Source organism: Streptomyces sp. NPDC060184 (assembly GCF_042728795.1).
Taxonomy (GTDB): Bacteria; Actinomycetota; Actinomycetes; order Streptomycetales; family Streptomycetaceae; genus Streptomyces.
On record NZ_JBHWYX010000044.1, the window covers coordinates 1 to 57,671 of the forward strand.

At 73.0% G+C, this 57,671-nt stretch carries 43 protein-coding genes (1 of these 43 running past the window's edge); 28 read left to right on the plus strand and 15 right to left on the minus strand.

Features of this window, described 5'->3' with window-relative positions; genetic code table 11:
• On the minus strand, window positions 1–425 hold a 425-nt coding region (locus ACFWEE_RS25505), incomplete at its 3' end, for a phosphoesterase (protein WP_386892451.1).
• A gap of 391 nt (window positions 426–816) precedes the next feature.
• Window positions 817–2,157, minus strand: coding sequence for a 4-aminobutyrate--2-oxoglutarate transaminase (gene gabT / locus ACFWEE_RS25510; RefSeq protein ID WP_386892453.1), 1,341 nt, complete (start codon window positions 2,155–2,157; stop codon window positions 817–819).
• 329 nt (window positions 2,158–2,486) lie between these two features.
• Between gabT and ACFWEE_RS25515 the strand changes: the two genes are divergently transcribed.
• From ACFWEE_RS25515 to ACFWEE_RS25570, 12 genes are all read left to right on the plus strand, one after another.
• Window positions 2,487–4,856 carry an ATP/GTP-binding protein gene (locus tag ACFWEE_RS25515; RefSeq protein ID WP_386892455.1) on the plus strand — a complete coding sequence of 790 codons (2,370 nt, stop codon included), beginning with the start codon at window positions 2,487–2,489 and terminating at the stop codon, window positions 4,854–4,856.
• Window positions 4,857–5,095: 239 nt separating this feature from the next.
• Window positions 5,096–6,685 carry a PucR family transcriptional regulator gene (locus ACFWEE_RS25520; RefSeq protein ID WP_386892456.1) on the plus strand — a complete coding sequence of 530 codons (1,590 nt, stop codon included), beginning with the start codon at window positions 5,096–5,098 and terminating at the stop codon, window positions 6,683–6,685.
• 228 nt (window positions 6,686–6,913) lie between these two features.
• Window positions 6,914–8,359 (plus strand): aldehyde dehydrogenase family protein, encoded by a 1,446-nt coding sequence (locus tag ACFWEE_RS25525; protein WP_386892458.1) that lies wholly within the window; start codon window positions 6,914–6,916, stop codon window positions 8,357–8,359.
• A 214-nt stretch (window positions 8,360–8,573) separates the two neighbouring features.
• The gene (locus tag ACFWEE_RS25530) at window positions 8,574–10,580 is read left to right on the plus strand and encodes an acyl-CoA dehydrogenase family protein (protein ID WP_386892460.1); all 2,007 of its coding nucleotides are present in this window, start codon (window positions 8,574–8,576) and stop codon (window positions 10,578–10,580) included.
• 115 nt (window positions 10,581–10,695) lie between these two features.
• Window positions 10,696–11,943: a 3-phosphoshikimate 1-carboxyvinyltransferase gene (gene aroA, locus ACFWEE_RS25535; RefSeq protein WP_386892462.1), complete on the plus strand. Its 1,248-nt coding sequence runs from the start codon at window positions 10,696–10,698 to the stop codon at window positions 11,941–11,943.
• A gap of 95 nt (window positions 11,944–12,038) precedes the next feature.
• A complete protein-coding gene (dxr, locus tag ACFWEE_RS25540; protein ID WP_386892464.1) occupies window positions 12,039–13,292 on the plus strand; it encodes a 1-deoxy-D-xylulose-5-phosphate reductoisomerase in 1,254 nt (417 codons plus the stop codon).
• Window positions 13,289–14,599 carry a M50 family metallopeptidase gene (locus tag ACFWEE_RS25545; RefSeq protein ID WP_386892465.1) on the plus strand — a complete coding sequence of 437 codons (1,311 nt, stop codon included), beginning with the start codon at window positions 13,289–13,291 and terminating at the stop codon, window positions 14,597–14,599. Before dxr ends, ACFWEE_RS25545 begins: the two co-directional genes overlap by 4 nt.
• A gap of 186 nt (window positions 14,600–14,785) precedes the next feature.
• Entirely contained in the window at window positions 14,786–15,940 is a 1,155-nt protein-coding gene (gene ispG, locus ACFWEE_RS25550; protein WP_386892467.1) for a flavodoxin-dependent (E)-4-hydroxy-3-methylbut-2-enyl-diphosphate synthase, read from the plus strand.
• A gap of 201 nt (window positions 15,941–16,141) precedes the next feature.
• Window positions 16,142–16,984 (plus strand): GNAT family N-acetyltransferase, encoded by an 843-nt coding sequence (locus ACFWEE_RS25555; RefSeq protein ID WP_327180184.1) that lies wholly within the window; start codon window positions 16,142–16,144, stop codon window positions 16,982–16,984.
• 217 nt (window positions 16,985–17,201) lie between these two features.
• Window positions 17,202–17,969 carry a DUF1684 domain-containing protein gene (locus tag ACFWEE_RS25560; RefSeq protein ID WP_386892469.1) on the plus strand — a complete coding sequence of 256 codons (768 nt, stop codon included), beginning with the start codon at window positions 17,202–17,204 and terminating at the stop codon, window positions 17,967–17,969.
• Window positions 17,970–17,996: 27 nt separating this feature from the next.
• The gene (locus tag ACFWEE_RS25565) at window positions 17,997–18,560 is read left to right on the plus strand and encodes a GNAT family N-acetyltransferase (RefSeq protein ID WP_386892470.1); all 564 of its coding nucleotides are present in this window, start codon (window positions 17,997–17,999) and stop codon (window positions 18,558–18,560) included.
• A 116-nt stretch (window positions 18,561–18,676) separates the two neighbouring features.
• The gene (locus ACFWEE_RS25570) at window positions 18,677–20,380 is read left to right on the plus strand and encodes a proline--tRNA ligase (protein WP_386892471.1); all 1,704 of its coding nucleotides are present in this window, start codon (window positions 18,677–18,679) and stop codon (window positions 20,378–20,380) included.
• An 85-nt stretch (window positions 20,381–20,465) separates the two neighbouring features.
• On the opposite strand, the gene ACFWEE_RS25575 is transcribed toward ACFWEE_RS25570, so the two are convergent.
• From ACFWEE_RS25575 to ACFWEE_RS25585, 3 genes are read right to left on the minus strand one after another with little or no spacing between them, the layout of a single operon-like run.
• Window positions 20,466–21,386 carry an aminoglycoside phosphotransferase family protein gene (locus ACFWEE_RS25575; RefSeq protein WP_386892473.1) on the minus strand — a complete coding sequence of 307 codons (921 nt, stop codon included), beginning with the start codon at window positions 21,384–21,386 and terminating at the stop codon, window positions 20,466–20,468.
• Between the two features lie 41 nt (window positions 21,387–21,427).
• Window positions 21,428–21,910: a ferritin-like domain-containing protein gene (locus tag ACFWEE_RS25580; protein ID WP_386892474.1), complete on the minus strand. Its 483-nt coding sequence runs from the start codon at window positions 21,908–21,910 to the stop codon at window positions 21,428–21,430.
• Window positions 21,907–22,512: a hypothetical protein gene (locus tag ACFWEE_RS25585; protein WP_386892475.1), complete on the minus strand. Its 606-nt coding sequence runs from the start codon at window positions 22,510–22,512 to the stop codon at window positions 21,907–21,909. Before ACFWEE_RS25585 ends, ACFWEE_RS25580 begins: the two co-directional genes overlap by 4 nt.
• 176 nt (window positions 22,513–22,688) lie before the next feature.
• On the opposite strand from ACFWEE_RS25585, the gene rimP reads away from it, so the two are divergent.
• From rimP to ACFWEE_RS25630, 9 genes are all read left to right on the plus strand, one after another.
• Window positions 22,689–23,195, plus strand: a complete 507-nt coding sequence (gene rimP / locus ACFWEE_RS25590; protein WP_386892476.1) for a ribosome maturation factor RimP — start codon at window positions 22,689–22,691, stop codon at window positions 23,193–23,195.
• Between the two features lie 2 nt (window positions 23,196–23,197).
• The gene (nusA, locus tag ACFWEE_RS25595; RefSeq protein ID WP_386892477.1) at window positions 23,198–24,238 is read left to right on the plus strand and encodes a transcription termination factor NusA; all 1,041 of its coding nucleotides are present in this window, start codon (window positions 23,198–23,200) and stop codon (window positions 24,236–24,238) included.
• Window positions 24,239–24,451: 213 nt separating this feature from the next.
• Window positions 24,452–24,739, plus strand: a complete 288-nt coding sequence (locus ACFWEE_RS25600; protein WP_386892478.1) for a YlxR family protein — start codon at window positions 24,452–24,454, stop codon at window positions 24,737–24,739.
• Window positions 24,740–24,879: 140 nt separating this feature from the next.
• A complete protein-coding gene (gene infB / locus ACFWEE_RS25605) occupies window positions 24,880–27,894 on the plus strand; it encodes a translation initiation factor IF-2 (protein WP_386892480.1) in 3,015 nt (1,004 codons plus the stop codon).
• Between the two features lie 140 nt (window positions 27,895–28,034).
• Window positions 28,035–28,331 carry a DUF503 domain-containing protein gene (locus tag ACFWEE_RS25610; protein ID WP_386892481.1) on the plus strand — a complete coding sequence of 99 codons (297 nt, stop codon included), beginning with the start codon at window positions 28,035–28,037 and terminating at the stop codon, window positions 28,329–28,331.
• 23 nt (window positions 28,332–28,354) lie between these two features.
• Entirely contained in the window at window positions 28,355–28,798 is a 444-nt protein-coding gene (rbfA, locus tag ACFWEE_RS25615; protein ID WP_327178285.1) for a 30S ribosome-binding factor RbfA, read from the plus strand.
• Window positions 28,795–29,694, plus strand: coding sequence for a tRNA pseudouridine(55) synthase TruB (gene truB, locus ACFWEE_RS25620; RefSeq protein ID WP_386892483.1), 900 nt, complete (start codon window positions 28,795–28,797; stop codon window positions 29,692–29,694). Before rbfA ends, truB begins: the two co-directional genes overlap by 4 nt.
• Before the next feature lie 347 nt (window positions 29,695–30,041).
• On the plus strand, window positions 30,042–33,665 hold the full coding sequence (locus ACFWEE_RS25625; protein WP_386892484.1) for a trypsin-like peptidase domain-containing protein: 3,624 nt from the start codon (window positions 30,042–30,044) through the stop codon (window positions 33,663–33,665).
• A gap of 46 nt (window positions 33,666–33,711) precedes the next feature.
• The gene (locus tag ACFWEE_RS25630; protein WP_386892486.1) at window positions 33,712–34,674 is read left to right on the plus strand and encodes a bifunctional riboflavin kinase/FAD synthetase; all 963 of its coding nucleotides are present in this window, start codon (window positions 33,712–33,714) and stop codon (window positions 34,672–34,674) included.
• A gap of 19 nt (window positions 34,675–34,693) precedes the next feature.
• Here ACFWEE_RS25630 and ACFWEE_RS25635 read toward each other — a convergent pair whose 3' ends face one another.
• The 9 genes from ACFWEE_RS25635 to eccE all read right to left on the minus strand — a co-directional run bounded on the left by ACFWEE_RS25635 (window position 34,694) and on the right by eccE (window position 46,743).
• Window positions 34,694–35,746 carry an ABC transporter ATP-binding protein gene (locus ACFWEE_RS25635; protein WP_386892487.1) on the minus strand — a complete coding sequence of 351 codons (1,053 nt, stop codon included), beginning with the start codon at window positions 35,744–35,746 and terminating at the stop codon, window positions 34,694–34,696.
• Complete coding sequence (locus tag ACFWEE_RS25640; protein ID WP_386892489.1) at window positions 35,743–36,852, minus strand: ABC transporter ATP-binding protein; 1,110 nt, start codon at window positions 36,850–36,852, stop codon at window positions 35,743–35,745. The genes ACFWEE_RS25635 and ACFWEE_RS25640 overlap by 4 nt, the downstream gene beginning before the upstream one ends.
• Window positions 36,853–36,875: 23 nt before the next feature.
• On the minus strand, window positions 36,876–37,799 hold the full coding sequence (locus tag ACFWEE_RS25645) for an ABC transporter permease (protein ID WP_386892491.1): 924 nt from the start codon (window positions 37,797–37,799) through the stop codon (window positions 36,876–36,878).
• A complete protein-coding gene (locus ACFWEE_RS25650) occupies window positions 37,796–38,887 on the minus strand; it encodes an ABC transporter permease (RefSeq protein ID WP_386892492.1) in 1,092 nt (363 codons plus the stop codon). The genes ACFWEE_RS25645 and ACFWEE_RS25650 overlap by 4 nt, the downstream gene beginning before the upstream one ends.
• Before the next feature lie 3 nt (window positions 38,888–38,890).
• The gene (locus ACFWEE_RS25655; RefSeq protein ID WP_386892493.1) at window positions 38,891–40,759 is read right to left on the minus strand and encodes an ABC transporter substrate-binding protein; all 1,869 of its coding nucleotides are present in this window, start codon (window positions 40,757–40,759) and stop codon (window positions 38,891–38,893) included.
• 198 nt (window positions 40,760–40,957) lie between these two features.
• Window positions 40,958–43,960 carry an SCO5717 family growth-regulating ATPase gene (locus ACFWEE_RS25660; protein ID WP_386892495.1) on the minus strand — a complete coding sequence of 1,001 codons (3,003 nt, stop codon included), beginning with the start codon at window positions 43,958–43,960 and terminating at the stop codon, window positions 40,958–40,960.
• Window positions 43,961–44,292: 332 nt separating this feature from the next.
• On the minus strand, window positions 44,293–44,526 hold the full coding sequence (locus ACFWEE_RS25665; protein ID WP_386892496.1) for a DUF397 domain-containing protein: 234 nt from the start codon (window positions 44,524–44,526) through the stop codon (window positions 44,293–44,295).
• A 154-nt stretch (window positions 44,527–44,680) separates the two neighbouring features.
• On the minus strand, window positions 44,681–45,376 hold the full coding sequence (locus ACFWEE_RS25670; RefSeq protein WP_386892523.1) for a hypothetical protein: 696 nt from the start codon (window positions 45,374–45,376) through the stop codon (window positions 44,681–44,683).
• Window positions 45,377–45,384: 8 nt separating this feature from the next.
• Window positions 45,385–46,743 carry a type VII secretion protein EccE gene (eccE, locus tag ACFWEE_RS25675; RefSeq protein WP_386892497.1) on the minus strand — a complete coding sequence of 453 codons (1,359 nt, stop codon included), beginning with the start codon at window positions 46,741–46,743 and terminating at the stop codon, window positions 45,385–45,387.
• Window positions 46,744–46,925: 182 nt separating this feature from the next.
• On the opposite strand from eccE, the gene eccB reads away from it, so the two are divergent.
• The 7 genes from eccB to ACFWEE_RS25710 all read left to right on the plus strand — a co-directional run bounded on the left by eccB (window position 46,926) and on the right by ACFWEE_RS25710 (window position 54,411).
• Window positions 46,926–48,455 carry a type VII secretion protein EccB gene (gene eccB, locus ACFWEE_RS25680; RefSeq protein WP_386892498.1) on the plus strand — a complete coding sequence of 510 codons (1,530 nt, stop codon included), beginning with the start codon at window positions 46,926–46,928 and terminating at the stop codon, window positions 48,453–48,455.
• Window positions 48,456–48,566: 111 nt separating this feature from the next.
• Window positions 48,567–49,835 (plus strand): type VII secretion-associated serine protease mycosin, encoded by a 1,269-nt coding sequence (gene mycP / locus ACFWEE_RS25685; RefSeq protein WP_386892499.1) that lies wholly within the window; start codon window positions 48,567–48,569, stop codon window positions 49,833–49,835.
• 280 nt (window positions 49,836–50,115) lie between these two features.
• Window positions 50,116–50,562: a hypothetical protein gene (locus tag ACFWEE_RS25690; RefSeq protein ID WP_386892500.1), complete on the plus strand. Its 447-nt coding sequence runs from the start codon at window positions 50,116–50,118 to the stop codon at window positions 50,560–50,562.
• Window positions 50,559–52,247, plus strand: coding sequence for a WXG100 family type VII secretion target (locus ACFWEE_RS25695; RefSeq protein ID WP_386892501.1), 1,689 nt, complete (start codon window positions 50,559–50,561; stop codon window positions 52,245–52,247). The genes ACFWEE_RS25690 and ACFWEE_RS25695 overlap by 4 nt, the downstream gene beginning before the upstream one ends.
• Window positions 52,248–52,272: 25 nt before the next feature.
• Window positions 52,273–53,571 carry a S8 family serine peptidase gene (locus ACFWEE_RS25700; RefSeq protein WP_386892503.1) on the plus strand — a complete coding sequence of 433 codons (1,299 nt, stop codon included), beginning with the start codon at window positions 52,273–52,275 and terminating at the stop codon, window positions 53,569–53,571.
• A gap of 118 nt (window positions 53,572–53,689) precedes the next feature.
• On the plus strand, window positions 53,690–54,049 hold the full coding sequence (locus ACFWEE_RS25705; protein WP_386892505.1) for a WXG100 family type VII secretion target: 360 nt from the start codon (window positions 53,690–53,692) through the stop codon (window positions 54,047–54,049).
• Between the two features lie 62 nt (window positions 54,050–54,111).
• Window positions 54,112–54,411, plus strand: a complete 300-nt coding sequence (locus ACFWEE_RS25710) for a WXG100 family type VII secretion target (RefSeq protein WP_386892507.1) — start codon at window positions 54,112–54,114, stop codon at window positions 54,409–54,411.
• Window positions 54,412–54,693: 282 nt separating this feature from the next.
• Here ACFWEE_RS25710 and eccCa read toward each other — a convergent pair whose 3' ends face one another.
• Window positions 54,694–57,671, minus strand: partial view of a type VII secretion protein EccCa gene (gene eccCa, locus ACFWEE_RS25715; RefSeq protein WP_386892509.1) — the 3' portion only. Its footprint extends 994 nt past the window's final position; 2,978 of the gene's 3,972 nt are visible here — the last part of the coding sequence; the start codon falls outside the window, past its right edge — the gene reads right to left on this strand; its stop codon occupies window positions 54,694–54,696.

Sequence of the window (57,671 nt, forward strand, 5' to 3'; positions counted from 1 at the left end):
GCCGTCAGCAGGGCGGCGGCGACGGGCGCCATCCAGCGTCGCGGGGTGTACGCCGTCAGGAGCAGCGCCGACGCCCCGTACGCCACCGCGGCGGTCGCCGTGTGGCCGGACGGGTAGTAGCCGGTGTAGGGAACCAGCGGCCCCTGGCGGTCGGTCCACACCTTCATCGGCACCACCACGAGCGGCACCGCCACCATGGTCAGCGCCGCGATCAGCACGGTGCCCCGGGCGCCGCGCCGCAGCGCGTACAGCAGCGCGACCGCGAGGACCGGCAGGGCGACCGGCATCCCGCCGAGATCGGAGAAGACCTGGGCGACCCCGGCGGGGCCGTGGCCGATGAGGTCCTTGCCGACGCGTTCGTCGAGCCGGAGCAACGGGCCGGCGGCCACCACCTGCCAGGTGGTCAGAGCGAAGAGGGCCGCCATCAGGCCGACCCAGGAGAAGAGGAGGGCCGGCCGCCGGGGAACAGGGGGGGTTGTTCCGGGACGGCCGGCCGGATCGGTCCGCCGCGCGCCCCGGGGGGTGTGGGGCGGGCGGCCGTCCGATCGGTGAGGAGTTCCGGAGCCGGAGGCTCCAGTGGTGCGCGCCAAGGCGCCACCGGACAGGTGCCGGGGAAGCTCCGGCCCGATGCTGTCCGCGGTTTCCCGTGGACGGGGTGTTTCTCTCATCTGCCGAAACCGTACGGCAGCGAGCGCCCCGGGGACAGACGCCACGTGATCCCGCCATCGCCCCCGCACACGTTCTTCACAGGCCCTCACTCCGATGCCGCGAATCCCCTGGAAGGGCCTCTTCGCAGGGGATTCGCGTTCGCACGGATCAGACAGTCGCGAAGGACTGTTCGATGATGTCGAGGCCCTCGTTCAGCAGGTCCTCGCCGATGACCAGCGGCGGCAGGAAGCGCAGCACGTTGCCGTAGGTGCCGCAGGTCAGCACCAGCAGGCCCTCGGCGTGGCAGGCCTTCGCCAGCTTGCCCGCGGCCTCGGCGTCCGGCTCCTTGGAACCGGACTTCACCAGCTCGATCGCGATCATGGCGCCGCGCCCGCGGATGTCCCCGATGATGTCGCCGTTCGGCAGCTTGTCCCGCATGGCGGAGAGGCGGTCCTTCATGACCTCCTCGATGCGCTTGGCCTTCCCGTTCAGGTCCAGCTCGCGCATCGTCTCGATCGCGCCGAGCGCACCGGCACACGCGACCGGGTTGCCGCCGTACGTTCCGCCGAGGCCGCCCGCGTGCGCCGCGTCCATGATCTCGGCGCGGCCCGTCACGGCGGACAGCGGCAGACCGCCCGCGATGCCCTTGGCGGTGGTGATCAGGTCCGGGACGATGCCCTCGTCCTCACAGGCGAACCACTGGCCGGTGCGGCAGAAGCCGGACTGGATCTCGTCGGCGACGAAGACGATCCCGTTGTCCTTGGCGAACTGCGCGATGGCCGGCAGGAAGCCCTTGGCCGGCTCGATGAAGCCGCCCTCGCCGAGCACCGGCTCGATGATGATCGCCGCGACGTTCTCCGCGCCGATCTGCTTGGTGATCTCGTCGATGGCCTGCGCGGACGCCTCGGCGCCGGCGTTCTCGGCGCCGGTCGGCCAGCGGTAGCCGTACGCCACCGGGACGCGGTAGACCTCGGGGGCGAACGGGCCGAAGCCCTGCTTGTACGGCATGTTCTTCGCCGTCAGCGCCATCGTGAGGTTCGTCCGGCCGTGGTAGCCGTGGTCGAAGACGACGACCGCGGTGCGCTTGGTGTAGGCGCGGGCGATCTTCACCGCGTTCTCGACGGCCTCGGCGCCCGAGTTGAAGAGCGCGGACTTCTTGGCGTGGTCGCCCGGGGTGAGCTCGGCGAGCTGCTCGCAGACCTCCACGTACCCCTCGTACGGCGTCACCATGAAGCAGGTGTGGGTGAAGTCGGCGAGCTGCGCGGAGGCGCGGCGCACGACGGCCTCGGCGGAGGCGCCCACCGACGTCACGGCGATGCCGGAGCCGAAGTCGATCAGACGGTTGCCGTCCACGTCCTCGATGATCCCGCCACCGGCGCGCGCGGTGAAGACGGGCAGCGTGGAGCCCACGCCTGCGGCGACCGCGGCGACGCGGCGGGCCTGCAGCTCCACCGACTTCGGGCCGGGGATCGCGGTGACGACGCGGCGCTCCTGCGGGATTGCGGACATGGATGGCTCCTGGGGGGTGGTGCGGACGGGGGGTGGTGCGCGCGGACGCGTCTCCTGTCTGCAGGCTAGGGGCGCGGCGGGGGACCGGTCATGCTCCGATCGGTAGTGGTGGAGGCGTGTCCTTGTCCGTGACGGACAGAACGAGGGCGGGGAGGAAGGGAAGGACAGGAGCCGCCGTCCGGTCTTCCGGCCCGACGCCCCGGCCGGCCCGCTCCGGGAAACCCGTACGGCGGTGCCCACCATCCGGGCGCCTTTGCTGAACTCCCCGCCCCCGCCCACTAGATTGGCCGGGGCAGCGGACGGACCTGGCTGGTCAGGGGGAACGGTTCATGGAGAACGACGGCACGTACGGTGCTCGGGACACGCGGTCGGGGCGGGTACCGCACCCCGTGGGGCCGCCCCCCGCCGCGCCGCCGCCCTCCGTCCCGCCCCGTCCCCGCACCGCACCCTCGGCGGTGCCGTCCCTCGACGCCTGGCTGAGCGCCCCGCGCCCGGCCGAGGAACCGGGCGTGTGGCGGTACGGCCACCGGCCCCCGCCGCCCGAGAAGTCCGAGGAGGCCGAGGGCCGCCAGCTGCTGACCGGCGCCCTGATCTCCGTACTCGCCGGGATCCTCGTCTGGTCGCTCTGGCGCAACGGCTACCTCCCGTACCGCCTGGTGCCCCTGCGGGTGTTCACCCCGGGCGACTGGTGGTACGCGGGCACCAACAGCCCCGCCACCATCGAGGGCCGCGACGCCATCAGCGTGTACGAGGGCATCCTCTTCGGCCTCCTCCTCTACGGCTGCGGCCGACTGGGCAACTGGTCCGAGGTCTTCCGCCGGTACGTCGCCGAGCGCGGGCAGCCGTTCCGGGCGGTGACCGCGCTGGGGCTCGCCGGGTTCGCGGAGCTCCTGGTGTGGAAGCAATCGGTGCCGGTGGCGAAGCCCGTACTCCTCGTCGTGGTCGCGGTCACCGACAGGGAGATCCTCGAAAGCCAGGCCACGACCTACTCCCTCTATACGGCCATCACCCTCGCCGTGCTCGCTCCCTTCGCCGTCCTCGGCGGGTGGCGCTCCCTGCTGACCGGCCGCGGGAAGTCCGCCGCCTCGGCGGACGGCGCGGCGGACGGACCCGGCGCGGTCGACCCCGAGCGGTCTTTGGCCCGCTGGCCCGAGCTCCGGGCGGCCGGGCAGACCGAGGCCGCCGAGACGCTCACCGCGGAGGTCCGCGCCGGGCGGATGAACGACGTGGACTGCGCCCGGCTCCGGCAGGCCTGGACCGTGGCACGGCAACGGCCCGAGGCCGTCCCCTCGTTCACCGAGTCCGTGCTGCGCCGGGGCGGCGCCGCCTTCCTGCACCCCTCCGGCCGCCGCGACCTGCCCGCCCGGACCGTCGCCCACGACCTGCTCACCGGCCAGGTGCGCATCGGCCGCTGCTCCGCCGACCCGCACAACCCGTACGTCCGGCGCGGCTCCGGCGTCGCACTGGAACCCGCCCTGCTCGGCACCTCGCTGCTGGCGGTCGGGCCGCCCGGCAGCGGCAAGTCGGCCCGGCTGGTACGGCCGGTCGTCGAATGCCTCGCCCTCCAGGCGCTCGCCGGGCGGGCCGCCGTCCTCGCCGTGGGCGGAGGTGGCACCGACCTCGGGCCGGACGACCTCTACGACGTCGTCGTGCGGATCGGCGGACAGGGCGCCACCCACGGCCTCGACCTGTACGGCGGCACCACCGACCCCGACGAGGCGGCGGCGGTGCTCGCCGAGGGGCTCGCCGGGGACGTGGAGAACATCGACGTGCGCCGCGCCGTCACGGTGCTGGCCCAGCTGCTCGGCCCGTACCGGGCGGTGCACGGAGCCTTCCCGTCCGTGCCGGAGCTGCGGGAACTCCTCGACGGCCACCCGGCCGCGCTCGCCGGGCTGCGGGAGGCCGCGGAAGCCGGCGGTCACCGCGCGATGCTCCGGGAGCTCGACGCCCGAGCCCGGCAGTCCGGCGGCCCCGGCGACCCCGGCCCGGTCCTGGCGGACCGGCTCGCCCTGCTCGACCGGCCCGCGCTCGCCGCCTCCTTCGCCACCGGCGCCGACGCCGCGCCGTTCTCCCTGCGGTCGATGGAGCAGCTGCCGCTGCGGGTCCGGATCGACCTGCCCGAACGCGCGCATGCCGAGGCGTCCCGGCTCCTCGCCCGGCTGGTGCTCGCCCAGTTCACCGCCGTCGCCGCCGCCCGCCCGGACCGCACGCTCTTCCTCGGTCTGGTCCTGGACGACGCGACGCGGGCCGTCACCGACGAGACGGTGCGCGGCATCCGCCGGCTCCGCTCGGTGAACGCGGGCGTGCTGCTCACCCTGCGGACCGTCGACGACGTACCCGAGCGGCTGCACACCGCGCTGCTGGGCGCGGTCGGGTGCAGCATGGCGTTCGCCGGGGTCACCACCTGGGACGGGAAGCGCTTCTCGGAGGCGTGGGGCAAGGAGTGGATGGAGACCCGTGAGGTCGCCCAGCACGCCGTCTTCGCCGACCAGAGCTTCACCCGCGCCCTGCACGCGCTGCGCAAGCTGGTGACCGGGAAGGCGGTGACCCGCGACGCGGTGACCGTGCGCCGGGTCGAGCGGGAGCGGTGGTCGGCCTCCGAGCTGGCGTACGCGGTGCCGGCCGGCCACGCGGTGGTCTCGCTGACGAACGTCGCGGGCGAGCACACCTCGCCGCTCCTGGTCGAGCTCGGCGGGTGAGCCGAGCGGGTGGGTGACCCGGGCGTGGGTGAGGCGGGGGTGGGGCGCCCGGGAACGGGTGGGGCGGGGTGGGCCGGGCGCCGCGAGCGGTTCGGCCGGGGCGGCGTGGCGATTGCTCCGCCCTGGCAGAATCGGAGGTGGCCGTTCGTACAGGACGGCGCAGTGCGGCACCGGCGACCCGAGCCGGTTTCCGACGGCCCGGCCCGACTCGACCCACTCGACCCCGAGGGTTTCGTTCCATGCCCCCCACGCTCGCTTCCCTCGTCCAGAACTCGGCCCTCAAACTCCGCGTCCGCGCGGCGGCGGACCGGCTCGACACCCCGGTGCGCTGGGCCCACGCCAGTGAGCTCGCCGACCCCGTGCCGTACATGGAGGGCGGCGAGCTGCTGCTCGTCACCGCCGCCAGCCTCGACGCCGGGAACCCGGAGGAGATGCGCCGCTACGTGCGGCGGCTGACCGCCGCCGGGGTCGCCGGACTCGGCTTCGCCGTGGGCGTCGTGCACGAGGAGGTCCCCGCGGCCCTCGTGGACGCGGCCGAAGAGGCGGGGATGCCGCTCCTGGAGGTGCCCCGGCCGACTCCGTTCATCGCCATCAGCAAGGCGGTCTCCGCCGCCATCGCGGCCGACCAGTACCGGGCGGTCACCGCCGGGTTCGAGGCGCAGCGGGAACTGACCAGGGCCGCGCTCACCTCCGAAGGGCCCGCCCCGCTGCTGACCCGGCTCGCCGCGCACGTCGACGGCTGGGCCGCCCTCTACGACACCTCCGGCGCGGTCGTCGCGGTGGCACCCGAGTGGGCCGCCCGCCGCGCCGCCCGGCTCACCCCCGACGCGGCCCGGCTCCGGGAGCGGCCCGCGCCGTCGAGCGCCGTCGTGGGCTCCGCCGAGGACCGGGTCGAACTCCAGACCCTGGGCACCGGCCGCCGGGCCCGGGGTGTCCTCGCCGTCGGTACGGGCGCCGCCCTGGGCACCGCCGAACGGTACGCCGTCAACTCGGCCGTCGCCCTGCTCACCCTGACCACGGCCCGCTCGCGCGCCCTGCACGGCGCCGAACAGCGTCTGGGCGCCGCGGTGCTGCGGATGCTGCTCTCCGGGGAGTCCGACCACGCGCGGGCCGTCGCGGGGGACCTCTGGGGCGCGCTGTTCGACGCCCCGTTCCGGCTGCTGATCGCGGAACCGGCGGCTCCGTCGGGGACGACCGGCACCGCGGTGGCGGAGGCTCTCGCCGAGGCCCTGGACACGGCGGCCACCCGGTCCGGCGAACCGCTCCTCGCGGTCCCCGAGGGGGAGCGCCTCGTGGTGCTGGCCGTGGACGGGGGCGCGGCGGTCGCCGCGTGCACCGCGTACGCGCAGGCGCAGGACGCTCGGCCGGCGCGGGACACGGGCGCGGAGGGGGCGCAGATCGTGGTGGGGCTCTCCGCCCCCGCCGGGCCGATAGCGGTGTCCGCCGCCTACAAGCAGGCCGAACAGGCGCTCTCGGTCGCCCGCCGCCGGGGCAGAGCCCTCGTGGAGCACGAGGAGCTGGCGGCCGGGTCGGTGCTGCCGCTCCTCGCGGACGACGCGGTGCGCGCCTTCGCGGACGGCATGCTCCGCGCCCTGCGCGAGCACGACGCCAAGGGCCGGGGCGACCTGGTGGCGTCGCTGCGCGCCTGGCTCTCCCGGCACGGCCAGTGGGACGCCGCCGCCGCCGACCTCGGGGTGCACCGGCACACCCTGCGGTACCGGATGCGGCGGGTGGAGGAGATCCTCGGGCGCTCGCTCGACGACCCGGACGCCCGGATGGAACTCTGGCTGGCCCTGAAGGCGACGTCCTCGCCGACGGCGGAGGAGTGAGGGGCGCGGCGGGGCGGCCCGGGTGCCCGGTCACCCCGCCTTCGACAATTCGGCGCCCCGTCCGTGCCGCCTGCTCCATCACGGACAAGCCTCGTGGGCCGGGCTCCGCCCTACGGTGGGGCGGGTGGTGTCCGGCGGTACCGCGACGACGGGCAGCCGCCCCACCATCCCGCACGTCACGCGACGGGCATCACACGCACCGCACGACTTCCGAAGGGCCGGACCTCCATGACTTCCACCCACGCCTTCTGGCTGGCCGGCCGTCAGGCCACCGGCGAGGACAGCTTCGCCGTCACCAACCCGTGGGACGGCCGGCTCGTCGGTACCGTCAGCGTGCCGACCGACGCGCAGATCGAGGAGGCCGTCGCCGCCGCGCACGCCGTCCGCGAGGAGTTCGCCGCGACCCCCGCGCACGTCCGGGTCGCCGCGCTCGACCACGTCGTACGCCGCCTCGTGGAGCGCACCGAGGAGATCGCCCTGCTGATCTCCGCCGAGAACGGCAAGCCGATCAAGTGGGCCCGCGGCGAGGTCGGCCGCGCCGTCTCCGTCTTCCGGTTCGCCGCCGAGGAGGCCCGCCGGTACAACGGCGGCGACTCCCAGCGCCTGGACACCGACGCGGGCGGCACCGGCCGCCTCGGCCTCACCCGCCGCTTCCCGCGCGGCACGGTCCTCGGTATCGCGCCGTTCAACTTCCCGCTCAACCTGAGCGCCCACAAGGTCGCCCCGGCCATCGCCGTCGGCGCCCCGATCATCCTCAAGCCCGCCCCGGCCACCCCGATCTCCTCGCTGATCCTCGGTGAGCTGCTGGCCGAGACCGACCTGCCGGCCGGTTCCTGGTCCGTGCTGACGGTCCCGAACGACCGGATGCCCGCCCTGGTCCAGGACGAGCGGCTGCCGGTGATCTCCTTCACCGGCTCCGGCCCGGTCGGCTACTCGATCATGGAGTCGGTGCCGCGCAAGCACTGCACCCTGGAGCTCGGCGGCAACGGCGCGGCCGTGGTCCTCGGCGACTACGCCTCCGAGGAGGACCTGGACTGGGCCGCGAGCCGCATCGCGACCTTCTCCAACTACCAGGGCGGCCAGTCCTGCATCTCGGTGCAGCGGGTCATCGTCGACGCCTCGCTCCACGACCGCCTCGTCCCGAAGATCGTCGCCGCCACCGAGGCCCTGGTCACCGGCGACCCCTCCGACGACGCCACCGACGTCGGCCCGCTCGTCAGCGAGGACGCGGCCAAGCGCGTCGAGTCCTGGGTCGACGAGGCCGTCGCCGCGGGCGCCCAGCTCCTCACCGGCGGCAAGCGCGACGGCGCCACCTACGCGCCGACCGTCCTCGCGGGCCTTCCGGACTCGGCCACCCTCGCCCGCGAGGAGGTCTTCGGGCCGGTCATGTCGATCCAGAAGGTGGACGGCGAGGCGGAGGCGTTCGCGGCCGTCAACTCCTCCAAGTACGGCCTCCAGGCAGGTGTCTTCACCCACGACCTGCAGACCGCCTTCCGCGCCCACCGCGCCCTGGAGGTCGGCGGCGTGATCATCGGCGACGTCCCCTCCTACCGCGCCGACCAGATGCCGTACGGCGGTGCCAAGCAGTCCGGCGTCGGCCGCGAGGGCGTCCGCTTCGCGATGGACGACTACACCTACGAGCGCGTCCTGGTCCTGACGGGCCTCGCCCTGTAGGCGGTCCACCCGCGCCTCACCACGGCCGGAGCCCCACTCCGCGGGGGCTCCGGCCGTGGTGTACGCGGCTCGGGGTGCCCGCCGCTGCGGTGGTGGCGATGGGACGAATCGGGTAGATACGGACGTGTGCCACCGGCCGCAACCCCGCGGGCGCGGAGCCGGTCACCCGCCGTCAGGCCGTCCCCCGATCCGCCCCGCGGAGAGGTGAACCCCCATGTCCGCACCGCAGGTCCCGCAGGACCTTCCCGAACGCCCCGAGGCGGCCAGAACCTCCGACGCCGCTCCCCGCACGCGCCCCCCGCAGGCGAGGGTGACCGAGCGCGAGGCGCGCCGGGTCGCCGAGGACGCGCGCGAGCAGGACTGGCACCGGCCCAGCTTCGCCAAGGAGCTCTTCCTCGGACGGCTCCGCCTCGACCTGATCCACCCGCACCCGCTGCCGGCGGGTGAGGACGTCCGGCGGGGCGAGGAGTTCCTCGCCCGGCTGCGCGCGTTCTGCGTCGCCCACGTCGACGGCGCCCTCATCGAACGCGAGGCGCGCATCCCCGACGAGGTGATCGCCGGACTGAAGAAGCTCGGCGCGCTCGGCATGAAGATCGACCCGAAGTACGGCGGCCTCGGCCTCACCCAGGTCTACTACAACCGGGCCCTCGCGCTGGCGGGCTCGGCCAGCCCCGCGATCGGCGCGCTGCTCTCGGCCCACCAGTCGATCGGCGTACCGCAGCCGCTGAAGATGTTCGGCACCCAGGAGCAGAAGGACACCTTCCTGCCCCGGCTCGCCCGTACCGACATCTCGGCGTTCCTGCTCACCGAGCCCGACGTCGGCTCCGACCCGGCCCGGCTCGCCACCACCGCCGTACCGGACGGCGACGACTACGTGCTGGACGGCGTGAAGCTCTGGACCACCAACGGGGTCGTCGCCGACCTGCTGGTCGTCATGGCCCGGGTGCCCGAGGGCCCGGACCACGCGGGCGGCATCACGGCGTTCGTGGTGGAGGCCGACTCGCCGGGCATCACCGTGGAGCACCGCAACGCGTTCATGGGGCTGCGGGGGATCGAGAACGGCGTCACCCGCTTCCACGGGGTGCGGGTGCCCGCCGCCCACCGCATCGGACCCGAGGGCGCCGGGCTCAAGATCGCGCTGACCACGCTCAACACCGGCCGGCTCTCGCTGCCGGCCATGTGCGTCGGGGTCGGCAAATGGTCGCTGAAGATCGCCCGCGAGTGGTCGGCCGTCCGCGAGCAGTGGGGCAGGCCCGTCGCCCGGCACGAGGCGGTCGGCGCGAAGATCTCCTTCATCGCCGCCACCACCTTCGCACTGGAGGCGGTGGTCGACCTCGCCTCCCAGATGGCCGACGAGGACCGCAACGACATCCGGATCGAGGCCGCGCTCGCCAAGCTGTACGGCTCCGAGATGGGCTGGCGGATCGCCGACGAACTGGTGCAGATCCGCGGCGGTCGCGGCTTCGAGACCGCCGACTCGCTCGCCGCCCGCGGCGAACGGGCCGTCCCCGCCGAGCAGATGCTCCGCGACATGCGGATCAACCGGATCTTCGAGGGATCGACCGAGATCATGCACCTGCTGATCGCCCGTGAGGCGGTCGACGCCCACCTCAAGGTGGCCGGCGACCTCATCGACCCGGAGAAGCCGCTCGCCGACAAGGCCAGGGCGGGCGCGTCGGCGGCCGGGTTCTACGCCCGCTGGCTGCCGAAGCTGGTCGCCGGACCCGGCCAGCTGCCCCGTTCGTACGCGGAGTTCCGGCCCGCCGGGCACCCCGACCTCTCCCACCACCTGCGGTACGCCGAACGCGCCGCCCGCCGGCTGGCCCGCTCCACCTTCTACGCGATGTCGCGCTGGCAGGGCCGGATGGAGACCAAGCAGGGGTTCCTGGGCCGGACCGTCGACATCGGCGCCGAACTCTTCGCGATGAGCGCCGCCTGCGTCCGCGCCGAGCTCCTGCGCGGCCGGGGCGAGCACGGCCGCGAGGCCTACCAGCTCGCCGACGCCTTCTGCCGGCAGGCCAGGCTCAGGACCGAGGAGCTCTTCGGGCGCCTCTGGGCCAACACCGACGACCTGGACCGGCGGGTGGTCGACCGGGTCCTCGCGGGCGCGTACACCTGGCTGGAGGAGGGGGTCATCGACCCCAGCGGGGACGGCCCGTGGATCGCGGACGCCACCCCCGGCCCGGCCCGGGGCGAGAACGCCCGCCGCCCGTACCGCTGATCCCGGCCGCCCGACGCCCTGCCGCCCCGGGTCCGGTGGCCCACCGGACCCGGGGCGCGTCCACCCGCTGGACGCGCCCCGCCCGCCGCGCGCGGACACGGCAAAATGACCCGCCGTGACCGTCATCCAGATTCCCGGCTCCAAGTCCGTCACCGCCCGCGCCCTGTTCCTCGCCGCGGCTGCGGACGGCACCACCGCCCTCCTCCACCCGCTCCGTTCGGACGACACCGAAGGGTTCGCCGAGGGCCTCACCCGCCTCGGCTACGCGGTCACGAAGGAGCAGGACCGCTGGCACGTCGAGGGCCGCCCGTCCGGCCCCGGCGTCACCGACGCCGACGTCTACTGCCGCGACGGCGCGACCACCGCCCGCTTCCTGCCCACCCTCGTCTCCGCCGCGCCCTCGGGCACGTACCGCTTCGACGCCTCCGCGCAGATGCGGCGCCGCCCGCTCGCCCCGCTCAGCCGGGCGCTGCGCACCCTCGGCGTCGACCTGCGCCACGACGAGGCGGACGGCCACCACCCGCTGCGGGTGCACGCCGCCGGCATCGAGGGCGGCCGGATCACCCTGGACGCGGGGGAGTCCTCGCAGTACCTCACCGCCCTGCTGATGCTCGGTCCGCTGACGGCCACCGGCCTGACGATCGACGTCACCGAGCTGGTCTCGGCGCCGTACATCGAGATCACGCTCGCGATGATGCGGGACTTCGGGGTCGACGTCGCCCGGGAGGGGAACACCTTCACCGTGCCGCCCGGCGGCTACCGCGCCACCACGTACGCCGTCGAGCCGGACGCCTCCACGGCCAGTTACTTCTTCGCCGCCGCCGCCCTCACCGGCGGCGAGGTCACCGTCCCCGGCCTCGGCACCGGCGCCCTCCAGGGCGACCTGCGCTTCGTCGACGTGCTGCGGCGGATGGGCGCCGACGTGACGATCACGGAGGGCGCCACCACGGTCCGCTCCGACGGCACCCTGCGCGGCGTCACCGTCAACATGCGCGACATCTCCGACACCATGCCGACGCTCGCCGCCCTCGCCCCGTACGCCGACGGGCCGGTCCGGATCGAGGACGTGGCCAACACCCGGGTCAAGGAGTGCGACCGGCTGGAGGCGTGCGCGGAGAACCTCCGCGCCATGGGCGTCACCGTGCACACCGGACCCGACTGGATCGAGATCCACCCCGGGACCCCGCGCCCCGTCGAGATCACCACCCACGGCGACCACCGCATCGTCATGTCCTTCGCCGTCGCCGCGCTGCGCAACCCCGGCACCACGTACGACGACCCGGGCTGCGTACGCAAGACCTTCCCGGACTTCCACCAGGTGTTCGCACAGTTCGCCAAGGGCCTGCCGGTCCTGGAGCGGTAGGCGGCAGGGCCGCCGGGAGGCCGGGGCCGGGATTCGGAACAGTGCGACCGGGACGCCCTGTCCTCGCGCACAGCGGGAGCGGCAACAATGGGGGCATGACCGACAGCCCTGCCCCCCTCGCCGATCCGCATCTCGTCCACGACGCGACGGAAGGCCGCCGGGACCTCGTGATCCTCGGCTCCACCGGGTCCATCGGAACCCAGGCCATCGACCTGGTGCTGCGCAACCCCGACCGCTTCCGGGTCACCGCGCTCTCGGCGGCGGGCGGGCGGGTCGCCCTGCTCGCCGCCCAGGCACGCCGGCTCGGGGTGGACACGGTCGCCGTCGCCGCCGAGGACGCCGTACCCGCCCTGCGCGAGGCGCTGCGCGCGGAGTACGGCACGGGGGAGCCGCTCCCCGAGATCCTGGCCGGCCCCGACGCCGCCGCCACCCTCGCCGCGAGCCCGTGCCACACCGTGCTCAACGGCATCACCGGCTCCATCGGCCTCGCGCCCACGCTGGCCGCGCTGAAGGCGGGCCGCACCCTCGCCCTGGCCAACAAGGAGTCGCTCATCGTCGGCGGCCCCCTGGTCAAGGCGCTGGCCGCGCCCGGCCAGATCATCCCGGTCGACTCCGAGCACGCCGCGCTCTTCCAGGCCATCGCCGCGGGGACCCGCGCCGACGTGGCGAAGCTCGTCGTCACCGCGTCAGGCGGCCCGTTCCGGGGACGTACCCGGAGCGAACTGGCCCACGTCACCCGGGAGCAGGCGCTCGCCCACCCCACCTGGGCGATGGGCCCGGTCATCACGATCAACTCGGCGACCCTCGTCAACAAGGGGCTGGAGGTCATCGAGGCGCACCTGCTCTACGACATCCCCTTCGAGCGCATCGAGGTCGTCGTCCACCCGCAGTCCTACGTGCACTCCATGGTCGAGTTCACCGACGGCTCCACGCTCGCCCAGGCCACCCCGCCCGACATGCGGGGGCCCATCGCCGTCGGCCTCGGCTGGCCCCGGCGCGTCCCCGACGCCGCCCCGGCCTTCGACTGGACCAAGGCCTCCACCTGGGAGTTCTTCCCGCTGGACACCGAGGCCTTCCCCTCCGTCGGCCTCGCCCGGCACGTGGGCGCGCTGGGCGGCACCGCACCGGCCGTCTTCAACGCCGCCAACGAGGAGTGCGTCGACGCGTTCCTGTCCGGCGCGCTCCCCTTCAACGGCATCATGGACACCGTCACCGCGGTGGTGGCCGAGCACGGCACCCCCGCCCCGGGAACTTCACTGACGGTCGCGGACGTCCTGGAAGCGGAGACCTGGGCGCGCGCCCGGGCCCGTGAACTCTCGGCGAAGTCGACGGCGGAGGCGCACGCATGAGTCTGAGCACGATCCTGCTGACGGTCCTGGGGATCGCCGTCTTCGTCGTGGGGCTGCTGTTCTCGATCGCCTGGCACGAGCTCGGCCACCTCTCCACCGCCAAGCTCTTCGGCATCCGGGTCCCGCAGTACATGGTCGGCTTCGGCCCCACCATCTGGTCGCGCAAGAAGGGCGACACGGAGTACGGCTTCAAGGCCATCCCGGCCGGCGGCTACATCCGCATGATCGGCATGTTCCCGCCCGGCCCGGACGGCAGGATCGAGGCGCGCTCCACCTCGCCCTGGCGCAGCATGATCGAGGACGCCAGATCCGCCGCCTTCGAGGAGCTCGAACCCGGCGACGAGACCCGCCTCTTCTACACGCGCAAGCCGTGGAAGCGCGTCATCGTGATGTTCGCCGGCCCGTTCATGAACCTGGTGCTGGCCGTCGCGATCTTCCTCGGCGTCGCCATGACCTTCGGCTTCCAGACCCAGACCACCGAGGTGGCCGGGGTCCAGAAGTGCGTCATCGAGCAGAGCGAGAAGCGCGAGAAGTGCAAGACCAGTGACCCGGTCTCCCCGGCCCTCGCCGCCGGACTGCACGAGGGCGACAAGATCGTCGCCTTCGACGGCGCGAAGGTCGACGACTGGGACAAGCTCTCCGACCTCATCCGGCAGACCATCGGCCCCGCCGACATCACCGTCCGGCGGGGCGGCCAGGAGGTCACCCTCCACGCGGTGCTGGCGAAGAACGTCGTGGTGAAGAAGGACGACAAGGGCGAGGCGGTCGCGGGCAAGTGGGAGGAGGCGGGCTACCTCGGCTTCGCCGCCAAGAGCGAGATCGTGCCGCTCTCCTTCGGCGACTCCGTCGTGCGGATGGGCGACATGATCGAGAACGGCGTCGACTCGATCATCGCGCTGCCCTCCAAGATCCCCGGCCTGTGGAACGCCGCCTTCGACGGCGGCGAGCGTGCCGACGACTCGCCGGTGGGCGTGGTCGGAGCCGCCCGGATCGGCGGCGAGGTGATGACCCTCGACGTCCCCGCGCAGAACCAGATCGCGATGATGCTGTTCCTGCTGGCCGGCTTCAACCTCTCGCTCTTCCTCTTCAACATGCTGCCGCTGCTGCCCCTGGACGGCGGACACATCGCGGGGGCCCTCTGGGAGGCGCTGCGCCGCAACGTCGCCAAGCTCTTCAAGCGGCCCGACCCCGGCCCGTTCGACGTGGCGAAGCTCATGCCGGTCGCCTACGTGGTGGCCGGAATCTTCATCTGCTTCACCCTCCTGGTGCTCGTCGCCGACATCGTGAACCCGGTCAAGATCACCTGACCCCGGTCCCGGCCGTCCCAGGAGTGGCGGCCGGGCCCCCACGTGGTGCCCGGCCGCACCGCCGACGGGCGCCCGCTGGTGTTTTGACCCGGGGGATGCGCCCGCCCGACCTCCCGTGCCGTAACCTCGAAAGCTGTAGCCCGCCGATTTCCGGGCCTCGATCCACACCTTGGGGATGCTCAGCGCATGACTGCGATTTCTCTCGGAATGCCGTCCGTTCCGACCAAGCTCGCCGACCGACGCGTCAGCCGCCAGATCCAGGTCGGGTCGGTGGCCGTCGGCGGGGACGCGCCCATCTCGGTGCAGTCGATGACGACGACGCGCACCTCGGACATCGGCGCGACGCTCCAGCAGATCGCCGAGCTGACCGCGTCCGGCTGCCAGATCGTGCGCGTCGCGTGCCCGACGCAGGACGACGCCGACGCCCTGGCCACCATCGCCAAGAAGTCCCAGATCCCGGTCATCGCCGACATCCACTTCCAGCCCAAGTACGTCTTCGCCGCCATCGACGCGGGCTGCGCCGCGGTCCGGGTGAACCCGGGCAACATCAAGCAGTTCGACGACAAGGTCAAGGAGATCGCGAAGGCCGCGAGCGCGGCCGGCACCCCGATCCGGATCGGCGTGAACGCCGGTTCCCTCGACGCCCGGCTGCTGAAGAAGTACGGCAAGGCCACCCCCGAGGCCCTGGTGGAGTCCGCCCTCTGGGAGGCGTCCCTCTTCGAGGAGCACGGCTTCCGCGACATCAAGATCTCGGTCAAGCACAACGACCCGGTCGTCATGGTCAACGCCTACCGCCAGCTGGCCGCCGCGTGCGACTACCCGCTGCACCTCGGCGTCACCGAGGCCGGTCCGGCGTTCCAGGGCACCATCAAGTCCGCCGTCGCCTTCGGCGCGCTGCTCTCCGAGGGCATCGGCGACACCATCCGCGTCTCGCTCTCGGCCCCGCCGGCCGAGGAGGTCAAGGTCGGCCTCCAGATCCTGGAGTCCCTCAACCTCAAGCAGCGCCGCCTGGAGATCGTCTCCTGCCCGTCCTGCGGTCGCGCCCAGGTCGACGTGTACAAGCTCGCGGACCAGGTCAGCGCCGGGCTCGAAGGCATGGAGGTGCCGCTGCGCGTCGCCGTCATGGGCTGCGTCGTGAACGGTCCGGGCGAGGCCCGCGAGGCCGACCTCGGGGTCGCCTCCGGCAATGGCAAGGGCCAGATCTTCGTGAAGGGCGAGATCATCAAGACCGTCCCCGAGTCGAAGATCGTCGAGACCCTCATCGAAGAGGCGCTGAAGATCGCCGAGCAGATGGAGAAGGACGGCATCGCCTCGGGCGAGCCGCAGGTCGCCGTCAGCTGACGACCGGACCGCGCCGGGCCGTGACCGGCCCCGGGACCTTCCGCGCCCCGCCAGGACGACACCGTCCGGGCGGGGCGCGGCGTCGTTCCCGCGGCCGGCTCCGTGCGGTGCACTGCCCGGACCGCGGATGCGGGCGGCGCCCCACAGCCTTGTTGGGTACAGTGCGGAAATCAGCAGACCGTATGGTGAGGCCCCCTCGTGTTGACGCACACCACCACCCGGGTCCTCGAACCCAGTGACCTCGGCGCCGCTCTGGCCATTCTGGAGAGCGATCCCGTGGCCAATGCTTTTGTGACCTCCCGTGTCCAGATCGCCGGGCTCGACCCATGGCGGCTGGGCGGCGAGATGTGGGGCTGGTACGCGGACGGGATGCTCCGCTCGCTCTGCTACTCCGGCGCCAACCTCGTCCCCATCTGCGCGGGACCCGAGGCCGTACGCGCCTTCGCGGACCGCGCCCGCAGGGCCGGGCGCCGCTGCTCCTCCATCGTCGGGCCGGTCGAATCCACCGCCCTGCTGTGGCGCCTGCTCGAACCCGGCTGGGGACCCGCCCGCGAGGTCCGCGCCAACCAGCCGCTGATGGTCACCGACCGCCCCTCCACCACCGTCGACCCCGACCCGTACGTCCGCCGGATCCGCAAGGACGAGATGGACGTGATCCTGCCCGCCTGCGTGGCGATGTTCACCGAGGAGGTCGGGGTCTCCCCGCTCGCCGGCGACGGCGGACTGCTCTACCAGGCGCGGGTCGCCGAACTCATCGGCGCGGGCCGCTCGTTCGCCCGCATCGACGACGGCAAGGTCGTCTTCAAGGCCGAGATCGGCGCCGCGACCGACCGGGCCTGCCAGATCCAGGGGGTCTGGGTCGCCCCGGAGTTCCGTGGCCGCCGCCTCTCCGAGACGGGGATGTCCGCCGTGCTCAACCACGCGCTCGCCGACGTGGCCCCGCTGGTCAGCCTGTACGTGAACGACTTCAACACCGCGGCCCGCAGGGCCTACAGCCGGGTCGGCTTCCGGGAGACCGGGGCCTTCATGAGCGTCCTGTTCTGACGGGCCACCCCGGGTCCTCGTCGCCACGGGGACCACGCGCCACGGGGACCACGCGGTAAGGGGACCACGCGGTACGGCTCCGCCGCCCGCCCCGGCCGGACGGCGCCCGGGCCGGGTGGCTGTCGCCGAGTCGGCCTATAGTCGGCAGGGGGACCGCTGAGGGCCGCGGACCCGCACGTCCGGGACGCGCCGCCCTCCGACGCGAATGAGTACGCCGATGACCGAGACCGCGCCCCCCGCCGACGACCACGCCGCCCCGCTCGTCGCCGCCGCTGCCCCGGCGGGGGTGGACGCCCGTACGGCCTGGGAGGCGTGGCGCGAGGAGCGCCGCGCCTCCGTCACCGCCCCCACCGGCAACCTCGCCCTGGTGGAGACCCGCCCGCTCGGCCCCGGAGAGGTGCCCGACCCCGTCGCGGCCGGTGCGGGACGGCCCGACAGCGTCACGGTCACGGTCGTCGAGCGGACCGAACCGGTCAGCGGGGCCCCCGAACACTTCCTGCGCTTCTGGGACGCCGAGGCCCCCGCGATCCACTCCTTCGAGCGGATCGACACCTTCCCGTACGACCCCGCCTGGGTGCTCGACGCCGCCTACACCCCCGTCGAAGGCGCCCGCAAGGTCGCGTTCGAGCACATCCGCGACAACGGCGGCACCCGCGACCTGGTCGTCCCCGGCGACATCACCCTCACCGTGGACGGCACCCCGTACACCCTGAGCGCCTTCGACGACGACGGCACCCTGCTGCTGGTCTTCGGCGACCCCACCAACGGCGACTCCACCTACGGCGCCGGACGCTTCCTCTTCGTCCCGCACGAGGCCGGAAGCGACCGGGTCACCCTCGACTTCAACCGCGCCTTCGTGCCGCCCTGCGGCTTCTCCGACCAGTACAACTGCCCGATGCCGCCCCGGCAGAACCGTTTCCACCTGCCCGTGGAGGCCGGCGAGAAGCTTCCCGTCAGCAAGGATCCCGGCACCCCGGCGCACTGAGACCCGGCCGGAGTAGTCTCCCGTGCCATGCCGCACTTTCCCGGAGACCTCAGCGAACCACCCCTGATCGGGCCGCTCGACCTCGCCGCCCGCGTGGACGAGGCGCTCCAGGTGCAGGCCCTCGCCTTCGGACTCGGCCCCGGCGAGGTCGCCGTGCGCCGCCAGATCGTGCTGCGCCACCTCACCCTCCCCGGCGCCCGCGCGCTGGGCGCCACCGCCCCCTCGGGACGGCTGCTCGGCTTCGTCTACGGGCTGCCCAACGACCGCTCCCACTGGTGGTCGGGGGTGGTCGAGCCCTACCTCCGCGCGGCCGGGACCGAGGAGTGGCTCGACGACTCCTTCGTCATCACCGAACTCCACGTCCACCCCGACTTCCAGCAGCGCGGCATCGGACGTGCCCTCATCACCGGGCTGACCGACTCCGCCGCCGAGCCGCGCTCCATCCTGTCGGCGATCGACACCGACAGTCCCGCACGGGGTCTCTACCGCGCCCTCGGCTACCGCGACCTCGCCCGCCGGGTCGTCTTCCCCAGCGCTCCGCTGCCGTACGCGGTGATGGGAGCCCCGCTTCCGCTGCGCCGCGGAATCTGAACCGCGGAACCTGAACGGATTTCCGCCCGCGCGGGCGACCCGGCTAATCTCGGCCCCATCACCTTCGGGGGTCCGGGGGCGTCCCCCCGGAAGACACAGTCGAGCAGGAGTTCATCATGGCCCAGGTCCAGCGCATGTCCCGATTGATGATCAAGACACTGCGCGACGACCCGGCGGACGCCGAGACGCTGAACCACAAGCTGCTCGTCCGGGCCGGTTACGTCCGCCGCACCGCCGCCGGTATCTGGTCCTGGCTGCCGCTGGGCAAGAAGGTCCTGGAGAACATCACCCGCGTCGTCCGCGAGGAGATGGACGCCATCGGCGGCCAGGAGGTGCTGCTCCCCGCGCTGCTGCCCAAGGAGGCGTACGAGGCGAGCGGCCGGTACGACGAGTACGGCGACCTGCTCTTCCGCCTCAAGGACCGCAAGGGCGCCGACTACCTCCTCGGCCCCACCCACGAGGAGATCTTCACCCAGGTCGTCAAGGACATGTGCTCGTCCTACAAGGACCTGCCCGTGATCCTCTACCAGATCCAGACCAAGTACCGCGACGAGGCCCGTCCCCGCGCCGGTGTGCTGCGCGGTCGCGAGTTCCAGATGAAGGACTCGTACTCCTTCGACACCACCGACGAGGGCCTGGCCGAGGCGTACCAGCTGCACCGCGCCGCGTACATCCGGATCTTCGAGCGCCTCGGCCTCGACCACCGCATCGTCTCCGCCGTCTCCGGCGCCATGGGCGGCTCCGCCTCCGAGGAGTTCCTCGCTCCCGCGCCCGCCGGCGAGGACACCTTCGTCGACTGCCCGAACTGCGACTACGCCGCCAACACCGAGGCCGTGACCTTCAAGGCCACCGCCGTCGACGGCTCGGCGCACGGCCCGGTCGAGGAGCTGGACACCCCCGACACCCCGACCATCGAGACGCTCGCCGCCCACCTCGGCGTCCCGGCCTCCGCCACCCTGAAGAACCTCCTGGTCAAGGTCGACGGCGAGATCGTCGCCGTGGGCGTCCCCGGCGACCGCGAGGTCGACCTCGGCAAGCTCGGCGAGCACCTCGCCCCCGCCGTGGTCGAGCTCGTCACCGCCGAGGACTTCGTGGGCCGCCCCGACCTGGTGCGCGGCTACGTCGGCCCGCAGGGCCTGGAGAAGGTCCGCTACATCGCCGACCCCCGCGTCGCCGCCGGCACCTCCTGGATCACCGGCGCCAACAAGGACGGCAAGCACGCGAAGAACGTCGTCGCGGGCCGCGACTTCGAGGTGGACGACTACCTCGACGTCGTCGTCGTCGAGGCGGGCGACCCCTGCCCGAAGTGCGGCACCGGCCTCCAGGTGGACCGCGCCATCGAGATCGGGCACATCTTCCAGCTCGGCCGCAAGTACGCCGACATCTTCTCCCTCGACGTCCTCGGCCAGCAGGGCAAGCCGGTCCGCGTCACGATGGGCTCCTACGGCATCGGTGTCTCCCGCGCGGTGGCCGCCCTCGCCGAGCAGACCGCCGACGACAAGGGCCTGTGCTGGCCCCGCGAGATCGCCCCGGCCGACGTGCACGTCGTCGCCGCCGGCAAGGCGCTCCAGACCGAGCTGGCCCTGGAGGTCTCCGAGAAGCTGAAGGCCGCGGGCGCCCGGGTGCTGGTCGACGACCGCGCCGGTGTCTCCCCGGGTGTGAAGTTCACCGACGCCGAGCTGATCGGTGTGCCGACCATCCTCGTCGCCGGCCGCCGCTCCGCCGAGGGCGTGGTCGAGCTCAAGGACCGCCGCACCGGAGAGCGCGAGGAGCTCACCGTCGACGAGGCGATCGCCCGCATCGCCGCCGACCTGGGCTGATCCGCCGGTCCTCCTTCCCGTACGGAGGAACCCCCCGCGCAACGGATGCGCGGGGGGTTCCTCCGTCAAGAGCGGGGAGCGCTGGTCAGAGCCACCCGGCGAACTCCAGCGACAGCTCGCCCGTCTGCCGCCGCCCCTCGGCCAGCGCCCGGGTGCCCGACTCCACCGCCCGGAAGAGGGTCCAGCCGTGCAGCCGCTCCTGGCCGACCTCCAGCGAGTCCGCCAGCTTCCGCACCCGGCGCCGGGCCGTCGCGGGCCCGCCCGGCGAGGCGATCAGGTCCTCCACCCGGTCCCGCACCAGCCGCGCCAGGTCGTAGGCGCGCTCGCCCACCAGCGGCTCGGACCCGACCGTCAGCCAGGGAGCCCGCTCGCCCGACAGCACCTTGCTCTGCCGGAAGTTGCCGTGCAGCAGCAGCGCCTCGGCCGGGTCCGCGACCAGCTCCTCGCGGACCGCCAGCGCCGCTTCCACCAGGGGCGCCAGCTCGGGATCGGCTTCGGCGAACGCGCGCATCGCGCCGGTCCGCCGCCCGGTCCGCTCCGCGACCGTCTCGAACGCGTGCCCCCCGGGCGGCTCCACCCAGAGCCTGCGCACCGTGCCCGCCGCCTCCAGCAGCGCCTTGGCCTCCGGCAGCGAACGCAGCGACACCTCCGGGTGCAGGCGTTCGAGGAGCATCCCGCCGCCGGGCGTCACGGCGTCGGCCGGTTCCAGGAGACGTACCGAGCCCCAGCCGTTCCAGTGGGCCAGCGCGGCCCGCTCGGCGTCCGGCGCCGCCCCGGGCGGGGCGATCTTCAGCGCGGCCGGAGTGCCGTCCGCCCGGCGTACCAGCAGGACCACACTGGTACGCCCGCCGGGGGCGGCCACCCGGTCGACGGTCAGGGCCCGGCCGCCGGCCGAGAGCTCCGCCTCCACGCGCGCGCCGAGCGAGCCCAGCCAGGCGTCGGCAGCGGCCTTCCCGTACTGCTCCTCCAGCGCTCGCGCCAGACGCTGCGGCGGTTCGAAACCCATACCTGCCTTGTACCTTTCCGAGGCCGGTTCAGTGACCCGATTCAGTGCGTCCCGGCGGCGCCGGCGGCCTCCAGGGGGGAGGGGGACGCGGTCCCCGCCCGGCCGGCCCGCTCCGCGAGCCCCGGAAAGGCTACGCCGGAGCCCCGCCAGCGGGCCGCGCGCACGGCGGCCTCCCGCAGCGCGAGCGCCGCGTCCCGCCGGTCCGTGCCCTCCGTGGCCCGTACGAGGTCGGCGCAGGCACCCGCGACGCCGTCCTCCAGGACGGCCGCGAGCCGGAGCGCCGCCGCACCGTCGTGGACCGCGAACGGCAGAGCGTACGCGGCGTCCGCCACCACCGGTTCGCCGCCCAGGTCCCGCACCGCCCGTGTCAGCGCGTCACGGCGGGCCCGGTGCGCGTGGTAGGCGCTCGTCGCCTCGGAGCGGCTGCCGCCGGAGGTCCGCGCGCCGACCACGCCGTAGCCGTAGACGGCCGCGTGCTCGGCCGCCAGGGCGGCCTGCGCCGCCGTCAGTGCCTGGGCGGTCATGATGCCGGGGCCTCCTTGGCCAGTTCGGTGAGCAGGTACGCGTGCACGCCACAGGCGGCGGCGACCGACGCCAGCAGCCGGGACAGTTCCGGTTCCGCGTCCAGCAGCGAGGCGGTGTGGGCGTCGCCCGCCCGCCGGGCCTCGGCCGCCAGCTCCGTCAGCGCGGTGCGCGCGTCACCGGCCGGGGCCGGCGGGCCGGAGGGGCCGGCGGTGCTCCCGACCGCCTCGGTCGTGGCCGGGGCGGTCGCGGAGGCCGTGGCCGCCGGGCCGGTCGTGGCCGGGGCCGAAGGACGGGGCGACGCCGTCGCGGTGCCCTCGGCGAGCGCCTCGGTGTGCTGCCGCACCTCGGCCCGCAGCGGGGCGAGACCGGCTTCGGTCGCGGGATGGGCGGCGGCGACCCGGTCGTACCCGGCGAGCAGCGCGGCGCTGGTCCGCACGGAGGCCGTCCGCAGTCTCTGTTCGGGGCTCGTCCGGGCGGCCCGGGCCGCCCCGGCCCGCTCCGCGGACGGTTCCCCGCCGTCGCAGCCCGCCAGTACCGTTCCCGCCACGAGCGCTCCGGCGGCGGTGAGTGCCCCCCTGCGCGTCGTCCCCGTGGGCCGCACTTTTCTCCTTCGGGCTTGAACAAGTCCTGACAGGATCTGACCTGAAGTGATCACCGTTGGCGAGCGTACCCGCGTGCGGGCGGCCTGAGGACGGCAACACCCCCCGCGACCGGATACCCTTTGTCCTGACGCACGACGATCCCCACAACAGCAGACGCGGCCGAGGAGTCACCCGGATGAGCACCAACCAGAGCGAGAGGCTGCGCGGGCTGCTCGAACCGCTCGTCGCCGCCGTACAGCTCGACCTCGAAGAGATCGAGGTGTCCCGGGCCGGCCGCCGCCGTGTGCTGCGGATCGTCGTCGATGCGGACGACGGCGTCGAACTCGACACCTGCGCGGAGCTCAGTCGCTCCCTCTCCGAGAAGCTCGACGAGACCGACGCGATGGGCGAGGACGAGTACGTCCTGGAAGTGAGCTCGCCGGGCGCCGACCGCCCGTTGACCGAGCACCGCCACTACGTCCGCGCCACCGGCCGGCTGGTCAAGTTCAAGCTGACCGCCGAGGCGGGCGCCGACGAGCTGATCGCCCGCGTGCTGGAGGTCGACGACGAGGGCCTCGACCTGGAGGTCCCGGGCGTCAAGGGCCGCAAGCCCACCTCGCGCCGGATCGCCTTCGCCGAGATCGACAGGGCGCGCGTGGAGATCGAATTCAACCGCAAGGACAAGAAGGAAGAGGAGGCGTAGCCGTGGACATCGATGTGAAGCTTCTGAGGGGCTTGGCGCAGGACAAGGGAATCCCGTTCGACGTGCTCGTCGGGGCGATCGAGTCGGCCCTCCTCATCGCGTACCACCGCACGGACGGCAGCTTCCGCCGGGCGCGCGTGGAGCTGGACCGCAACGGCCACGTGACCGTCTGGGCGACGGAGGACCCGGCCGACCTGGAGGAAGGCCAGGAGGCCAAGGAGTTCGACGACACCCCGTCCGGCTTCGGCCGCATCGCGGCGACCACCGCCAAGCAGGTCATCCTGCAGCGGCTGCGCGACGCCGAGGACGACCGGACCTTCGGCGAGTACGCCGGACACGAGGGCGACGTCGTCACCGGTGTGGTCCAGCAGGGCAAGGACCCGCGCAACGTCCTCGTCGACATCGGCAAGCTCGAAGCGATCCTGCCGGTGCAGGAGCAGGTGCCGGGCGAGGAGTACACCCACGGCCTGCGGCTGCGCACCTACGTCGTCCGGGTGGCCAAGGGGGTCCGCGGCCCGTCCGTGACGCTGTCGCGCACCCACCCCAACCTGGTGAAGAAGCTCTTCGCGCTGGAGGTCCCGGAGATCGCCGACGGTTCCGTCGAGATCTGCGCCATCGCCCGCGAGGCCGGCCACCGCACCAAGATCGCGGTCCGCTCCACCCGGTCCGGGCTCAACCCCAAGGGCGCCTGCATCGGCCCGATGGGCGGCCGTGTCCGCAACGTCATGGCCGAGCTGCACGGCGAGAAGATCGACATCGTGGACTGGTCCGACGACCCGGCCGAGATGGTCGCCAACGCGCTGTCCCCCGCACGGGTGAGCAAGGTCGAGATCGTCGACCTCGGCGCCCGCTCCGCCCGGGTGACCGTGCCCGACTACCAGCTCTCGCTGGCGATCGGCAAGGAGGGGCAGAACGCCCGTCTGGCCGCACGCCTCACCGGCTGGCGCATCGACATCCGCCCGGACACCGAGACCGACGAAGAGCGCGACGTCGCCGACCGCGAGCGGGCCGAGCGCGCCCGGGAGCGTTCGGAGCGCGGCTGACACACGTACGGCCGCCGGCCTCCGGGACCCCGCTCCGGCGGGAAGGACCGGGGGCCGCGGCCGTCCGGACGGCGTGCCGCCGGAGCGGGTACGCGCCCGCGGAAGCGGGGGCGCAAGGAATAGATCGCCGCGGGAACCCGCTGGAGATCACAACAACATCCGTTCGATTTTTGCCCCAAAGGGGTGAGGTCGGCGCGGGGAGGTAGACTTAGCGTGTCTGGCCGGACGCAAGCCCGCGCTTGTCCCGAACGCACCTGTGTGGGATGCCGGGAGCGAGCGGCCAAGAGCGAGTTGCTGCGCATCGTGGTGGACGAGGGCGCCTGTGCGCCTGATCCACGCGGTACGCTGCCCGGCCGGGGTGCGTATGTGCACCCGGCATCTGTCTGTCTCGACCTGGCGGTCCGCCGCCGGGCGTTCCCCCGGGCCTTCAAGGCCAAGGGGCCGTTCGACACCACCGCGTTGCAGCGGTTCGTCGAGCGGGTGGCACCGCAAGAAAAGTGAACGGCACGGGTCCCCGTGCGGTCAGGTACCTCGCGAGTTGGAAGTAGGTCGAGATTGCGATGAGCACTCGATGAGTACGCGATGAGTACGCCCATGAAGTAGCGACGGTCCGGCGGTAACCCGGACCTAAAAGGAGCGAAGTGGCTAAGGTCCGGGTATACGAACTCGCCAAGGAGTTCGGCGTAGAGAGCAAGGTCGTCATGGCCAAGCTCCAAGAACTCGGTGAATTCGTCCGTTCGGCGTCCTCGACGATCGAGGCGCCGGTTGTACGCAAGTTGACCGACGCACTGCAGGGGCCCGGCGGCAACGCCGGCAAGTCCGCTGCGAAGCCGGGAGCGCCTCGTAAGGCCGCCCCCGCCAAGCCCGCGGCGCCCTCCCCGGCCGCTGCGGCACGTCCCGCTGCCCCCAAGCCCGGCGCACCGGCTCCCAAGCCCGCCGCCGCGCCTGAGACCAGCACCCCCGCGGCTCCGGCCGCACCGTCGGCCGGTCCCCGTCCGGGCCCGCGTCCGGCCCCCCGGCCCGCCCCGGTGACCCCGGTCCCCGTCGCCGAGTTCTCGGCGCCGGCCCCGGCCCAGCCGGCCGCGCCGCAGCAGCCCCAGGCCCCGCGTCCCGCGGGTGCCACCCCGGGTCCGCGTCCCACCCCGGCCCGCCCGGCTCCGGCCGGCGGCCAGCGCGACAGCCGTGACGGCGGTCAGCGCGACAACCGCGGCGGCGACCGCCCCGCGCGTCCCGCCGGCCAGGGCGCCCCGCGTCCCGGCGGCGCACGTCCGGCCGGTCCCCGTCCGGGCAACAACCCGTTCACCTCCGGCGGTTCCACCGGCATGGCGCGCCCCCAGGCGCCCCGTCCCGGCGGTGCCCCGCGCCCCGGCGGCGGTCAGGAGCGCCCCGGCGCCCCGCGCCCCCAGGGCAACACCGGCGGTCCCGGCGGCGCCCCGCGTCCGCAGGGCCCCCAGGGCGGTGCCCGTCCCACCCCGGGCGGCATGCCCCGCCCGCAGGCTCCGCGTCCCGGCGCTCCCGCCGGTAACCGTCCCAACCCCGGCATGATGCCGCAGCGTCCCGCTGCGGGCCCGCGTCCCGGCGGTGGCCCCGGCGGTGGCCGCGGTCCCGGCGGCGGTGCGGGTCGTCCCGGCGGCGCCGGCGGTGCCGGTCGTCCCGGCGGCGGTGGCGGCGGCTTCGGCGGTCGTCCCGGCTTCGGCGGTCGTCCCGGCGGCCCCGGTGGCCGAGGTGGCACACAGGGTGCGTTCGGCCGTCCCGGCGGTCCGGCGCGTCGTGGTCGCAAGTCGAAGCGGCAGAGGCGCCAGGAGTACGAGGCCATGCAGGCCCCGTCGGTCGGCGGCGTGATGCTGCCTCGCGGCAACGGACAGTCCGTCCGCCTGTCGCGCGGTGCCTCGCTCACCGACTTCGCCGAGAAGATCGGCGCCAACCCGGCGTCGCTCGTCGGCGTGATGATGAACCTCGGCGAGATGGTCACCGCCACGCAGTCCGTCTCCGACGAGACGCTGAAGCTCCTCGCGGACGAGATGAACTTCGTCCTGGAGATCGTCAGCCCGGAGGAGGAGGACCGCGAGCTGCTCGAGTCCTTCGACATCGAGTTCGGCGAGGACGAGGGTGGCGAGGAATCGCTCATCCCGCGTCCGCCGGTCGTGACCGTCATGGGTCACGTCGACCACGGTAAGACCCGACTCCTCGACGCGATCCGCAAGACGAACGTCGTCGCGGGCGAGGCCGGCGGCATCACCCAGCACATCGGTGCCTACCAGGTCTCCGCCGAGGTCAACGGCGAGGACCGGAAGATCACCTTCATCGACACCCCGGGTCACGAGGCGTTCACCGCCATGCGTGCCCGTGGTGCGAAGTCGACCGACATCGCGATCCTCGTGGTGGCGGCCAACGACGGTGTGATGCCCCAGACGATCGAGGCGCTGAACCACGCCAAGGCGGCCGACGTGCCGATCGTGGTCGCGGTCAACAAGATCGACGTCGAGGGTGCCGACCCGGTCAAGGTGCGCGGTCAGCTCACCGAGTTCGGTCTGGTGGCCGAGGAGTACGGCGGCGACACCATGTTCGTCGACATCTCCGCCAAGCAGGGTCTCAACATCGACTCCCTGCTGGAGGCCGTCGTCCTCACCGCCGACGCCTCGCTCGACCTGCGGGCCAACCCGGAGCAGGACGCGCAGGGTATTGCGATCGAGTCCCACCTCGACCGCGGTCGCGGTGCCGTCGCCACCGTCCTGGTGCAGCGAGGCACGCTGCGGGTCGGCGACACGATGGTCGTCGGCGACGCCTACGGCCGCGTCCGCGCCATGCTCGACGACAAGGGCGAGAACGTCGAGGAAGCGGGTCCGTCGACCCCCGTCCTCGTCCTCGGTCTCACCAACGTCCCGGGTGCCGGTGACAACTTCCTGGTCGTCGACGAGGACCGCACGGCCCGGCAGATCGCCGAGAAGCGTGCGGCCCGCGAGCGCAACGCCAACTTCGCCCGCAAGGGTGTCCGGTTCTCCCTGGAGAACCTCGACGAGGCGCTCAAGGCCGGTCTGGTCCAGGAACTCAACCTCATCATCAAGGGCGACGCGTCCGGTTCGGTGGAGGCTCTCGAGTCCTCGCTGCTCCAGCTCGACGTCGGCGACGAGGTCGACATCCGCATCCTGCACCGCGGTGTGGGTGCGGTCACCGAGTCGGACATCAACCTGGCGACCGGCTCCGACGCCATCGTGATCGGCTTCAACGTGCGTGCCGCAGGGCGCGCGCAGCAGATGGCCGAGCGCGAGGGCGTGGACGTCCGGTACTACTCGGTCATCTACCAGGCGATCGAAGAGATCGAAGCGGCCCTCAAGGGCATGCTCAAGCCGGAGTACGAAGAGGTCGAGCTCGGTACGGCGGAGATCCGCGAGGTCTTCCGCTCGTCCAAGCTGGGCAACATCGCCGGTGTCCTGGTCCGGTCGGGCGAGGTCAAGCGCAACACCAAGGCGCGCCTGCTCCGCGACGGCAAGGTCATCGCGGAGAACCTCAACATCTCCGGTCTGCGCCGCTTCAAGGACGACGTCACCGAGATCCGCGAAGGCTTCGAGGGCGGTATCAACCTCGGCAACTTCAACGACATCAAGATCGACGACGTCATCGCGACGTACGAGATGCGCGAGAAGCCGCGAGGCTGACCCGTACCTCAACAGTCGGGGCCGGTCGGCGGGGAGGAATTCCCGTCGATCGGCCCCGGCCGTTCCGTGTACGGTTCTGGTGTTCCTGCCAAGCCTGCGCAGGAGACACGAACCCGAACCGGCGGGACATCCGGGCATCCATGTATGTGGGGACACTGTCCTTCGATCTGCTCCTCGGCGACGTACGGTCGTTGAAGGAGAAGCGTTCCATCGTCCGGCCGATCGTCGCCGAGCTCCAGCGCAGATTCGCGGTGAGCGCGGCGGAGACGGGCGGTCAGGATCTCCATCGCAGGGCCGAAATCGGCCTCGCCGTGGTCTCCGGGGAAACCCGGCACCTCACAGACGTGCTGGACCGGTGCGAGCGACTCGTCGCCGGCCGGCCGGAAGTGGAGCTGCTGTCCGTACGGCGGCGGCTGCACAGCGACGAAGACGATTGAGCAAGGCAGAAGGAGACGGACCAGTGGCCGACAACGCGCGGGCGAAGAAGCTGGCGGACCTCATCCAGCAGGTGGTCGCCGAGAAACTGCAGCGCGGGGTCAAGGACCCCCGGCTGGGTACCCACGTGACGATCACGGACACCCGCGTCACCGGTGACCTGCGGGAGGCCACGGTCTTCTACACGGTCTACGGCGACGACGAGGACCGGGCCAGCGCGGCGGCCGGCCTGGAGAGCGCCAAGGGCGTGCTGCGGTCGGCGGTCGGGGCGGCGGCGGGGACGAAGTTCACCCCCACCCTCGCCTTCGTGGCGGACGCCCTGCCGGGCAACGCCAAGGCGATCGAGGACCTCCTCGACCAGGTGCGGGCCTCGGACGCCAAGGTGCGCGAGGCGTCCTCGGGCGCCACGTACGCCGGTGGCGCCGACCCGTACCGCAAGCCGGAGGACGAGGACGACACCTCAGCATGACGGAGCAGATCAGGACGCCGGACGGCCTTGTCATCGTCGACAAGCCGTCCGGCTTCACTTCGCACGACGTCGTCGCCAAGATGCGCGGCATCGCCCGCACCCGCCGCGTCGGCCACGCCGGCACGCTCGACCCGATGGCGACCGGGGTGCTGGTGCTCGGCGTGGAACGGGCCACCAAGCTGCTCGGCCACCTCGCGCTCACCGAGAAGGAGTACCTCGGTACGATCCGGCTCGGCCAGGACACCGTCACCGACGACGCCGAGGGCGAGATCACCTCGTCCACCGACGCCTCCGGGGTCACCCGGGAGGGCATCGACGCCGGGGTCACCGCGCTGACCGGACCGATCATGCAGGTCCCGTCCAAGGTCAGCGCCATCAAGATCGACGGCAAGCGGTCGTACGCGCGGGTGCGCGGCGGCGAGGAGTTCGAGATCCCGGCCCGTCCGGTGACGGTCTCCTCGTTCCGCGTCTACGACGTCCGTGAGGCGGTCGCGGAGGACGGCACCCCGGTGCTGGACCTGGTCGTCTCCGTCGTCTGCTCCTCGGGGACGTACATCCGGGCCCTCGCCCGGGACCTCGGCGCCGGGCTCGGAGTCGGCGGGCACCTGACGGCGCTGCGGCGCACCCGGGTCGGCCCGTACGGCATCGACACGGCCCGGACGCTCGACCAGCACCAGCAGGAGCTGACCGTGATGCCGGTGGCCGAGGCCGCCGCGTCGGCGTTCCCGCGCTGGGACGTGGACGAGAAGCGGGCCAAGCTGCTGCTCAACGGGGTCCGGCTGGACATGCCGGCGTACCCGCCGGGGCCGGTCGCGGTCTTCGGGCCGGACGGCGCCTTCCTGGTGCTGGTGGAGGAGGAGAAGGGCAAGGCCAAAAGCCTCGCCGTCTTCGCCTGAGCGGTTCAGAGCGGTCACTGCCTGAGCGGTTCAGAGCGGTCTCTGAGCGGTCTCTGAGCGGTCTCTGAACGTTCCCGTCCCCGGGCGCCGTCTCCCGACGTTCCCCCTCCCGCACAGCCTCTTTGCGCGGCCTGCTTTCCGTCCGGTGCGCACCGGACGGAAAGCAGGCCGTCGTCGTGGAGCAGGCCCCCCGGTCTCCACGAACCCCCCTCCGCCGAGCACTCTGTCCATTCGGGCCCCCGAACTCACCCCAATGGACGGGCGCTCGGGGTGAATCAGGGGCGCGAGGGGGCGCATTCACCCGTTCTGGCCTATCGGGCCACCCCCGCCCGCCTACCTTCGGACCCATGGGAAGCGGGGACCGGACGACGCTGGTGAGGATCTGCGACCAGGCAGGCCGGCCCCGGGGCACCGGATTCCTGGCCGACGACCGGGGCACCGTCGTGACCAGCCACCAGGTCCTCGACGGACTGGCACCGGGCGGTCCGCTCCTCCTGCACGGGGCGGACGGCGTCCCCCGCCCGGTGGACCCCGAGTCCGTCGTCCCGCTGCCCGCCCTCGGCCTCGCGCTGCTGCGCACCGGGGACACCGCCGCCCTCGGCCTGGAACCCCTGCCCGTCGCCGCACCCGAACGCGCCGAGCCGGGCGCGTACGTCCACATCGCCGCGCACGGCATCCGCCAGGCCCGCGTGCTCGGCACCACCCCGGCCACCTACCCCACCCGCGACGGCCGAGCGCACCCGGTGGCCGCCGTGCTGGAACTCGCCGTCGGCACCGACGGCCGGGACGCCCTGCGCTCCGGCGGCGCAGCCGTCGGCGGCCCCGTCACCGACCCTCGTACCGGAGCCGTCCTCGGCGTGCTCTGCCCCGCCCTGCGCACCGACCACGAGGCGGCCGGGCTCGCCCTGCTGCTGCACCCCGGCGACGGCGGCCCGCTCGACGAACTCCTCCGCCGCAACGCCCGCACCGTCCCCGGCTACGGCCGAGACCTCAACCTCGCGGGCGTCCTCCGGCTCACCGCCACCTCGTTCGGCACGGCCCGCTCCCCCCGGCAGGGCCCGCACCCCGTCGAACCCGTCGCCCGCGAGGACGTCGCGGCCGAGCTCGCCGCCTTCGAGAGCGGTACGGCGACCGTCCTCGGACTCGTCGGCGCACCCGGCACCGGCCGCACCACCGAACTCGCCGCCCACGCGGCCCGCCGCGCCGGCTCGGAAGGCTGCGCGCCCACCCTCCGGCTGCGCGGCGCCGACCTGCTCGCCGACGACCACTCGGTGGCCGACGCCGTCGCCCGGACCCTGGACCGCTCCGCCCGCCTCGTGCACGCGGCGGACGACCCGGGAGGCGAGGACACCGCGGCGGGAACCACCCCCGAGCGGATCGCCGCCCTCGCCGCCGACGCCGGACGCCCGCTGCTCGTCCTCCTCGACGGGCCCGAGGAGATGCCGCCCGCCCTCGCCCACCGGCTCGCCGGATGGACCTCCGCCACCGCCGGCTGGCTCCGCGCGCACGAGGCCCGCATGGTGGTCGCCTGCAGCCCCGAGCACTGGGAGACGGCGGGCGCCCTCCACCCGCCGGGCGTCCTGCACCGCCCCGCGCGCCCCGCCGTCGGCCTGCCGCCCGGCCTGCTCCTCGGCGACCTCGACGAGGAGCAGGCGGCCCTGGCCCGGGAGCGGTACGGCCTCGCGGACGGGGCCGTCGCCGCCGGCCACGACCGCCATCCGCTGACCCTCGCACTCCTCGCCGGACTCCGCTCGGTGCTGCCGCCCGACGTGCCCGGCACCCCGGACACCGAGGACGTCTTCTCCGCCCACCTCGACCTGGCCTGCGCCCGGGTGGCCGCACGGATCGCGGCGCCCGCCGATCCCCCCATGAGCGGACCCGCCGTACGCAGGCTCGCCGCGCGGGTGGCGGGCCAGGTGCACGAGGCGGCCCGCCGGTGCCTGGGGCCCGGCCAGGGGGAGCTCGACCCGGCCGCCTTCGAGGAACTCTTCCCCCGGCGCACCGGCTGGGCCTGTGCCGTCCTGACCGAGGGCCTCCTCGTCCCGGCCGGCGAGGGCTACCGCTTCGCCCACGAGGCCGTCGGCGACTGGGTGCAGGGCGCCCACCTCGACCTGGACGCCGCCCTGACCTTCCTGGTGCACCGCTGGCACGCCGACGAGCGGCCCGCCGCCACCGGGACGGAGAGCGGCCCGGCCCCCTCGAACCACCTGTCCGTGCCCCGCCACCGCATCGGACCGGTCGTCCAGGCGATGCTGCTGGCCGGCCGGCGCCACGGCGACGCCGCCCTCGCGCACCGCATGGCCGACCTGATCGAGGCGCTCGACCGGCTGGGCGCCCGTGCCCGGGACGGCTGCCCCTCGCGCCCCGGCCACGAGGACGCCGCCTGGTGGGCGGCCCGGCTGCTGCGCGAGACGCTGCTCAAGGTCGCCGACGCCCGCCCGTACGCCGGAGTGCTGCGGGTGCTCGCCGGGCGGATCACCCGGGCGGCCGGGCCGGACTGTGCCGGTCCGGGCGGGGCGTACACCGCGTTCGGCCCGTGGTTCTGGCGGCGGCTGCGGCTGCCCGTGGAGGACCGGGTCGACCTGCTGCGGCTGCTGATGCCCGCCCACGGGGGGCCCGGGCGCGACGGCGAGGAGGGCTTCCTCGACGCGGTGGACCACCTGCTGACGGCGGCCCCGGCGGCGGTGCGGCGGATGCTCTGCGGCTGGTTCACCGACGACCGCCCGCTCCGCGCCGACGGCTCCGGCGGTCCCGGCGACTCTGCGGACGGTCACCCGCCCCGGCGGCCCACGGTGGCCACCGCCGCGCAGACCCTGCTGTACGCCCGCCGCGACCTCGCCCCGGACGACCTCGCCGACGCGCTCGTGGACACCCCGCACCCGTGCGCCGCCGACCTCCTCCTCGCGCTGGCCGAGGACGAGCCGGCCACCCTGAGCCGCGCGGTCGCCCGCTGGGCCCGGGACGACGAGCGGCCCGAACGCCGCGCCGCCGCCGCGCGCTACGCCGGGGCCGTCGTCGGCCGGGTGGAGGCGGCCGAGGACCGGGCGCTGCTGCGCGCCGCCGCCCTCGCCCTGCTGGGGCGGACGGAGGACGCCCCGCTGCACGGCCCGGCGCTCGCGCTCCTCGTCCGCGACCCGCAGACGCGGGACCGGTGGCTGCCCCAGGCGCTGCGGGCCTACGCCCAGGGCGCGCCGGGCCTGCCGACGGCCCTGGTCGTCGAGGCGCTGCCGTCCTCCCCGCAGCCCGTGCTCGCCGCCCTCCGCGGCCGGCTGTCCTGTCCGGGGGAGGAGGCGGGCAAGGCGCTCGCCGAGCTGGCCGCCCTGGACCTCCCGGCGCTCTCGCTGCACACCGCCGGACTCGTCCGCACCTACCTCCAGCACTCCGGGGACGGCGGGGGCTCCGCCGGCGCACGGGTCGCCGCCCTGGTGGACCAGCGGCTCGAACAGGGCGCGGCGGCCCGCGCACTGCTGCTCCCCCTGGTCGCCTCGCTGCTCCGGGACCCGCCCGCGCCCGCCCCGGTCCGCGCCGCGCTCGCCCGGACCCTCGGCTCCGGGGGCAGCCCCGCCTCCCGGCCCGCGCGCGCCGAACTGCTGGAGACGCTGATGGAGTACGAGCAGACCACCGGGCGCGACCCGGATGTGCTGCACGCCCTGCTCCGGGCGGCGGCGGCCGGTTCGGCCCGCCGCCCCGAGCCCCGGACCCGCGCGCTGGTGCACCGTACGGGGACGCTCCTCGTCCGGTCGGCCGAGGGCGCCGAGCGGTTCGACCGCGAACTGGTCGCCCTCGCGTCCGCGGTGCCGGGATTCGCCCCGATGGTCTGCCGTTGGCTGGCCGCCGCCCCCGAGGAGTGGGCGGCCGTGGTGGGGCCCGACGCCCGGGCCGCCCTGGAACGGCTGGCGGCCTCCCGGCGCACGATGACGGTGCCGATGCAGGCGACCGGGCAGGAGCATGGCAGTCTTAAGCCTGCGTAATCTACATAACGCATGTAGATGCAGACTCGGGCGAGGAGCGGTCACGGTGCAGTGCTGGCGCGGCTTGGAGGACATCCCAGAGGACTGGGGACGCAGCGTCGTCACCATCGGGTCCTACGACGGGGTGCACCGAGGGCACCAGCTGATCATCGGCCGGGCCGTGGAACGCGCCCGTGAGCTGGGTGTCCCGTCCGTCGTGGTGACCTTCGACCCGCACCCCAGCGAGGTCGTCCGCCCCGGCAGCCACCCGCCGCTGCTCGCCCCGCACCTGCGCCGCGCGGAGCTGATGGCGGAGCTGGGCGTCGACGCGCTGCTCATCCTGCCGTTCACGTGTGAGTTCTCGAAGCTGGCACCGGCCGACTTCATCGTGAAGGTGCTGGTCGACCGGTTGCACGCGCGCACCGTCATCGAGGGCCCGAACTTCCGGTTCGGCCACAAGGCGGCGGGCAACGTCGAACTCCTCGCCGAACTCGGCTCCACCTACGACTACACCGTCGAGGTCGTCGACCTGTTCGTCAGCGGAGAGGTGGGCGGGGGCCTGCCGTTCTCGTCCACGCTGGCCCGCCGGCTGATCGCCGAGGGCGACGTCTCCGGCGCCGCCGAGATCCTGGGCCGTCCGCACCGGGTCGAGGGCATCGTGGTGCGGGGTGCGCAGCGCGGCCGGGACCTCGGCTTCCCCACCGCCAACGTCGAGACGGTCCCGCACAGCGCGATCCCCGCCGACGGCGTCTACGCGGGCTGGCTCGACGTGGACGGCGAGTGCATGCCCGCCGCGATCTCGGTCGGCACCAACCCGCAGTTCGACGGCGTCGAGCGGACCGTGGAGGCGTACGCCATCGGCCGGGTCGGCCTGGACCTGTACGGCATGCACGCGGCGGTCGGCTTCCTCGCCTACGTGCGCGGGATGCTGAAGTTCGACTCCATCGACGACCTGCTGGTGGCGATGGCCGCCGACGTCGAGCGGTGCACCGAGCTGATCGACGCGTACGAGGCCGAGCGCGGCGCCTGACCGCGCCCGGCCTCCGTGCCTACACCGGAGCCGGAGCCGGCTGCTCCCCGGCGGTCGCGCGGGCCCAGTGACAGGCGACCTGCCCGGCGCCGCCGCCGTCGAGCAGCGGCAGATCCCGCGTACGGCACGCGTCCGCCACCCCCGCCCGCTCGGCCTCGCCCGAGGCGAACACCTGGCAGCGAACGTGGAACCGGCATCCCCCCGGCACGTTCGAGGGGTCCGGAGCCTCGCCGGACAGCACCACCGGCTCGCCCGGCGCCTCCGGCAGCACCGACAGCAGCGCCTTGGTGTACGGATGCCGGGGAGCCGTCAGGATCTCCTCGACGGCCCCGGTCTCCACGATCCGCCCCAGATACATCACCGCCACCCGGTCCGCGATGTTCCAGGCGAGCCCGAGGTCGTGGGTCACGATCAGCGCGGAGAGCCCGAGTTCGTCCCTCAGCCGCAGCAGCAGCGCCAGGATCTCCCCCCGCACCGAGGCGTCCAGCGAGGCCACCGGCTCGTCGGCGACGAGGAGTTCGGGCTCCAGCACCAGCGCCCCGGCGATGACGACGCGCTGGCGCTGGCCGCCCGACAGCTCGTGCGGGTAGCGCAGGAAGAACCGCTCCGGGGGCCGCAGCCCGGCCCGGGAGAGCGCCCCGGCCACCGCCGCGGTCTCGTCGCCCCGGTGCCCGTGGATGCGCAGTCCCTCCGCCACCGCGTCGTACACCGTGTGGCGGGGGTTGAGGGAGCCGCTGGGGTCCTGGAGCACCAGCTGGGCGCGCTTGCGGTAGGCCTTCATCGCCCGTGCCGAGGGGTCCAGAGGCCGGCCCTCGAAGGTGATCCGGCCCGCGGTCGGTGTCACCAGGCCAAGCAGGGAGCGGGCGAGCGTGGTCTTGCCGCACCCCGACTCGCCGACCAGGGCCACGATCTCGCCGGGCCGGATGTCGAGCGCCACTCCGTCCACGGCCCGCGCGGGCGCGGCCCCCCGGCGGCCGGGGAAGGTGACCTCAAGCGCCTCGGCGCTCAGCAGGGGAGCGGTCGGTGGGGGAGTGGTCGGCGGGGGAGTTTCGGGCACGGGGGTGGTCGTCATGGGGTGCTCCTCGCTTCCTCTGCCCCGGGCTCGCTCGCGCCCGGGGCCGTACCGGTGTCCTCGGGCTCTTCCGCGGCGGCGGGTACGACCGGATCCCCGACGGGCGCGGGTCCGGTGTCGGGGGTCGTCGCCGGGGCCACCAGGACGCAGGCCGCGCGCCGTCCGGGCCCGGCGTCCCGCAGCCACTGGTCCTCCTCGGCGCAGGAGTCCAGCGCCGCCGAGCACCGTGGGTGGAAGGCGCAGCCGGAGGGCAGCGCCGCCGGGTCCGGCGGGTCGCCGGGCAGTCCGCGCGGGGCGTGCCGCGAGGCGGGGTCGCCGATGCGCGGGAAGGCGGCGGAGAGCGCCGCTCCGTACGGGTGGCGGGCGTGCCGGTACACGTCCTGGGCCGGGCCCTCCTCCACGACCCGGCCCGCGTACATCACGGCGAGCCGGTCGCAGGTGTCGGAGAGGACCGCCAGGTCGTGGCTGATCATGACGAGGCCGAGGTCCTGGTCGGCGACGAGCTGTTCGATCAGCCGGAGGATCTGGGCCTGGATCATCACGTCGAGCGCGGTGGTCGGTTCGTCCGCGACGATCAGCCGGGGGTCGCAGGCAAGCGCCATGGCGATCATGACCCGCTGCCGCTGGCCGCCGGAGAGCTCGTGCGGATAGGCGGCGGCCCGCGCCGCCGGCAGCCCCACCTGTTCGAGCAGCTCACCGGCGCGGGTACGGGCGGCGGCCGGGGTGGCCCGCTTGTGCAGCAGGATCGGTTCGGCGATCTGGTCGCCGACCCGGTGCACCGCGTTGAGGGAGTGCATCGCCCCCTGGAAGACGATGGACGCGCCCGCCCAGCGCACCGCCCGCAGGCGGCCCCACCTCATCGTCAGGACGTCCTCGCCGTCCAGCAGGATTTCGCCGCTCAGCTTGGCCGACGCGGGCAGCAGCCGCAGCAGCGCGAGCGCCAGCGTCGACTTGCCGCAGCCGGACTCCCCGGCGATGCCGAGCTTCTGCCCGGCGTCGACGCGCAGGTCCACCCCGCGCACGGCGGGGACGGCCGACGGCCCGGAGCCGTAGGTGACACGGAGGTCGCGCACCTCCAGCAGGGGCGCCGGTGAGGTCGCTGTCATGCTGGTCCGTTCCTCGGGAGTGCTCAACGGGCCACCCCCAGCTTGGGGTTGAGCACGGACTCGATGGCCCGGCCGCAGAGGGTGAAGGCGAGCGCGACGACCGCGATGGCGAGTCCGGGCGGGGCGAGGTACCACCAGTTGCCCGAACTGACGGCCCCGGCCTCCCGGGCGTCCTGGAGCAGCCCGCCCCAGGAGACGACCGTGGGGTCGCCGAGGCCGAGGAAGGCGAGCGTCGCCTCGGTGAGGATCGCGGTCGAGATCGCCAGGGTGGTCTGGGCGAGGACCATCGGCATGACGTTGGGGAGCACATGACGGCTCATGACGTGGCCGTGGCCGCCGCCGAGCGCCCGGGAGCGCTCGATGTACGGGCGGGACTCCACCGAGAGCGTCTGGGCCCGCACCAGCCGGGCCGTGGTCGGCCAGGTCGTCACGCCGATCGCGAGGACGGTGGTCCACAGCGACCGCGACAGCACGGTGGCCAGCGCGATGGCGAGCACCAGGGTCGGCATCACCAGGAACCAGTCGGTGACCCGCATGGCCACCGTTCCGTACCAGCCCTTGAAGTGACCGGCGGTGACGCCCACCAGGGTGCCGATGGCCACCGAGAGGAAGGCGGCGAGCAGCCCCACGGTGAGCGAGACCCGGGCGCCCCAGAGCAGCAGCGCCAGCAGGCTCCGGCCGAACTGGTCGGTGCCGAGGGGGAACCGCGCGCTCGGCGACTCCATGGGCCCGCCGGGCGCTTCGGTGACGCTCTTGGAGTCGGCCCCCACCAGCAGCGGAGCCGCCAGCGCCAGCACGGCGATGACCACCAGCACGGCGAGCCCCGCCACCCCGGCCCGGTGCGTCCGGTACTGCGCCCAGAAGCGGGCGGCGGCCCGCCGCCTGCGGGTCCACGCCAGTGAGCGCGGGCTGCTGCCCGGCCCCAGCGCGTCCGTCGAGGTCGTCATCGGCCCACCCGGGGATCGAAGAGCGGATAGAGCACGTCGGCGAGCGTGTTCATCAGGATCACCGCAGCGGCGAAGAGGAAGAACAGCGCCTGCACCAGAGGCAGATCGGGCACGCTCAGTGCCTGGTAGAAGAGACCGCCGAGGCCGGGCCAGGAGAACACGGTCTCCACCAGGATGGCGCCGGCGACCGTGTTGCCGAGGTTGACGAAGAGCAGGGTGACCGTCGGCAGCATGGCGTTCGGCACCGCGTGCTTGCGGCGGACCTGGTCGTCCCGCAGCCCCTTCGCGCGGGCCGTCGTCAGGTAGTCGCTGCCCATCTCGTCGAGCAGCGAGGAGCGCATCACCAGCAGGGTGCGGGCGTACTCCACCGCCACCAGCGTGAGGACGGGCAGCACCAGGTGGTGCGCGACGTCCAGCACGTAGCCGAAGCCGGACGAGTCGCCGGACTCCATGCCGCCCGTCGGGAAGAGCCCGGGAATCGGGCCGATGCCGACCGAGAGCGTGATGATCAGCAGCAGTCCGAGCCAGAACGACGGCACGGAGTACAGGGTCAGCGCGAACGCCGTGTGGAAGCGGTCCCCGAAGGAGCCGTTGCGCCACGCGGAGCGGGAGCCCAGCCAGATGCCGATCGCGGTGTAGATCACGAACGCGGTCCCGGTGAGCAGCAGCGTCGCGGGCAGCGCCTCGGCGATCTTGTCGACGACCGGGGTGCGGAACTGGTACGAGGTGCCGAAGTCGCCGGTCAGGGCGTTGCCGCAGTACTGCGTGAACTGCCGCCAGAGCGGCAGGTCGAGGCCGAACTCCCGCCGCATCGCGACGATCTGCTCGGTGGTCACCTGACGTCCGCCGGTCATCTGCTTGACGGGGTCGCCGGGGATCAGCCGGAAGAGGAAGAAGCTGGTGACGAGGACGGCGAAGAGCGAGACGGCCGCGCCGGCCAGCTTGCCCGCCGCGTAGCGGAGGTAGGCGGTGGTGGAACGGGCGCGCGGACCGCGGACCGCCGGCCCGGCCTGGGCCGGACCGGCGGTTCCCGCACTCTCCGCGCCCGCCGGGCCGAAGCCCGGCAAGGGAGTGCTGTCAGTGCTCATCGGTTATTCACGGTCCTCCGCGGTGGAACGGCGACGCAGGGCGAACAGCAGTCCGCCACCGGCCAGGACGACGACGGCGATGCCGACGCCGACGAGTACCCCGGTGGAGCCGCCCGAGTCCGAGGAACCGCTCGCCGAGGCTGCCGGGACCGCCGACCACCAGCTCCAGTAGCCGTCCTGGCCGTAGATGTTGCCCGCGTCCGAGGGCATGGTGGTGATGGAGGCGATCTGGTCGGTGCGGTAGGCCTCCACGGCGTTCGGGTACGCCATGACGTTCATGTACCCGGTGTCGTACAGCCGCGACTGCATGTCCTTGACGAGGGTCGCGCGGGCGGCGGGGTCGTACTCGGCCAGCTGCTTCGCGTAGAGGTCGTCGAACTGCGGGTCGCAGATGAAGTTGTCCGTGGCGGCCGTTTCCTTGGCCTTGGCGGGCAGGGCGCCGCAGGTGTGGATGGAGAGGACGAAGTCCGGGTCCGGGTTGACCGACCAGCCGTCGAAGGCGAGGTCGTACTCACCGGCGTACCAGGGGTCCGAGACGTTGTCGAGGCAGTCGACCTTCAGGCCGACACCCAGGTCGCCCCACCACTCCTGGAGGTACTTGCCGACGGCCTTGTCGTTCGGGTCGGTGGCGTGGCAGAGGATGCGCAGGTCCAGCGGCTTGCCGTCCTCGCCCACCCGCTTGCCTTCGGCGTTCTTCTTGTACCCGGCCTGGTCGAGCAGGGAGGCCGCGCGGGCGGGGTCGTAGCTCAGCTGCTGCCCGGCCGCGGGCTGCCACTGGTACGCGGAGAAGCGCGGCGGGATGTACCCCGCGCCCTCCACCGCGTGGCCCTGGAAGACCTTGTCGATGATGGTCTTGCGGTCGACGGCGAGGAAGAGCGCCTGGCGGACCTTCTGGTCGAGCAGCGCCGGGTTGCCGTCGCCGAACTTCTTGCCGTCCTTGGTGCGCGCGCCCGGGTTGGTGGCCAGCGCGTAGAAGCGGCGGCCGGGGCCCTCGTTCACCTTGATGTCCGGAGCGGTCCTGAGCGAGTCGGCCTGAGCGGGCGTCAGGCTCGGGCTGCCCGCGACGAAGGAGACCTCGCCCTTGCGCAGCGCGGCGACGGCGGCGTCCTGGTCCTTGTAGTACCGGAACACGATCTCGTCGAACTTGGGCGAGCCGCGCCAGAACGTCTTGTTGGCCTTGAGCTTGACGTAGCTGTCGACCTTGTAGTCGGTCAGGATGAACGGTCCGTCACCGACGATGGGGAACTTCGTGTCGTTGTTGAACTTCGAGAAGTCGGCGACGTCCTTCCAGACGTGCTCGGGGACGATCGGCACGTCGAGCGCGGCCATCGTCGCCTGCGGCTTCTTCAGGGTGACGACGAGCTTGTCCGGGCTGGGCGCGGTCACCTTGTCGAAGTTGGTGACGAAGGAGCCGTTGGCGGTGGCCGCTCCCTCGTCCTTCATCATCGTGTTGAAGGTCCACGCCGCGTCCTCGGCGGTGACCTTCTCGCCGTCCGACCACTTCGCGTCGGACCGTATGGTGTACGTCCACGTCAGCTTGTCCGCGGAGGGTTCCCACGCGGTGGCGAGACCCGGGACGGCGTGGCTGTCCTTCGGGTCATAGTTCGTCAGGTAGTCGTACATGAGCCGCAGGACGGTGGTGCTCAGCAGCCGCTGCGCCAGGAACGGGCTCAGCGAATCCACGCTCTGGGCGACCGCGACCGTGAGGGTCGTCTTCCCGGAGTCGGCGTGGGCGGGTGAGGCGGCGAGCGGAGCGGGCGCGCCCGGGACGAGCGATCCGGCGGCGAGAGCCAGCGCGGCGGCACCCGAGGCCGTGAGGAGGCGCAGACGATGGCCTGGCCGGGTGGAACGGACGGGACTTCTTGTGACCATGGGACGTCGACCTCGCGTCATGACTCGCTTGTGGGGAGGCGGGTAGAGCAGTGGTTCGCCAACTGGTGAAGCGAAGGTTTATCAGCGGCGGCCAACTGGAGTCAACGGTCGGCGAAACGGCGTGTGGGCTGCGGGAATACGCAAAAGGCCCGCACCGTCACAACGGTGCGGGCCCTCATTGGTCTAAACCACTTCGGCCTACTGGCGGGGCGGCGCGGGCGGCGGCTGCTGCCATCCCGGGGCGGGCCACGGGCCGTCCGGGCCGGGCGGACCCGGCTGCTCGGGCTGTCCTGCCTGGCCAGCCCGCCCCTCCTGCGGGGGCGGTCCGCCGTACGGCTGCGGGGGCTGGGGCGGCCCCTGCTGCCAGCCGTTGTCCGGCTGCGGCGGGTAGGACTGCGGCGGGTACGGCTGCTGCGGAGGCTGCTGTCCCCCGTACGGCTGCTGCCCGCCGTACGGCGACGGGGGCGGCTGCTGTCCCCCGTACGGCTGCTGCGGATACGGCTGTTGGGGGTGGGGCTGCGGCGGGTACTGCTGGTGCCCGGGCATCGGCGGCGCGTACTGCGGCGGCGGGTTCTGGCCGTCGGCGGTCCACAGGCCCTGCTGCTGCTGGGCGCGGGCGAAGTCCTCCGCGACCAGCGCGGAGAGGTGGAAGTACGCCTCGCGGGTCTTCGGCCGCATCATGTCCAGGTCGACCTCGGCGCCCGCCGCCAGGTGCTCGTCGAAGGGGACGACCACGACACCCCGGCAACGCGTCTGGAAGTGCTGGACGATGTCGTCCACCTTGATCATCTTGCCGGTCTCGCGAACCCCGGAGATGACCGTCAGGGAGCGCTGCACCAGGTCGGCGTACCCGTGCGCGGAGAGCCAGTCCAGCGTGGTGGACGCGCTGGAGGCGCCGTCCACCGAGGGCGTGGAGATGATGATCAGCTGGTCGGCGAGGTCGAGCACCCCGCGCATCGCGCTGTAGAGCAGACCGGTGCCCGAGTCGGTGAGGATGATCGGGTACTGCTTGCCCAGCACCTCGATCGCCCGGCGGTAGTCCTCGTCGTTGAAGGTCGTGGAGACCGCCGGGTCCACGTCGTTGGCGATGATCTCCAGCCCGGAGGGCGCCTGCGAGGTGAAGCGGCGGATGTCCATGTACGAGTTGAGGTACGGGATCGCCTGGACCAGGTCGCGGATGGTCGCCCCGGTCTCCCTGCGCACCCGTCGGCCGAGCGTCCCGGCGTCCGGGTTGGCGTCGATGGCGAGGATCTTGTCCTGCCGCTCGGTGGCCAGCGTCGAGCCCAGTGCCGTGGTCGTCGTGGTCTTGCCCACGCCGCCCTTGAGACTGATCACGGCGATGCGGTAGCAGGAGAGCACCGGCGTCCGGATCAGTTCGAGCTTCCGCAGCCGGTCGGCCTCCTCCTTCTTGCCGCCCAGCTTGAACCGGTTGGCGGGGGAGGGGTTCCGGCTGCTCTTCGCCTTCTGCTTGCCCCGCACCAGCCGGTCCGAGGAGAGCTCCACGGCGGCGGTGTACCCGAGCGGGGCGCCGGGCACCGAGCGCTCACGCTGATCGTGCGTGACCGGGGTGGGCCAGGCACCGCCGGCCCGGGGATCGACGGGCTGCTGCGGGGGCTGTCCCTGCTGGGGTACCTGGGCCTGCTGGGGCGCTTGGCCCTGCTGGGGCACGAGGCCCTGGGGAGCGTACGGGTGCTGGGGGGCGTACGGATGCTGGGGCTGCGGGGGGCCCGGCGGGTAGCCGTAGCCCGCCTGCGCGTCGGGTGCCTGCGGCGGGAGCGGAGCCGGCGGCTGCGGGGTGAGCGGCGGCTGAGGGACCTGCGGAGGCTGTGGGAACCCGTAGCCGCCCTGCTGGGGCACCTGCGGGGGCAGCTGACCGCTCTGGGGCGGGTACGGCTGGTACGGCCCCGGCGCCTGCGGGAAGCCGTAACCGCTCTGCCCGTACGGCGCGTTGGGCTGCGACGGCAGGGGAGCCGGAGGCAGCGGAGCCGGCGGCAGAGGGGCCTGCGGCGGCTGGGGGGCCTGCGGGAAGCCGTAGCCTCCGGCCGGGCGGTCGGCGGAGTGCGGCCACTGGGGCGCCGGCTCCGGGGCGTTGGGCTGAGGCCCGGCGGGGTGGAACGCGGGCGGCAGCGGCGGCAGCGCGTTCGGCGGCTGCGCGGCCGGAAGCGCGGGGGACCACGGGGTGGCAGACACGTCCGCCGAGGCCGAAGTGGCCTGAGCGGCAGAAGTGGCCGACGCGTCCGGAAGGCGCGCGTCCCTGGGTGCGGAGTCGGCGGGCGTGGAGTCGGAGGGTGCGGAGTCGACGGGCGCGGACTCGGTGAGGGCCGGGACCGAGGGGGCGGCGTCCGCCGGGCTCACGTCGGTGGGGCTCCCGGTGGGACTCCCGGGGCTCTCCGCGGGGTTGCCGTCCGGGGCCGGGGAGTTGGCGGATTCGGTGGTGTCCGGCCCGGTGCTCTCCGACCGGGTGCTCTCCGGCCCGGTGGTGTCCGCCGGGGTCGCGTCCGGGCCGGTCGCGTCGTTCCGCGCCGGCTCGGCGTCGGGGACCTCGGGGGTATCGGACGGCTCGAACGCCTCGGGGGCGGGCGGGAGCGCGGGGGGCGTCGGCGCGGGAGGCGCCGGCGCGGTGAACGCGGGCGCCCCTTCCGGACCGCTCGTGGAACCACCGGCTCCGGCGTCGGCGGCCGGCGCGTCGGTGCCCGTACCCGTACCCGTACCCGTACCCGCACCGGCGGCGGCTGCCGCGGCGGCGGCCTCGGCGTCACGAGCGGCGAACTCCCGCTTCAGCGCCGCCGCCGAGAAGCGCATGGTGGTACCGCTCTCCACGTCACCGCCGCCGAACGGCGGCGGGGTGACTCCGGCGCTCGGCACGGACTCGACCGGGGCCGGCGGCGCGGGCTGCACGGGAGGCGCCGGCTGTACCGGAGGTGCGGGAGGGGCGGTCGTCCAGGCGCGCTCGAACCCGCCCTGGGACGGCAGCCCCGGTACGGAGAGCGGAGACCCGTGCGGGGGCGGCGGAGTGGGAGGCGTGCCGGAGCCGGTGGTTCCGGAGCCGCCCGAGGTGTCGCCCGCCGCGTTCTGCGTGTACCAGGCGGGCGGGGTGTAGTCGATGGTGAACTCACCCGTCAGCTCGGCGGGATCCGCGTCGGACGACTCGTCGCCGGGCGTGTTCCATCCCTCGCGCATCTCGTCCCGATCGCTGTTCACTATGCCTCCTGGTGTGGTCGAGCACCCCTGTGCCGTGGTGGGTGGGGGCGACCGTCTCCCGTTGTCCGATACGCCCGGCTCTTCCTCCGGGGACGCGCACCGCACGCCCGAAGGTACCGCGACACGCCCACACCCCACCCTAATCGCCATCAGGGCCCCTATGTCAGGCCGTACCCGGGGCAGCGCACGGTCCGATCCGTCACATCCGCCCGCACCGGGCCGAGTCGGCCCGCCCGCGCGCCACCGGGGCGGCCCGCACGCCCCTCCGGCCTGCGGACGCGCGCGAGGGGGCGGTGGCCCGGCCGGACCGCCGCCCCCTCGCGCCGCAGGTCCTACGTGAGGTCGAACTCCCCGTCACGGGCGCCGAGTACGAACGCCCGCCACTCCGCCTCGGTGTAGCGCAGCACCGTCTCCGGGTCCAGCGAGGAACGCATCGCGACCGCGCCCTCCGGCAGGTGCGCGATCTCCACCCGCTCCTCGTCGTTCTCGGTGCCCGGGGCGCTCAGCCACACGGCGTCCGTGATGTCGAGCGCGTAGAGCTCGTCCTTCTCCTGCTGGGTGCCCATTGCGGCGCCCCTTTCGATCGAACGGTGACGTTGGGGTCCATGGTCCACGGAACGGCCCTGCCCCGGTGCGGAACCGGACGGATTCCGGGCCTTTCGACGGAATCGGGCCCGGCCCCCCGGGCGGGGTGGTACCGCCCCTTCGGCCCCGACTGCCTCAGTCCATCCGGCGGGCCGTGCCCAGCAGTCCGGTCTCCGCGTCCGTCGCGCTCGTCATCACCCAGTGGTGCTCACGGCCCGACACCCAGAGGGTGACCCCGTCCGCCAGGGTGGGCAGCGCCTCGGTCTCCACCCGCGAGAGGTTGAGGATGCGGCCGATCTGATCGGCCTCGGCGGGGGAGACCCGCTGGACGCCCACCAGCGCCGAGGACCGCATCAACCGCGGTGCCACCGGGCTCAGATAGGGGAGCAGCGTCAGCACGGACTGCCACGGCGACGAGACGACCCGCCCGCGGGGCGGTCGCATCCCGCAGTCCCGTACGACCACCACCGGGCTGCCCACCGTCGCACCGGTCGGAGGCACCCGGCCCACCTCGTGCAGGGAGACGCATTCGAGTCCGGCACCGGCGGCCTGCGCCAGCGCGGTCCACGCCTGCGTACGCCCCGTCTCCACCGCCACCCGTGCCCCCGTGCCCGCCGCGCGCAGCGCCAGCACCTGAGCCGTCCACAGACCGCCGATGAGCAGCACGTCGTACGGAGCCGGGCGGTGGAACCCGATGATCTGCGGGCGGTTCTCCGCGTCGTTGCCGATGACCACGCCGTCGTCGCCGACGGGCAGGGACAGCGCGCCCAGATGGTCCGCCGCGATGGAGTGGCCCGCGTGACGCGGACCCCGCAGCCCGTGCCGCGACATGATCCGGCTCACTGCGCGCCTCCCAGCGGAAGAGTGGCGAGCACACCCGGCAGCTGCTCGCGGTCCAGGCGTACGAGACCGACCTTGGCGACCCGGGCCGCCTGCACCAACGTCCGGCGCACACTCACCAGTTCCGTGTCGGAGCCCCCGGTGATCCGGACGTGTCCGGCCACCGACACCGCGCCCTGGTGCGCGCCGCGCCGCACGGTGAGGCTGAACGTCGTGGCGTACGCCGGTACCGAGGTCAACAGCGCCACCAGCTTGGGCAGCGGCGTCGCGCCGCGGCCCAGTTCGGGCCAGCGGTCGACGGCGTACGTCGTGTGCCACCGGTCGTCGCACCGCCACACCCGCGAGGTCTCCTTCGTCCTGCGCTGCGCCGCCGCCTCCTGGCGCACCGCGCGCGCCGACTGGATCGGGTTCGCGCAGGCCGAGGTCGCGACGGCCGCGTTCAGCTCCTCCTGGTCGAGCACGGTCGCCCGGAATCCCGCCCCGGTGATCCGGCTCGCCACGTGGTCCGCCATCCGCACCAGGCACCGCTGTGCACCGGCGACCCCGCCCCCGCGCGCCTCCACCGCCTCGCGGCAGAGTTCCGGGTCGAGCTTCACCGCCACCCACGTCATCCGCAGCGCCGGAGCCCCGGTCTGCTCCTGGAGAGGGGCGTACGAGAGACGGGCCACCGACCGGGCCGGAAGGTGCGGTGCGGGAGCGCAGCGGACCTGCTGCACCAGCTGCGCGGACTCCAGCACGATGTCGTCGACCTCCAGGGCCTCGCCGAGCAGCGTCAGCGGAAGCGCCCGGGCGCCGAACGCCGGGCGGAGCGCCTCACCGCTCGCCTCGACCCGCACCACGGCGGTGAGGAAGGTGCCGTCGCCGAGCATCCCGACCGTACGGCGCTCCCGGTCGATGTAGACGAACGGGGCGAAACCCGGCACGCTCTCCGCGATCGGCGCCAACGACGCCTCCGCGTCCGGCGCGTGAGGCGTCCAGGTCCGCTGCCGGGCGCGCAGCGCGAGCGCCGTCGACAGCCAGTCCTGCAGGGCGGTACCACGCCGCCGGATGACCGCGATCACGATCAGCACCCCGGCGACCACCATGCCGGGCACCAGCCACATCCCGCCGAGCGCGGCTCCCACGGCGGCTGCCGCCAAGGCCACCTCGACCAGCACCAACTGCCGCAGCAGAGGGCTGACCCGGCTGGTCCGCGAGGCCGACCGCAGCACCGCGGCGGCCGGTGCGGGGGACGCGGCGGAGGTGGCGGAGGTGGCGGAGGGTTCGGTCCCGGAACGCCGTCCGCGGCGTTGCCGTCGGGAAGTGCCGGACGCTCGCGTGGTCCCCCGACCCGAACGCTCGCGCGTCGCAGTGCCCATCGCCGTGTTGCCCCCTCGTGTCCCTATTTAGCTTTTTCCCGCGGGTGTTGACCGGGCGATCACCCTACCTGAGGGGTGTCCGCGCACCGTCAACAGGCATAGTAGGGGCGCCGGTGCGACAACTGAATCCGCAAACGGATGTGGTTATCTGGTCGCCCGTCGGGGAGAAGGGGCAGCGGACCATGGCATCAAGGCGGGACGAACTCAACGCCTACACCTTTGCGAAGCGGAGGTTGATCGCGCAGTTCGTGCAACCCCATCCGAGCGGTTCCGAGGAGGGCGCACCGCGCCCCCTGCGCGCGGTGGTCCCGGGCACCGTCGCCGGCGTCGTGATCCTCGCGGTCTTCGGCGCCTGGGGCATGTTCAAGCCGGTGGCACCCACCGGCTGGGACACCCCCAACGAGAACGTCATCATCGCCAGCAAGTCGACGACCCGTTACGTCGTCCTGAAGACCAACGGCAAGGCCCAGCTCCACCCGGTCCTCAACATGTCCTCCGCGAAACTCCTGCTCGACCCGGAGAAGGGCAAGGTCATCAACGTCGCCGAGTCCACACTCGACAGCGGCAGGATCCCGCACGGAGCGACCCTCGGCATCCCCTACGCCCCCGACCGCCTGCCCGACAGCGGCGACGCCGGCGCCGCCAAGCGCTGGGCCGTCTGCGAACGCCCCGGCGAGGGCGGCCGGGCGATCCAGAAGGCCGCTTTCGTCTTCGCCGAGCGCGAGGAGAAGAAGACCGAGGGCGCCCAGCGGCTCACCGCGGGAGAGCTGATGTACGTCGAGGGCCCGGACGGCGTCCGCCACGTCGTGGACGCCCAAGGCCGCGCGTACACCGTCGACAAGAAGGACGAACTGCTGCTGCGCACCCTCGTCGGCGAGCGCCGCACCCCGCAGCGGGTCTCCTCCGCCTGGCTGGCGACCCTGCACACCGGCGACCCCATCGCCTTCCCGTCCGTCCCCGGCACCCCCGGGGCGAGCGCCGGAGTGGGCGGCGATCTCGACCCCGCGCTCGACAAGGTCGGCATGGTCCTCGAAGCGACCTCGGGCACCACCACCCAGAAGTACGTGGTCCTACAGGGCCGGGTCGCACCGGTCTCGGAGTTCACCGCCAAGCTGCTCCTCAGCAGCCGCGACCTCATCGGCCTCGGCCAGGCGGGCACCGCGAAGGCGGTCAGCGCCGCCGCCATCGCACCGGGCCAGGCCTTCGGCGACGACAAGAAATGGCCGAAGGACGCCCCTCGCGCCGTCAACTCCGCGAGCACCGCGAGCGGCAGCCGCAACACCGTGTGCAGCGTGCTGCGGTCGGTGGACGGCGACACCGGAGCCACCACCCTCTCCACCTGGGCGGGCACCGGCTTCCCCGCGACCCTGCCCACCGGCTCCAGCAGTGCGTACGTCACCCCCGGATCGGGCCAGCTCTTCCGCCAGTTCAAGGGCTCGGACACCTCCGCCGGGTACCTCTTCCTCGTCACCGACACGGGGCTCCGGTACGCGATGCAGTCCAACGGCGACAGCGCCCAGGGCGACTCCGGCATCGGCGAGTCCGGCTCGGCCAAGGAGAAGGCCGAGCGACTGGCCGAGGCGCAGCAGGCCCAGAACCGGCTCGGGTACGGGAAGGTCACCCCGGCCCCGGTCCCGGCGGCCTGGTCCGAGTTCCTGCCGACCGGCCCCCGACTGTCGACCGCGGCTGCCCGCCAGCCGCAGGGCTCCTGAGAAGGGCGGCGGACAGCCATGACCCCTTCGGGCCTTCCCCTGAACCTCCCGCAGCCGCCGACCGCCGCACGGCCCTCGGGCTCCGCACGGTCCTCTGACACCGCACGGTCCTTGGACTCCGCACGGTCCTCCAACTCCCCGAAACATTCACATGCGCTGAAGCGGCGCCTGCTGACGGCCGCCGCCGCGACCGCGGTCACCCTGGTCTCCGTACCGGTCGTACCCGCCGTCGCGGACGACGCGACCCAGTGCACCTTCCCCTCGAAGCCGTACGCGGGCCGCCCCTGGTCGCTCCAGCGCGTGCTGCTCGACGAACTCTGGAGCCGCTCCACCGGGAAGGGCGTCCGGGTCGCGGTGATCGACACCGGAGTCGACGTCAAGAACCCGCAGCTGAAGAAGGCCGTCGACACCTCGGCGGGGATCAACCTGATGGACAAGGGCATCAAGGACGAGGACGGCCAACCCCTCCCGCGCGGCAAGGAGGACGGCACGACGGACACCGTCGGCCACGGCACCAAGGTCGCCGGCATCATCGCCGCCCGCGAGGCGGAGGGCACCGGCTTCGTGGGCCTCGCCCCCGACGCCACGATCATCCCGATCCAGCAGAACGACGCCGAGGGCCACGGCACCGCGAAAACCCTCGCCGCCGCCATCGACTACGCCGTCGACACCGCCCACGCCGACGTCATCAACATCTCCCAGGACACCGCCAACGCCGTCGAGCCCGAGGCCGCACTGCGTCAGGCCGTCGACCACGCGCTCGCCGCGGAGGTCGTCGTGGTCGCCTCGGCCGGCAACGACGGACTCGACGCGACCGACAAGAAGACCTACCCGGCCTCGTACCCGGGCGTACTCGCGGTGGCCTCCTCGGACCGCAACAACGAACGCGCCGGCTTCTCGCAGACCGGCGACTGGGTGGGGGTCGCGGCACCCGGCGTGGACATGGTCTCCACCGTGCCCGCCGGAGGCCACTGCGCCGACAACGGCACCAGCTTCTCCGCTCCCTACGTCGCGGGAGTCGCCGCCCTGATCAAGGCCAGGCACCCGGAGTGGGAGCAGGAGGAGATCGTCGCCCAGATCGAGCAGACCGCCGAACGGTCCGTCGCCGGACGCGACCGCCTGGTGGGCTGGGGAGTCGTCGACCCGGTCCGCGCCCTCACCGAGGACGACAAGCCGGTCAAGGAGCCGACCGCACGCGAGGGAATGACCCGCGCCGAGGCCCCGACCCCGGCCGAACTCACCCTGGGGGAAACGGCCGAGGAACGGAACGCCCGTCTCGCCACCTATGTCGTGGTGGGCGCCCTGGTGCTGGTCGCCGCGATAGCGGGAATCGCCGTGGCGCTGCGCGACGCGCGTCGGCGCCGGGTCTCCGGGGCATGAGACGGACGGGACTCCGGGCACGAGAGAGGCGGGACTCCGGCCATGGGACGGACCGGACTCCGGCCATCTCCGTTCGCACGGTGGTCGGTTGGCAAGAGGATGCCGGTTCGGTCCCCTTCCGGGAAGTGCCCATCGTTAAGTCACATGGCTGACAACACAGTTGGAGCCTCCGGGGGCTGTGGATAGAGTATGGGTGGTGTGATTGCCGTGGGGTGTCGCGATGCGATCGCAACGCAAGGCGGTTTGTGCAAACCAGAACAACGGGGGAAAGGCAGTTACCGTGCGCCCAAGTGACGGAGGAAGTTCGACCGGCGGGAAGTCCGACCTCGAACATGGCGTCGGCGCGTTGGAGCGGTTCAAGCAGAGGGTGGACGTACTCCTCGCCGATCTGGAGGGCTCGGCGGCCGGCCGCACCAAGATCGGCTCCCAGCAGGTCTGCCGCACGTCGTTCAGCGGCGGGAACACCGGTTTCGCAGAGGCGGACGCCCTCTACGCGCAGTACAACCGCGTCCACGAGTCGCTCACCTCGCTCTCCAAGACGCTGAGCGACCAGATCGAATACCTCAGCATCGGCGTGCACGCCGCCGCCGTCGGCATGGACAACGTCGAGGACGAGGTGCGGCGCAGGTTCTTCGTGGTCAAGGGCCGTCTGGACAAGGAACACGACCAGACCAAGTACGACGACCTTCACGACAAGAAGTCCGACTCCGGGTGGGCAGCCGAATGACCGACGAGAACCAGCCGGAGCTGACCCCGGCCGAACAGCAGAAGTACGACCAGGGCCGGGTCAAGGCCCAGATCGTCGGTACGGACATCACCGAGCGGGTCCGCGAGGTGGCCGGTTCCTTCTTCGGCGGTTCGGGCCTCCCGGCGGGCCGCACCTCCTTCGAGCACCGCGACCTCAACGCGATGATCGACCTGGTCGAGCACTCCAACCCGGCGGACCTGGAAGCCGCCGGACAGGAGCTCTACAAGGCGCGCGACGCGATCAGGGAAGCAGCGAAGGAACTCGGCGACCACATCGCCGCCGTGGACTGGAAGGGCGAGGCGAACATCGCCTTCCGCGACTGGGGAGCGGGCCTGGTGGCCCATGCCACCCGGCTCGGCGACTTCGCCGACTCGGCCGCCACCCAGATCACCGTCGCCGGTACCGGACTCGCCTCCGTCAAGAGCTCCCTGCCGCCGCGCGACACCCGGGCGGTCCGCACGGACGTCAAGGACATCCCGGCCCCGGAGCGCCTCGACAGCAACCCGGAGTACGCGGCGGCCGTGCGCGTCGAGGACCACCGGCAGGAGGCCATCAACCAGGCCAACCGGCTGGCCTCCTACTACTCCGTCAGCTCGGAGGTGCTCGCTACGCAGGAGGCACCCCGGTTCGACATGCAGCTGTCGGTGGACATGCCGCGCCCGACCGGCGAGCGGAAGGATCCGGCTTCCTCTTCCGGTTCCTCCGGTCACACGGGTGGCAGCCTCACCGGGCACACCGCCGGCACCGACACGGTGAGGTCGGTGACCGGTGAGGTGAACAGCCCGCAGGCTCACCACACTGCGGAACTGGGCACTTCCACCAAGCCCGTCCTGGACAGCGGTACGCGCACCGAGATCGACAGCGTCAGCGCACCACCGGCGCCTCCCACCACGCTGCCCGGACCGTCGCCCGTGTCCCCCGCCACGGGCGGAACCCAGGGCCCCGGCACCACGACGTTCCCGCCGACGGGCCCCCTCGGCCCCAACGGCGTGACCGGCGGCTCGAAATCGGTCACCGGCACCACCGGCGGTCCGAAGGGCTCGGCGCGGACCGGCGGGCTCACGGGCGGAACCACCTCGGCGACCCAGCGCACGGCCACCGGGAACGCGGGACGCAGCGGTGGTTCCCAGGGCTTCGGACGTACCACCGGCACGGGCGGCGGCACCTCGTCGGCCACCGGCCGGTCCGGTGTCACCGGCGGGCGCGCGGTGGCGGGAGGGAGCGGTTCGGGCACGGGCTCCGCTCCTCGGGCCGGACGTGGCGGCATCACCGGCGGGACACCCCAGCAGAAGACCTCGGGCACCGGTACCTCGGGTGCGCGCACGGGCGGGCGGGGCACCGTGATCGGTGGTCAGAAGGCCGGTCAGAGCGGTGCGTCCGCCAGGAGCACCGGTCAGCGGGGAGTCGTCGGCAACGGCGGTTCGGCGGCCCGGCCGACCGGCAGGGGAACGCCGGGCCAGAACGGCGTCGTGGGCACTCCGCGCGGCCGTTCGGGCGGCAAGGGCTTCACCTCGGGCGGGGCGGGCCTGGTGCGACCCGGAGGACGGCAGGAGCACGAGGAAGAAGAAGAGAACAACACGTCGACGCGGCCCGACTACCTGACGGAAGACGAAGAGACCTGGACGGCCGGGCGGCCCGAGGCCGCGCCACCGGTGATCGAGTAGGCACGTGGAAGGTTCGGAAGTCAGGATGACCGCAGAAATGAGCCATGCCCACACGCGCAGCGGGTCCAGGCGCGTGCGCCGCCGAATGATCGGCGCGCTCGCCGCGACCGCCGCGTGGAGTGCCTGTCTCGCCGGGCTGGCTCCGTCCGCCATGGCCCAGGACGTACAGGCGAAGCAGTGGTACCTCAAGGCCATGCAGGCCGAGGAGATGTGGAAGGTCTCCACGGGCAAGGGCATCACGGTCGCGGTGATCGACACCGGCGTGAACCCCGATACGTCTTCGCTGCGGGGCCAGGTCCTCAAGGGATGGGACGCCACCGAGGCGGACGGCGACGAGAACGACGACTACACGGGCCACGGCACCACCATGGCCGAGCTCATCGCCGGAACGGGCGACGGAGGCGGCCTGAAGGGGCTCGCACCGGACGCGAAGATCATCCCCTACCGGATCTCGAACACGGAGTTCCAGGACAACCACCACGTCAACGCCCACGACAGCGAAGACGCCATCCGCGCTGCCGCCGACAGCGACGCTCAGATCATCAGTATGTCCTTCAGTAGTGATTTCGCCCTCGATGAGGAGCGCGAGGCAGCGAAGTACGCCCTGTCGAAGGGGAAGTTGTTCTTCGCTGCCGTGGGAAACGATGGTGCCGCAGCCAACGCGGTGCAGTATCCCGCGGCCTACCTGGAGGTCGTCGGCGTCTCCTCGGCGGATCAGACGGGAACGGTGGCCAAGACGTCCCAGCACGGTGACTACGTGGACCTGGCCTCGCCCGGAACCAATGTCCCCGACTGGTGCGACAGCACTTTCCAGTCGTACTGCGACAGTGGTGGAACCAGCGCCGCCACCGCCATCGCCTCCGCCTCCGCCGCCCTCGTCTGGTCCGCCCACCCCGACTGGACCGCGAACCAGGTCCTCCGGGTCCTCTTCGACACGGCAGGCCGGGACTGGGCCGACGACAAGATCAGCACCTACCTCGGCCACGGCCTGATCCGCCCGTCGATGAACCTCCTCAAGCACAAGGGCGACCCCGGCGACCCGGACGTCAGCCCGCTCACCCTGGAGAAGACGAGCGCGGCCGGCTCCACCGCCTCGGCGGCCCCCTCCGGCTCGGCCTCCTCCTCCGCCTCGCCCTCCGCCTCTGCTTCAGGTTCGTCACAGCCCCCGCAGGACAAAGCCGGTGACGCGCCGGTTGTGACAGGCTCCAGCGAGCCCGAGGGCGGCGGCAGCAACCTCGGTCCGATCGCCGGCGCGGTGGTGGCCGTGGTCGTTCTCGGCGGGGGCACCTTCTACTTCCTCCGCAGGCGTCGCGGCGCCGTCTGACCGTGTGAGGGGGGCCGGACCGGTCACGGCCGACTGCCGCGCGAGCGGCCCCGCTCACCCACCGACTTCCGGCGAGAACCTGCCGGTCCGTAGAGAGAACCCGAAAGGAACCAGGTCCATGGCAGATCAGAAGGTCACAGAACACAGTCTCCTCCAGCTGGAGAACGAGCTCTCGACGCGGTTCGACTCCGTCAAGGGACAGCTGAAGACGCTCCAGGCGACGATCGACAGCCTGGAAGGCGCCTGGAAGGGCATCGGCGCCAACGCCTTCAACGAGAAGCAGCGACAGATCAACAACAGCATGGTGTCGATCGGCAACCGGCTGCAGAACTTCCAGGAGGCCATCAAGGCCGCCCGCACCCTCTCCGGAAACACCGAGGACGAGGTTTCGGCCGCTCTCCGGGGCATCGACGTGGTCCCGGGTTACACCGGCGGCGACGGCGCTCCCGCGCCCTCGTCGAGCCTCAGCGGCTTCTGACCCACGCGACTGCCCGCGCCGCGCGGCAGTCGTCCCTTCACCACTCTGAATCGGAGGACCACATGTCGAACAACGACGGTACGACCGTTGTCACATATGCCAGCCTGGAGGCAGCCGCTGCTTCCATCGAGCGCCAGGGCAAGCAGCTCGACGAGGACCTCGCCGCGATCAAGCGCCGGGTCGCCTCCGTCGCCGAGCTCTGGCAGGGCGAGGCCAAGAGCGCGTACGACACCGCTCAGGCCGGCTGGGACAAGGACGCCCGGTCGATCCACGAGTCCCTGCTGCAGATCTCCCGTTCCGTGCGCGAGGCCTCGTCCGCGTACCACGGCGGCGACAAGAAGGCCGCGCAGAACTTCATGTAGGGGCCGCGCCCCGAGGGCGTGACAGCGGTACCGAGGATCTGAAGGACGGGTGTGGGCACGCGCGGGAGGTGCCCACACCCGTCTTTTCCATGTCCGGGGCCGCTGCCTTCGCCCGGGTAGCCGGGGCCGTGCACACCCCTCCCGCGTCCCCCGACGCGTCCCCCGGCCGGTGCGCGGCGAACGCCGACGGCGCCCCCTCCGGTCCAGGAGGGAGCGCCGTCGGTCGTCAGGCCAGTGGTTGTCCGCGGGGCCCGTGGAACTCCGTGAAGGCCCGTGGGGTGTCTACCCCTCCCCGTCCATCAGCCCCGTCTGCACCAGCGGGTTGCCCCGGCGACGGGAGACGAACACGCCCCGGCCGGCGGGCATCGGCCGCGGCCGGACGTTGCCCATGATGTCGCCCTCGTTCGGGTCGCCGGAGAGCAGCAGCCCCTGGGCGCCCAGCTCCGTCATCCGCTGGATGAACGGCTCGTACGCGGCCCGCCCGGCGCCCGCCGAGTTGCGGGCGATGATGAAGCGCACGCCCACGTCCCGTGCGAACGGCAGGAGTTCGGTGAGCCGCCCCAGCGGGTTGCCGCTCGACGTGGAGACCAGGTCGTAGTCGTCGACGACCACGTACACCGTCGGGCCCCGCCACCAGCTGCGGTCCCGCAGCTCCTGCGCGGTGACCGTCGCCGACGGGGTGCGCCGCTGCATGAGGTCGTACAGCGCCTCCATGTGGTGCTCCATGTTGTTGGACATGGGCACGTACTCCGCCAGGTGCGACGGCGGGGTGACGTCCAGCAGGGAGCGCCGGTTGTCGATGACGAAGAGCTTGCAGGTGTTGCCGTCGTAGCGCTCCGTCAGCTGCTTGATGATCAGGCGCAGCAAGTTGGACTTCCCGGACTCGCTCTCCCCGAACACCATCAGGAACGGGTCGTGCTCGAAGTCGACGAAGACCGGCTCCAGGTTGTTCTCGTCGATGCCGAACGCGATGCCGCGCTCCGGGTGCGCGTGACCGGGCGGCAGCGCCGAGGCGGGCAGCTCGCGCGGCAGGAGGCGTACGGCCGGCGCGGGGGACGCCGTCCAGTGGCGGGCGACCTCCTGGTTCATCGCGGCGGTCGCCTCGGAGAGGTCGCTGTCGGAGTTGATGCTGTCGATGCGCGGTACCGCCGCCATGAAGTGCAGCTTCTCCGGTGTCAGGCCCCGGCCCGGCACCCCGGCGGGCACGTTGACGGCCGACTTGCGGTCCAGCTCGGAGTCCATGACGTCACCGAGCCGCAGCTCCAGCCGGTTCATCAGGTGGTCCTTGAGGTTGGCCCGCACCTCCATGGACCGCGAGGCGGTGACGACGAGGTGGATGCCGTACCCGAGACCACGCCCCGCGATGTCGAGGACGGCCGGTTCCAGCCCCTCGTAGTCGCTGCGGAAGTTGCCCCAGCCGTCGATGATCAGGAAGACGTCGCCCCACGGCTGGTCCGTCACCGAGATCTGGCCGCGCTCGCGCATCCGGCGGAAGGTGGCGATCGAGTCGATCCCCGCGCTGCGGAAGTACTCCTCGCGCCGCGTCAGGATGCCGTACACCTCGGCGACCGTACGGCGCACCCGCTCGGGGTCCAGGCGCGAGGCGATCCCGCCGACGTGCGGCAGACCGCTGACCGACGCCATACCGCCGCCGCCGAAGTCCAGCCCGTAGATCTGCACCTCGTGCGGGGTGTGGGTGAGCGCGAAGCCCGCGATGAGCGTCCGCAGCAGCGTCGACTTGCCCGACTGCGGGCCGCCGGTGATCTGCATGTGCCCCGCGGCACCGGAGAAGTCCCGGTACAGCGTGTCGCGCCGCTGCTCGAACGGCTTGTCGACCACACCGAGCGGGACGACCAGGCGCCCCGCGCCCTCGAACCCCGGCTGGGTCAGGCCGCGTCCCTGCACCGGCGCGAGGCCGGGCAGCAGTTCGTCCAGCGACGGCGGGTTGTCCAGCGGCGGCAGCCACACCTGGTGCGCCGAGGCGCCCCGCCCCTCCAGACGGCGCACGATCACGTCCAGCACGGTGTCCGCGAGCGCGTCGTCCTCGGGCTTGCGGGCCTCCGGTACGTCAGGCTGCGGCTCCGGCTCCACGTACCGCACCGGAACCGGCGCCGCCGTGAACGGGACCGGCCGGCGGTCCACCGGCAGCTTCCCGCCGGGCAGCGCCGCCCGCTCCGCGCCGGTCCGGTAGACCCCGGAGACGTACGCGGCCTTGAAGCGGACCATCTCGTCGGTGCCGTACTTCAGGTAGCCGGAACCCGGCACGTTCGGCAGGTGGTAGGCGTCCGGCACGCCGAGCGCCGCGCGGGACTCGCCGGCCGAGAAGGTCCGCAGACCGATCCGGTACGACAGATACGTCTCCAGACCGCGCAGCCGGCCCTCCTCCAGGCGCTGCGAGGCCAGCAGCAGGTGCACGCCGAGCGAGCGGCCGATGCGGCCGATCTGCACGAACATCTCGATGAAGTCCGGCTTGGCGGTGAGGAGTTCGCTGAACTCGTCGATCACCAGCACCAGCGAGGGGATCGGCAGCAGCGGGGCGCCGGCCGCGCGCGCCTTCTCGTAGTCGTGGATGTTGGCGTAGTTGCCGGCGTCGCGGAGCATCTCCTGCCGCCGGTTGAGCTCACCGCGGATGGAGTCGCCCATGCGGTCCACCAGCGTCAGGTCGTCCGCCAGGTTGGTGATCACGGCGGCGACGTGCGGCATCTGCGCCATCCCGGCGAACGTGGCACCGCCCTTGAAGTCGGCGAGCACGAAGTTCAGCGTCTCCGACGAGTGGGTGACGGCGAGCCCCAGCACCAGGGTGCGCAGCAGCTCCGACTTTCCGGAACCCGTCGCGCCCACGCACAGGCCGTGCGGGCCCATGCCCTCCTGCGCGGCCTCCTTGAGGTCGAGCATGACCGGGGTGCCGTCCTCGCCGACACCGATCGGGACACGCAGCCGCTCCGCCTGCGAGCGGGGGCGCCAGGTCCTGGAGACGTCCACGGAGGAGGCGTCGCCGAGGTTCAGCAGATCGGTGAACTCCAGGTTGGCGAGGAGCGGTTCGTCGTCGTCGCCGCCCGCCGCCACGTTCAGCGGGGCCAGCTGGCGGGCCAGCGCCTCCGCGGCCTCGTAACTCAGCAGGTCCGGCACGCCCTCGTAGACCAGCCCGTGGCCCGACTCCAGCTGGAGCGCGTGCGGGTGGACCACCACGGACAGCCCGCCGCGCGCGCCGGTCACCTCGCCCGGGACGACCTCGATGACGGTGACGCCCTGTACGCCCT

Coding starts and splice junctions, on each gene's coding strand:
- ACFWEE_RS25520 (WP_386892456.1), top strand. CDS start 5,096: ATGCCCCCCACGCTCGCTTCCCTCGTCCAGAACTCGGCCCTCAAACTC.
- ACFWEE_RS25575 (WP_386892473.1), bottom strand. CDS start 21,386: ATGGGTTTCGAACCGCCGCAGCGTCTGGCGCGAGCGCTGGAGGAGCAG.
- ACFWEE_RS25635 (WP_386892487.1), bottom strand. CDS start 35,746: ATGACGACCACCCCCGTGCCCGAAACTCCCCCGCCGACCACTCCCCCA.
- ACFWEE_RS25560 (WP_386892469.1), top strand. CDS start 17,202: ATGACCGAGACCGCGCCCCCCGCCGACGACCACGCCGCCCCGCTCGTC.
- eccB (WP_386892498.1), top strand. CDS start 46,926: ATGGCATCAAGGCGGGACGAACTCAACGCCTACACCTTTGCGAAGCGG.
- ACFWEE_RS25650 (WP_386892492.1), bottom strand. CDS start 38,887: ATGAGCACTGACAGCACTCCCTTGCCGGGCTTCGGCCCGGCGGGCGCG.
- ispG (WP_386892467.1), top strand. CDS start 14,786: ATGACTGCGATTTCTCTCGGAATGCCGTCCGTTCCGACCAAGCTCGCC.
- ACFWEE_RS25530 (WP_386892460.1), top strand. CDS start 8,574: ATGTCCGCACCGCAGGTCCCGCAGGACCTTCCCGAACGCCCCGAGGCG.
- ACFWEE_RS25670 (WP_386892523.1), bottom strand. CDS start 45,376: ATGTCGCGGCACGGGCTGCGGGGTCCGCGTCACGCGGGCCACTCCATC.
- rimP (WP_386892476.1), top strand. CDS start 22,689: ATGAGCACCAACCAGAGCGAGAGGCTGCGCGGGCTGCTCGAACCGCTC.
- ACFWEE_RS25515 (WP_386892455.1), top strand. CDS start 2,487: ATGGAGAACGACGGCACGTACGGTGCTCGGGACACGCGGTCGGGGCGG.
- ACFWEE_RS25545 (WP_386892465.1), top strand. CDS start 13,289: ATGAGTCTGAGCACGATCCTGCTGACGGTCCTGGGGATCGCCGTCTTC.
- ACFWEE_RS25700 (WP_386892503.1), top strand. CDS start 52,273: ATGACCGCAGAAATGAGCCATGCCCACACGCGCAGCGGGTCCAGGCGC.
- ACFWEE_RS25645 (WP_386892491.1), bottom strand. CDS start 37,799: ATGACGACCTCGACGGACGCGCTGGGGCCGGGCAGCAGCCCGCGCTCA.
- ACFWEE_RS25655 (WP_386892493.1), bottom strand. CDS start 40,759: ATGGTCACAAGAAGTCCCGTCCGTTCCACCCGGCCAGGCCATCGTCTG.
- ACFWEE_RS25625 (WP_386892484.1), top strand. CDS start 30,042: ATGGGAAGCGGGGACCGGACGACGCTGGTGAGGATCTGCGACCAGGCA.
- dxr (WP_386892464.1), top strand. CDS start 12,039: ATGACCGACAGCCCTGCCCCCCTCGCCGATCCGCATCTCGTCCACGAC.
- ACFWEE_RS25565 (WP_386892470.1), top strand. CDS start 17,997: ATGCCGCACTTTCCCGGAGACCTCAGCGAACCACCCCTGATCGGGCCG.
- ACFWEE_RS25570 (WP_386892471.1), top strand. CDS start 18,677: ATGGCCCAGGTCCAGCGCATGTCCCGATTGATGATCAAGACACTGCGC.
- truB (WP_386892483.1), top strand. CDS start 28,795: ATGACGGAGCAGATCAGGACGCCGGACGGCCTTGTCATCGTCGACAAG.
- ACFWEE_RS25705 (WP_386892505.1), top strand. CDS start 53,690: ATGGCAGATCAGAAGGTCACAGAACACAGTCTCCTCCAGCTGGAGAAC.
- eccE (WP_386892497.1), bottom strand. CDS start 46,743: ATGGGCACTGCGACGCGCGAGCGTTCGGGTCGGGGGACCACGCGAGCG.
- gabT (WP_386892453.1), bottom strand. CDS start 2,157: ATGTCCGCAATCCCGCAGGAGCGCCGCGTCGTCACCGCGATCCCCGGC.
- ACFWEE_RS25580 (WP_386892474.1), bottom strand. CDS start 21,910: ATGACCGCCCAGGCACTGACGGCGGCGCAGGCCGCCCTGGCGGCCGAG.
- ACFWEE_RS25640 (WP_386892489.1), bottom strand. CDS start 36,852: ATGACAGCGACCTCACCGGCGCCCCTGCTGGAGGTGCGCGACCTCCGT.
- ACFWEE_RS25525 (WP_386892458.1), top strand. CDS start 6,914: ATGACTTCCACCCACGCCTTCTGGCTGGCCGGCCGTCAGGCCACCGGC.
- ACFWEE_RS25710 (WP_386892507.1), top strand. CDS start 54,112: ATGTCGAACAACGACGGTACGACCGTTGTCACATATGCCAGCCTGGAG.
- ACFWEE_RS25610 (WP_386892481.1), top strand. CDS start 28,035: ATGTATGTGGGGACACTGTCCTTCGATCTGCTCCTCGGCGACGTACGG.
- ACFWEE_RS25665 (WP_386892496.1), bottom strand. CDS start 44,526: ATGGGCACCCAGCAGGAGAAGGACGAGCTCTACGCGCTCGACATCACG.
- ACFWEE_RS25695 (WP_386892501.1), top strand. CDS start 50,559: ATGACCGACGAGAACCAGCCGGAGCTGACCCCGGCCGAACAGCAGAAG.